Genomic DNA, 56,467 nt, shown 5'->3' on the forward strand with positions numbered 1-56,467 from the left:
TCTACTTCGCGCATCAGCGTGAGGTCTTCCAGCGCAGCGGCATGTGGCTGACCGCCGGTGACTGGGGCGGCCCGAAGGACGGCGAGACCGTCGAGAAGCGGCAGGTCCGTTACCGCACGGTGGGCGACATGTCCTGTACGGGCGCTGTGGATTCGGACGCGGTGACCCTGAAGGACGTCATCGCGGAGATCGCCGCCTCCCGGCTCACCGAGCGGGGCGCGACCCGCGCGGACGACAAGCTGTCCGAGGCCGCGATGGAAGATCGTAAGCGTGAGGGGTACTTCTAGCCGTGACCAGCACCATCGATCCTTTTGTCGGGACCACTACGGACACGCTGCGGTTCGCGACCGCCGGGTCGGTCGACGACGGCAAGTCGACGCTCGTCGGCCGGCTGCTGCACGACTCCAAGTCCGTTCTCGCGGACCAGTTGGAGGCGGTGGAGCGCTTCTCCCAGAGCCGGGGGCAGCAGGCGCCCGACCTGGCGCTGCTCACGGACGGTCTGCGCGCCGAGCGCGAGCAGGGCATCACCATCGACGTGGCGTACCGCTACTTCGCCACCGCCCGTCGCCGGTTCATCCTCGCCGACACCCCCGGCCATGTGCAGTACACCCGCAACATGGTGACGGGTGCCTCCACGGCCGAGCTGACGGTCATCCTGGTCGACGCGCGCAACGGCGTCGTCGAGCAGACGCGCCGGCACGCAGCGGTCGCGGCCCTGCTCCGGGTGCCGCACATCGTCCTCGCCGTCAACAAGATGGATCTCGTCGGCTACGAGGAGCAGGAGTTCGACCGGATCGTCGCGGACTTCGCGGGCCACGCCGCCGAGTTGGGCCTGCCCGGCTTCACACCGATCCCGGTGTCGGCCCTGGTCGGCGACAACGTGGTGGACCGTTCGACGCGTATGGGCTGGTACGCGGGTCCTGCGCTCCTGGAGCACCTGGAGACGGTGCCGGTGGGCAGCGACGTGGCGTGCGAACCGGCCCGGTTCCCCGTCCAGTACGTGATCCGGCATGACGAGGTCCGCTACTACGCAGGCCAGTTGGCGTCGGGCTCGCTGCGTGTCGGCGACCGTGTGACGGTGCATCCCTCCGGGGAGACGTCCACGATCACGGGCCTCGACGTGCTCGGCGAGGACGCGGCTGTCGCGTACGCCCCGCAGTCGCTCACCGTGCGCCTGGCCGACCAGCGCGATGTCTCGCGCGGCGACATGCTCACCGCCGGGACGGATGCGCCCGCGCTGACGCAGGACGTCTCGGCGAACGTCTGCCATCTGGCCGACCGGCCGTTGCGGGTGGGTGACCGGGTGCTGGTCCGGCATACGACGCGCACGGTGAAGGCGATCGTGAAGGGCCTGGGCGGGGCGCCCGAGTTGGCCGCGAACGATTTGGGCCGGATCGCCCTGCGCACGGCGGAGCCGCTGGCGCTGGACGACTACGCGGTTTCCCGTCGGACGGGGGCGTTTCTCCTGGTCGATCCGGAGGACGGGGCGACGCTGACGGCGGGGATGGTCGAGCTCCCCAGCAGGTAGGGGGCCCTGTTGAGCCACGTGCCGGGGGCGCCCTTCAGGGGCGCGGGGCTGTGACATATGCGGCTCCGCCGCATGGGCGCGACCAGCCACAACCAACCCGCGCCCGCCCACGAATCCCAAACCCCCAGCCCGAAAGGCGCCGCGCCTCACACTGGGAGTCAATTCCCCAGTGTGAGGCGCGGCTTAGGCGCGTCCGTGCGGCCCGTCTGCGGGCGCCGACTGCCCGCCCGGTACGGCGCGGGCCAGTCGACGCCCGGCCCCGCATAGCCCTGCTCACTCGCAGCGTGCAGCGTCCAGTGGGGGTCGTACAGGTGGGGCCGCGCCAGAGCGCAGAGATCTGTACGGCCCGCCAGGATCAGGGAGTTGACGTCGTCCCAGGAGGAGATGGCGCCCACCGCGATCACCGGGATCCCCGTCTCGTTGCGGATCCGGTCGGCGTACGGCGTCTGGTAGGAGCGGCCGTACTCCGGCTGCTCCTCCGCCACCACCTGGCCCGTCGAGACATCGATCGCGTCGGCGCCGTGTGCGGCGAAGGCGCGGGCGAGGGTGACGGCATCGTCCGCCGTGGTGCCGCCGTCGGCCCAGTCGGTGGCGGAGATGCGTACGGTCATCGGGCGGTCCTCGGGCCATACGGCGCGTACGGCGTCGAAGACTTCGAGCGGGAAGCGCAAACGGTTCTCCAGAGAGCCGCCGTAGGCGTCGGTGCGGCGGTTGGTCAGCGGGGAGAGGAAGCCGGAGAGCAAGTAGCCGTGGGCGCAGTGGAGTTCGAGCAGGTCGAAGCCGCAGCGGGCGGCCCGCCGGGCGGCTGACGTGAACTGCTCGCGTGCGTCGGCCAGTTGAGCTCGGGTCAGCTCGTGCGGCGTCTGGTTCTGGGGCTTGTACGGGAGCGGGGACGCGGCCACGAGCGGCCAGTTGCCCTCCTCCAGTGGTTCGTCGATGCCCTCCCACATCAGCTTGGTGGAGCCCTTGCGGCCCGAGTGGCCGAGCTGTACGCCGATCGCCGCGCCCGGTGCCTGTGCATGCACGAAGTCGGTGATCCGCCGCCAGGAAGCGGCCTGCTGGCCGGTGTAGAGGCCGGCGCAGCCCGGTGTGATCCGGCCCTCCGCACTCACGCACACCATCTCCGTCATCACCAGACCGGCACCGCCGAGCGCCCGCGCACCCAGGTGGACGAGGTGGAAGTCGCCGGGTACGCCGTCCACGGCCGAGTACATGTCCATCGGTGAGACCACGACCCGGTTGCGCAGGGTCAGTCCGCGCAGCCGGAACGGTGTGAACATCGGCGGTGTACCGGGCGGGCAGCCGAACTCGCGCTCCACGCTCTCTGTGAAGCGCGCGTCGCGCAGCCGGAGGTTGTCGTGCGTGACCCGGCGGCTGCGGGTGAGCAGGTTGAAGGCGAACTGGCGGGCGGGCTGGTCGAGATAGAGCGCCAGGTTCTCGAACCACTCCAGGCTGGCGCGCGCCGCCCGCTGCGTGGAGGCGACGACGGGGCGCCGTTCCTCCTCGTATGCGCTCAACGCGGCGTCGAGGGAGGGCTGTTCCTCCAGGCAGGCGGCCAGGGCGAGCGCGTCCTCGACGGCGAGCTTCGTACCGGAGCCGATGGAGAAGTGCGCGGTGTGCGCGGCGTCGCCGAGGAGGACCACGTTGTTGTGGGACCAGCGCTCGTTGACGACGGTTCGGAACGCCGTCCACGCCGACTTGTTGGATCTGAGCGCCCGTCCGCCGAGCGCGTCCGAGAAGATCTTGGCGCACCGTTCGACCGACTCCCGCACATCCGCCTCCGCGAACCCGGCCGCCTCCCACACCTCCTCGCGCATTTCGACGATCACGGTTGAGGCGCCGAATTGATTCTGCGGCCCGGAGGGCCTCGTTGAGGGGTGGTGGTCGGGCGACGGGCGGGAATACGGGTATCCGTGGAGCTGCATCACCCCGTGCTCGGTCTCCGCGATCTCGAAGCGGAACGCCTCGAACGGGAAGTCGGCGGCGAGCCAGATGTAGCGGCAGCGGTGGGTGGTCACTCGCGGCCGGAACACCTGCGCGTACGCCTCACGCGTGGCGCTGTGCACCCCGTCCGCCGCGACCACGAGGTCGTACGACTCCGAAAGCCGCGCCGTGTCCGGTGCCTGCGTACGGAAGCGAAGCTCGACACCGAGCGAACGGCATCGCTCGTGCAGGATCTCCAGCAGCCTGCGGCGCCCGAGCGCCGCGAAGCCGTGCCCTCCGGAGGTGTGGCGGATGTTCCGGTGGACGATGTCGATGTCGTCCCAGCGCACGAACTCGTCCCGCAGCGCCTCGTACACGACGGGGTCGGCGTGCTCGATGCCGCCGAGGGTTTCGTCGGAGAGGACGACGCCGAAGCCGAAGGTGTCGTCGGGGGCGTTGCGTTCCCAGACGGTGATCTCGCGGGCCGGGTCGAGGCGCTTGAGGAGTGCGGCGGCGTAGAGCCCACTGGGGCCGCCGCCGACGACGGCGACCCGGAGGTGTTCTCTCGGTGGCGGCGCCACCGTCACCGCCCCCGCCACTTCGGGGGTCGCTTCTCCGTGAACGCCGCATGGAACTCGGCGTAGTCCTCGCCGTTCATCAGGAGGGCCTGGGTCGAGGCGTCCAGCTCGACGGAGGCGGCCAGCGGCATGTCCAGTTCGGCGGTCAGGAGGGCCTTCGTCTGGGCGTACGCGAGGGCCGGCCCCTGGGCGAGGCGGTGGGCCAGGGCCTGGGCGGCCTCGTCGACGTGGCCTTCCTCCGTCAGCTCGCTGATGAGGCCGATCCGTTCGGCTTCGGGTGCGCGTACCGGCTCGCCCAGCATCAGCAGGCGGGTGGCGTGGCCGAGCCCGACGACGCGGGGCAGCAGATAGGCGGCGCCCATGTCGCCGCCCGACAGGCCGACGCGGGTGAAGAGGAAGGCGAAGCGTGCGCTCGGGTCGGCCACCCGGAAGTCCGAGGCCAGGGCGAGGACCGCACCAGCCCCGGCCGCGACACCGTGCACGGCCGCGATCACGGGGAAGGGGCATTCTCGTACGGCCCTCACGACCTGCCCGGTCATGCGGTTGAAGTCGAGCAGCTGGGACGTGTCCATCGACAGCGTGGCCCCGATGATCTCGTCGACGTCACCGCCGGAGCAGAAGCCGCGGCCCTCGCCGGCCAGCACCAGGGCGCGTACGGACTTCTCGCGGGACAGCTCGGCGAGCAGGTCGCGCAGATCGGCGTAGGCGCCGAAGGTGAGGGCGTTCAGCTTCTCGGGGCGGGCCAGGGTGACGGTGGCGACCCCGTCGACGTACTCGCAGCGCAGGTGCTGCCAGTCGGGCGTGCGGGTCGCGGAGCCGGTGAAGGGACTCATGAGGTGCGGCCTCCTCGGGCGGGGGCGGCAGTCTGCACTGCTGGCGCTACCCATGAATCTATCACCCATCTTTGACCGTCGTCAGGAGTGCGCGATAAAGCCGGCCGCCAGGCGTCGGTATGCGAGCTTCGGCACATGAACCGACGTGAAGTTCGATACGTGAGTTTTGATACGCCACAAGACACGGCCTCGACACAACAGTCACGGAGTCACGGGTGCGCGACAGCGCCGTAACAGCGGGAGTTCCGGCGCGAGCCGGGCCGTTGACCTGGGTACAGCCCCTACAGCCCGAAAGCAGACCGAACATCCAGAAAGGCACCCGCCCGGGCATACCGGCCGGTACCGCAGTACTATTCACATTGTTGAAAGCAGGACTACCTGCTCCATGAACGGACCCGCCTTGCACGAGCCCTCAGCCCCAGCCTCCTGGCGCGTCGCGCTGCCGCACTCCGCCGCGGCCGTGCCCGTCGCCCGCGCACTGGTCCGTACCGCACTGGCCGAGATCCAGCACGCCGCTGACTGCGACACGGCCGAGCTGCTCACCGCCGAGCTGGTGGCCAACGCTGTGGAGCACACCAAGGGGGACACCCCCATAGAGCTGGTCGTACAGCTGTTGCCGACCGGCTGCCAGGTCGAGGTGCACGACCCCGACCCCGCCCCGCCCGGCAGTCTTACCCGCCCCGGCCCGGACCACCCGGACCCCTGGCAGGAGCACGGCCGCGGCCTGCTGCTGATCCGCGCCCTCAGCTCGTCCTGCGGGCACCGGCCCACGGAGTCCGGCAAGGCGGTGTGGTTCAGACTGCCGGCGGTGCCGCAGCAACGCAGACCTGCGGAGTGATGACGTAGGGCTCAGGCGAGCGTCGCCACCAGGACCGCCTTGATCGTGTGCAGCCGGTTCTCCGCCTGGTCGAAGACGACCGAGTGCGCCGACTCGAAGACCTCGTCGGTGACCTCGAGAGAGTCCAGGCCATGCCGCTCGTGGATCTCGCGCCCGACCTTCGTGCCCAGGTCATGGAAGGCCGGCAGGCAGTGCAGGAACTTGACGTCCGCGTTGCCGGTGGCGCGCAGAACGTCCGTCGTCACCGCGTACGGACCGAGGGCGGCGATCCGCTCGTCCCAGACATCCTTGGGCTCCCCCATGGACACCCAGACGTCGGTGGCGATGAAGTCGACGTCCGCGACACCCTCGTCGACGGTCTCGGTGAAGGTGATGCGGGCGCCGCTGGTCTCGCTGATCCTGTGGGCCTCGGCGATCACCTCCTTGGCGGGCCAGTAGGCCTGCGGGGCCACGATGCGGACGTCCATCCCGAGGAGTGCGCCCGTGATCAGGTACGAGTTGCCCATGTTGAAACGGGCGTCGCCCAGGTACGCGAAGGCGATCTCCTCCAGCGGCCGGTCCGTGTGCTCCGTCATCGTGAGCACGTCGGCGAGCATCTGCGTGGGGTGCCAGGCGTCGGTGAGCCCGTTGTAGACGGGCACACCCGCGTACGCGGCCAGCTCCTCGACGTTGGCCTGGCTGTCCCCGCGGTACTGGATCCCGTCGTACATCCGGCCGAGCACCCTCGCGGTGTCCTTCACGGACTCCTTGTGCCCTATCTGTGAGCCGGACGGATCGAGATACGTGGTCGACGCCCCCTGGTCCGCGGCCGCCACCTCGAACGCGCAGCGGGTGCGCGTCGAGGTCTTCTCGAAGATCAGCGCGATGTTCTTCCCACGCAGGTACTGGGTCTCGGTCCCGGCCTTCTTGGCGGCCTTCAGCTCGGCGGCAAGCTCGATCAGACCGCGGAACTCCTGCGCCGTGAAGTCCAGCTCCTTCAGAAAGTGGCGGCCGGCGAGGGCGGTCGGGACTGTCGCCATGGGGCGCTCCAGACATGCGGGGATACGGACGTTTGGAAGTCTATACGAACAGTCGCATTTCTATGCGACTCCAAGGCGACTTCTGTACGACCTCTGCGCGGCCTCTCTTTGTTCGCCTCTACACCGCATCGCGTACCACCGGGCAGCTCATGCAACGCGGCCCGCCCCGCCCCCTCCCCAGCTCGCTCCCCGGGATCTCGATCACCTCGATGCCCTGCTTGCGCAGATGGGTGTTCGTGGTCGAGTTCCGCTCGTAGGCGACCACGACGCCCGGCTCGACCGCGAGGACGTTGCACCCGTCGTCCCACTGTTCGCGCTCGGCCGCGTGCACGTCCTGCGTCGCGGTCAGCACGCGGATCTCACTCAGCCCGAGGGCCGCGGCGATAGCTCGGTGCATGTGCTCCGGCGGGTGGTCGGTGACCTTGAGCTCCTTGTCGCCCACGCCCGGTTCGATGGTGTACGAGCGGAGCATGCCGAGTCCCGCGTACTGCGTGAAGATGTCGCCGTCGACCATCGTCATCACCGTGTCGAGATGCATCAGGGCCCGTCTCTTGGGCATGTCGAGCGCCACGATCGTGGTCGCCGACCCGGCGGCGAACAGCTTGTGGGCGAGCATCTCCACGGCCTGCGGTGTCGTCCGCTCGCTCATGCCGATGAGCACGGCGCCGTTACCGATCACCAGCACGTCGCCGCCCTCGATGGTGGAGGGGTAGTCCGCCTGCCCCTGAGACCAGATGTTGAAGGTCTCGGCACGGAACAGCGGGTGGTGCTGGTAGATCGCCTCGAAGTGCACGGTCTCGCGCTGGCGGGCGGGCCAGCGCATGGCGTTGATGGAGACCCCGTCGTAGATCCAGGCGGAGGTGTCCCGGGTGAAGAGATGGTTGGGCAGCGGGCGGAGCAGGAAGTCGTCGAGTTCCATGACGTGGAAGCGCACGGACGTCGGCTCCGCGTGCGCGTCCAGGAACTCCCGCTTGGTCATGCCCCCGACCAGGGCCTCGGCCAGCTCACCCGCCGGCATGGCGTCGAAGGCCTCCCGGATGTGGTCCGTGGCGAGCGGCCCGTACTCCTTCTCGTCGAAGACGCGGTCCAGTACGAGCTCCCGGGCGGCCGGGAGCTCCAGCACATCGGTGAGCAGGTCGCCGAAGAGGTGGACGATGACCCCCCGGTCACGCAGCACGTCCGCGAACCCGTCGTGCTCCGCGCGCGCCCGGCGCACCCACAGCACGTCGTCGAAGAGCAGGGCGTCCTTGTTACTGGGGGTGAGCCTTTTGAGCTCAAGATCAGGCCGGTGCAGGATGACGCGGCGAAGCCGGCCGGCCTCGGAGTCGACTTGGAATCCCATGCCTCCATCTTTGACCATCCGGACACGTGTTCATCCACCGATCGACCGGGGTGACGGGGGCGAGATTGCGGCGGGCGGACCGCATCCCGGTTCTCGTCCCCTTGACGACAATCAGCCGGCCGTACCTTCCGAGGCGCCGGTGGACGACGAGGGTGGCCGGGACGGCCCCGCGGCTCGTCGGCCGACGTCGTCGAGAACCCGGCTGTGGGCACCCCCGGCCCACCTGCAGGTTCACAGCCGCGGATCCACCGGCTCCGACTCCAGCGCCAGCACCCCGAACACCGCCTCGTGGACGCGCCACAGCGGCTCGCCTTCCGCCAGGCGGTCCAGGGCTTCCAGGCCCAGTGCATACTCCCGGATCGCCAGCGAGCGCTTGTGGTTGAGGGAGCGGCCACGGAGGCGGTCGAGGTTCTCCGGACGTGTGTACTCGGGGCCGTAGATGATCCGGAGGTACTCGCGGCCCCGGCACTTGATGCCGGGCTGCACGAGCCGCCCCTCCCGGTTGCGCACAACTGCCTCGACCGGCTTGACGACCATGCCCTCGCCGCCGCGCCCGGTCATCTCCAGCCACCAGTCGACACCGGCCCGCACCGAGTCCGGGTCACCCGTGTCGACGAACAGCCGACGCGTGGTCTGCAGGAGCCCGGACGCGTCGCTCGACACGAAGCGGTCGATCAGCCCGAGCTGTTCGTGGTGCGGCAGAGCGGCCAGGCTCCGCCCCTGCACGGCAAGGATCTGGAAGGGCGCGAGCCGCACACCTTCCAGACCGGACGTGGTCCAGCAGTACCGCCGGTACGCCTCGGTGAACGCGGCGGCGTCCGCGGCCCGTTCCCTCTGCTTCACCAGCAGATCCCGTACGTCGACACCCCGCGCCGCCGCCGCTTCGAGCGCGGCGAGCGCCCCCGGAAACACGGCCCCGGAAGCGGCCCCGACAGCGGCGTACTGACTGCGCAGCAGCCCGGACGCCTTGAGCGACCACGGCATCAACTCGGCGTCCAGCAGCACCCAGTCGGTGGCCAGCTCCTCCCACAGCCCGGCTTCGGTGATGGCATTGCGGATCCGGCCGAGGATCTCCTCCGTGACGGCGGCGTCGTCGAAGAAGGGCCGCCCGGTACGGGTGTAGAGGGAACCGGTCGCCCCCTCCACCCCGAACCGCTCCCGCGCCGCCTCCGCGTCCCGGCACACCAGCGCCACCGCCCGCGACCCCATGTGCTTCTCCTCGCACACGACCCGCACGACACCGTCCGACGCGTACTGGGCGAAGGCCTCCGCGGGGTGCTCCAGGTAGCCTTCCATGCGCGAAGTCGCCGTCGGGGCCATCGTGGGCGGCAGGTACGGCAGCAGCCGCGGGTCCACGGCGAAACGGCTCATGACCTCCAGGGCCGCCGCCGCGTTCTCCTCGCGGACCGACACCCGTCCCGCGTACCGGGTCTCGACGACCCGGCGCCCGTGCACGTCCGCGAGGTCCAGTGGCCGCCCGTCGTGACCGCCCGGCGCCTCGGTTCGCAGCGGCTTCGTCGGCTCGTACCAGACCCGCTCCGCCGGTACGTCGACGAGCTCGCGCTCCGGCCAGCGCAGCGCGGTCAACTTGCCGCCGAAGACGGCACCCGTGTCCAGGCAGATGGTGTTGTTCAGCCAGGTCGCGGTGGGCACGGGAGTGTGGCCGTACACCACCGCCGCGCGGCCCCGGTACTCCTCCGCCCACGGGTAGCGCACCGGCAGCCCGAACTCGTCCGTCTCGCCGGTGGTGTCGCCGTACAGCGCGTGCGAGCGCACCCGGCCCGACGTACGGCCGTGGTACTTCTCGGGCAGACCGGCGTGGCAGACGACGAGCCGGCCGCCGTCGAGCACGTAATGGCTGACGAGCCCGTCGATGAACTCCCGTACCTGCTTCTTGAACTCCTCGCTCTCCCCCTCCATCTGCTCGATCGTCTCGGCGAGCCCGTGCGTGTGCTGGACCTTGCGGCCCTTGAGGTAACGCCCGTACTTGTTCTCGTGGTTGCCCGGCACGCACAGTGCGTCGCCCGAGGAGACCATCGCCATCACCCGGCGCAGCACCCCTGGCGAGTCGGGACCGCGGTCGACGAGGTCGCCGACGAACACGGCCGTACGGCCCTCGGGGTGCACCCCGTCCACGTAGCCCAACTTGCCGAGCAGTGACTCCAGTTCGGAGGTGCAGCCGTGGATGTCGCCGATGATGTCGAAGGGCCCGGTGAGGTGGGTCAGGTCGTTGAACCGCTTCTCGGTACGGATCGACGCGCTCTCGACCTCCTCCACACCGCGCAGGATGTGCACCTTGCGGAAGCCCTCGCGTTCCAAGTGCCGCAGGGAGCGCCGCAGTTCGCGGATGTGCCGCTGGATGACGCGGCGCGGCATGCCGGCCCGGTCCTCACGCGCGGCGTTGCGCTCGGCGCACACCTCCTCCGGTACGTCGAGCACGATGGCGATGGGCAACACGTCGTACTTCTTGGCCAGTTCGACCAGCTGCTTGCGGCTCTCCTGCTGCACGCTGGTCGCGTCGACCACGGTGCGCCGGCCCGCCGCGAGCCGCTTGCCCGCTATGTAGTGGAGTACGTCGAAGGCGTCCCCGCTGGCGCTCTGGTCGTTCTCGTCGTCGGCGACGAGGCCGCGGCAGAAGTCGGAGGAGATCACCTCGGTCGGCTTGAAGTGCCGGCGGGCGAAGGTGGACTTGCCCGAGCCGGAGGCGCCGATGAGCACGACGAGGGAGAGGTCGGTGACGGGCAGAGTACGCCCCTTGGTCTCATTGCTGGTCATGCGGCCTTCTCCTCCTTCGCTGCTTTCGTCGTGGCTGTGTTCATGGAGAACGTGGCCATCTGGGTGGGCGGACCCACCTCGGGGTCATCTGGCCCGACAGGTGCGAACTCCACGTCGTATCCGTGCCGTTCGGCCACCGCCCGCGCCCAAGTGCGGAACTCCTCGCGCGTCCACTCGAAGCGGTGGTCGCCGTGCCGGGTGTGCCCGGCGGGGAGGGTCTCCCAGCGGACGTTGTACTCGACGTTCGGCGTCGTCACGAGGACGGTCCTCGGGCGTGCGGAGCCGAACACGGCGTACTCCAGGGCGGACAGCCGCGGCAGGTCGACGTGCTCGATGACCTCGCTGAGCACGGCGGCGTCGTACCCCTTGAGCCGGTTGTCGGTGTACGCGAGCGAGCCCTGCATGAGCTTGACGCGCTCGGCCCGCCGCTCCCCCATCCGCTCCAGCTTGAGCCGGCGCGAGGCGATGGTGAGCGCGCGCATCGACACATCGACGCCGACGATCTCGGTGAACCGGGTGTCCTTCAGCAGTTCCTGCACCAACTGGCCCTGCCCGCAGCCGAGATCGAGCACGCGCCCCGCCCCGGCGGACCGCAGCGCCTCGACGATGGCGTCACGCCGCCGCACGGCGAGCGGTACCGGCTTCTCGTCCGTGTCCTGCGTCTCGTCGACGGCGTTGTCGATCTCCTCGACCTCGCTGTCGTCCGCCTCCGCCAGCCGGACCAGTTCCAGGCGCTCCATGGCCTGCCGCGTCAGCGACCAACGACGGGACAGATAGCGGCTGGTGATCAGCTTGTGCTCCGGATGCTCCGGCAGCCAGCCCTCGCCGGCGCGCAGCAGCTTGTCGACCTCGTCGGTCGCGACCCAGTAGTGCTTGGCGTCGTCGAGGACCGGGAGGAGGACGTACAGGTGCCGCAGGGCTTCGGCCAGCCGCAGTTCGCCTTCGAGTACGAGGCTTACGTAACGGGAGTCGCCCCATTCCGGGAACTCGGCGTCCAGCGCCACGGGCTGAGCGGTCACCGTCCAGCCGAGCGGCTCGAAGAGCCCCCGTACGAGCTCGACGCCGCCTCGGGCGGGCAGTGCGGGCACCTCGATGCGCAACGGCCGCGCCTGCCCCGGGAGTTCGGGCCGTGCGGTGCAGGTGCCCTTCATCGCGCTGGAGAACACGCTGCTCAGCGCCACGGCGAGCAGTGACGAGGCGGCGTACGGCCGGTCGTTGACGTACTGGGCGAGCGCCGCGTCCGGCGCACCACCACGCCCCTTGCCCTTACCGCGCCGCACCAGCGCCACCGCGTCGACCTCCAGCAGCAACGCCGCCGTGCAGCGCTCGGGGCTCGCCTCGGGATACAGCACGTGCGCCGTGCCGTAGGAGGTGGAGAACGCCTGCGATTTCTCGGGATGCTTGTGCAGCAGGAAGCCGAGGTCGGTCGCGGGGCGCTCTGGGGTACCGGTGGTACTGATCGTCAGGAACACTGTGGTGACACCTCGAATTGCCTTCTGAGCTGCAGATCCTCGCCATGTCGTGCATGGCGGTGCACATCGCGTGCACACGCGCGGAATGCCGATGGATCCCAGCAAGGAGAGAGCGCGCTTCTGTGATCATGGCTCCTGGCCCCTTCCCGACGTTGTAGCAGCACTGCGCTACGGTCAGCGGGCCACGGAAGCGCCTCTTCGGCGCGCCTCGACAACGTACAGCCAATGACCGCGGGAATACTCAGGATTTTCCGCTCATCCGCAGTCGCTCGGGTTTGCCACGTGGGCTGCTTACTTCCCCAGGCGGCCGGACGCGCGGGCCGCGGAGGTCAGCGAGGATGACCACGTGCACCCCGGCCAGGGCCGTATCCGCGGCGATGCGCCGGGTCGCCTCGATGCCGCCCACCACCGGCATCCGGATGTCGACAAGCACGACGGCGCACGGAAGATGCTCAACTGCGAGCAGGACACTCCAGCTTTGTGACCGACATCAGTCACCAAAATGACCGACCAGTCTTCAGCATGGCCGAAGTCAGTCAGGCGGTGCTACTTTCTGCGCGTGACATCGAGCAGACGGCGCGCGAAGATCGTGAAGTCACTGCGGATGACGGGAGGCGTGGCATCCGTACGCGACCTGGCGGAGCGGCTCCAGGTGAGCGAGTCGACCATCCGCCGGGACCTGACGCTGCTGGACCGCGACGGCGAGCTCATCCGGACCTACGGCGGCGCCGCCCTGTCTCTGCGTGCGAACGCCGAGGCCGCGGCGGAGGAAGCCGTCACCGAAGACCCGTTCGCTGTCGCGGCCTCGCACGACATGGCGATGAAGGAGGCCATGGCCATCCGTGCCGCCGAACTCGTCGCGGACGACAGCGTGGTCGTTCTGGACATCGGCACCAGCACCTCGTTGATCGCCCGCCACCTGCGCGGCCGCCCGGTCACCGTGATCACCAGCAATCTGGCCGTACTGGATGAGCTGCGGGACGACGACACCGTACGGCTCGTGATGCTCGGCGGTGTGCTGCGCCGCAACTACCAGTCCCTGGTCGGCTCGCTCACCGAGACGGCCCTGCGGCAGATCAGCGCCGATCTGCTGTTCCTGAGCTGCACGGGCGTGCGCGCCGGCGGCCATGTGGTCGACGACATGGCCGTCGAGGCTCCCATCAAGCAGGCGATGATCGAGGTCGCCGACCGCGTGGTGCTGGTGGCCGCCGAGACCAAGTTCCCCGGTATCGGCAGCCTGCGGCTGTGCTCGCTCTCCGACGTCGATGTTCTGGTCACCACCACCGGCGCCGACCCCCGGACGCTTGACCTCTGCCGTCAGGCGGGCGGAAAGGTGATCACCGCGTGAGGCCGCCCCACGGCTGGTCGACCGCCGCCGCCTTTCAGTACTCCGCCACCACTCCTCAGTAGTCCGCCTCAGGAGCCCACTCCGCCACCTCAGGACTCCACTCCGCCACTCCTCAGTCCGCACCCGCCACCCCGCAGACCGCACCTGCACCCGCACCCGCACCCGCACCCGCACCCGCACCGTAGGACCCCTACCCCCCACGCAAGGAGCAGTGCCCTCGACACAAGGAGTTGCCGGACATGCACAGATGGGCTCGAAGAATGTGGACCACCGCGGGCGCCACCGCCTGCGGTGTGGTTCTGTCCCTGCTCGTGACCGCCGTACCGACCCAGGCCGCTTCTCCGGCCGCCCCCACCACCGCTCGTACCAGGGCCACCGCGGCCGTGGACGCGATGATGGGCTTCTACGACCAGGAGACCGGCCGCTGGAGCCCGAATCACCGTGGTGGCAGTCGGGGAACGCCCTCCAGGCGCTTCTGGACTACATGGCGAAGACCGGGTCGCGCAAATACATGCCCGAGGTCAAGAACACCATCGCCATCCAGCGGGCGCCCCTGGAATGGTGGCCGGAGGGCGGAGGCGAGTTCAGGGCCGACTCCACCGACGACACCGGCTGGTGGGCACTGGCCATGACGAGCATGTACGACCTCACCCGCGACAAGAAGTACCTCGACATCGCCGAGCTGGACGAGGCCTACATGCGGGACTACTGGGACGACACCTGCGGCGGCGGCATCTGGTGGGACATCCCGGCCAAGAGCTACAAGAACGCGATCAGCATCGAGCTGTACATCAAGCTCGCCGCGGCGCTGCACAACCGGATTCCCGGCGACAAGGTCTACCTGGCCCACGCCCTCGAAGCGTGGCAATGGTTCAAGGACAGCGGGATGATCAACGGCGATCACCTCGTCAACGACGGTCTGAACACGCAGGGCGGCGGCTGCGCCAACAACGGCGGCACCACCTGGACCTACAACCAGGGAGTCATCCTGGGCGGACTCGCCGAGCTGTACAAGGCCACCGGCGACAAGAGCCTGCTCGCTGACGGCCGCGCCATCGCCGACGCGGTGATCGCCAGTCCGGCCCTCACCCAGAACGGCATCCTGACCGAGCCCTGCCAGGCGGCGGGCGACTGCAACTCCGACCAGGCGGCCTTCAAGGGCATCTTCGCCCGCAATCTCGGCGAACTCGACCGCGTCCTCACCGGACATCCCTACCGGACTTACCTGCGTACTCAGGCCTCCTCCGCCTACGCCAACGACCGGAACAGCTCGCATCAGTACGGACTGAGCTGGGCCGGGCCGTTCGACCAAGCGACCATCGGGCGTCAGGAGTCGGCGGTTTCGCTGCTGACCGCCGTTCTGTGACACACGAACCCGACCCGGTGCGCTCCGTGTCGCCCCTCGGGGGCGACACGGAGCGCACCGGGCGGAGTTACCACGGCCCCGGGACCACCTGTCAACGATCACGGCTGCCGGGGTCGGTAACCAGACTCGGGTTACGACAGCTGCGACTGCACCTGCGACGAGAGCAGTTCCAGGTGATCCAGGTCGTCGAGGTCGAGGATCTGGAGGTAGAGGCGCTGGGCGCCGATCTCCGCGTAGCGGCCGATCTTGTCGACGATCTCGGCCGGGGAGCCGGCCAGGCCGTTGGTCTTCAGCTCGTCCACCTCGCGGCCGATCGCGGCGGCGCGGCGGGCGACCTCCGCGTCGTCCTTGCCGGCGCAGACGACGAGCGCGTTGGAGTAGACCAGGTCGTCGCCCTTACGCCCTGCCTCCTCCGCCGCCGCCCGTACGCGGCCGAACTGGCGCTCGCTGTCCTCGATCGAACCGAACGGCATGTTGAACTCGTCGGCGTACTGGGCCGCCAGGCGCGGCGTACGGCTCGCGCCGTGACCGCCGATGAGTACCGGGATCTTGGCCTGCGCGGGCTTGGGCAGCGCGGGCGAATCGGTCAGGTCGTAGTACGTGCCGTGGTGGCTGAAGGTCTGGCCGACCTCCGTCGCCCACAGGCCCGTGACGATCGCCAGCTGCTCTTCCAGCCGGGCGAGCTTCTCCTTCGGGAACGGTATGCCGTACGCCTTGTGTTCCTCCTCGAACCAGCCCGCGCCCAGGCCCAGTTCGACTCGGCCGCCGGACATCTGGTCGACCCCTGCGACCTGGATCGCCAGGACGCCGGGCAGCCGGAAGGTACCGGCCGTCATCAGGGTGCCGAGCCGGATGCGCTTGGTTTCGCGGGCGAGTCCGGCGAGGGTGATCCAGGCGTCGGTGGGGCCGGGGAGGCCGTCCACGGAGCCCATGTGCAGGTAGTGGTCGGAGCGGAAAAAGGCGTCGAAGCCGAGGTCTTCGGTGGCCTTGGCCACGGCGAGCAGGGTGTCGTAGCCGGCCCCTTGCTGGGGCTCGGTGAAGATTCGAAGATCCATGCCTCCATACTGCACGGTCGAACATCGGTCAACGTCAGGGTCCCGCCGATTACCGCCTCGTCCTCGGCCGGGTGAAATCGGTCAACTCCCCGCGGCAGATGGGCTCGTGGCAGTGACTGGCCTCGGCGGTTTTCGTTGGACTCGGGCGGAGCCGGACCGACCGGCGCGTTGCCGAGGAGGCCGTTCATGTCCCAGGAAGCTGTTCCGTCGTCGCAGCCCAAAGGTTTGCTGCAACAGATGGAGGAGCTGATGGCCGCCCTCAACGCGGACCTGTCCCAACTCGACGCCGACCTCCAACAGTCGGCCACGCGCCCGGACGCGGCCCTGTCGGACGGCTCCGAAACCGCCTGACTGCGCGCCCTGACGGCCGGCTCACCCGGTGGCGCCTGCGGCGGCAGAACCCTACGCCGCAGACCCCCGCTCCTGCTCGGCCTCGTCCCGGACCGCCAGCCGCCGCAGCATCTCAAGAACCCTGTCGCGGGACTCGTCCGCGGCGTCGATCGCTTCCATGCACTGCCAGTACATCGCCTCATCCGCTGCCGACGCGATGCTCACGAGGGCGATGCCCACCTCCCCCAGGAGGCCGCCGAGGTCGACGAGGGCTTGGCGGGCGTCGCCCAGTTCCGTGAGTTGTGCGGCGCGCAGGGTGCCGGCTCTCGACAGGGGCACGTCCAGGACGCTGCAGCCTCTGCCCGCCAGCTCGGTCAACCCCACTGCCTCGCCTCGTAATTCGGGAGGGCCGGACATCGCGAGGCGACTGCCTATCGCCTGGGCGAGGGCCTGTGCCTGGCAGGCCTCCGCCATGATGCCCCGCGCGTCCTCACTTCCCATCAGGGCACATCTGCTCGCACCGATGAGCCGCATCGCGTCCATGCACTGTCCTCGTCTGTCCCGACGCGCTCTTCACACGCCTGCCCGAACTCCGCCTGCCACTACCCAGAGTGACTCGACTCGGGACGAAAAGCCAGAGGAAGCCGGAAATCTGTGGACAATGAATCGAGTGTGGACAACTTGATGACTCCGTAGAGTGACGAAGAGCGTCACGTCCCGTCCACCGGAAACCTCTCCTCATTCCGGTCGATCTTCGCGGACAGCGCCGCGAGGGGATCGATGTCCAGGACCTCGCACAGCTGGAGCAAGTACGCCAGGACGTCCGCGACTTCGTCCGTCACGCGGGACGCCTTCTTCGGGTCGGACATCACCCGGGCCGACTCCTCCGGCGTCAACCACTGGAAGATCTCGACGAGTTCGGAGGCCTCGACGCTGAGCGCGGCGACCAGGTTCTTGGGGGTGTGGTACTGCTGCCAGTTCCGCGCCGCCGCGAACTCGGCCAGTCTGCGCTGGAGCTGGGCCACATCAGGTTCTGTCACGGCTCAAGGTGTACCACCATGACCCCGTCCACTCCCGAGGCCCAGGACGGGTCGCTCACGGTCCCCACGAGCCGGATGTGCCCACGCTCGCACATCCGTGCCGCGAGCCGTACGAGCTGGTCCCGCTGCCGTACGTCCAGATCGCGGTCGAACCCGTCGGCCAGAACCGTGAGCGTCTGGAGCGCCTCGGGCACCTCCCCCGCCGTGTCGACCTCCAGCACACCCGGCCCGGTGAGCAGCACCAGGGCGAGGGCCAAGTACCTCAACTCCCCGTCTCCCAGCAGTCCTAGCGGCGTCCGCAGCCCGTCGCCCCGGTCCAGCACTGCCCGGACTGCCGGTGCCGCTCGGAGGGGCTGGACCGCCCGAGCCGTCGGTACCGATCCCTGTCCGAAGCCGGAGGAAACCTGCTCGGCCAGTACGTCCACGACCCGACCCGCACACCCGTCCCGTACGGCCGCGACCAGCACCCCGTGCCGCCGTCCGCACTCCGACCGCGTACGCCACAGCACCTCTGCCAGGTTGTCGCAGCCGGGCAGCAGCCGTCCCGCGCCGAGCGGCACGGGCGCGCGCATGTGCCGGGGTACCGGGTCGCAGGCGAAGACGGAGCGCAGGGCGACCACCATCTGCTCGGCGGCGGCGAGGACTTGGCGCTGGCCGTCCGTCCTGCCGGCCACCCGCAGGGGCAGCAGCGCGGTGCCCAGCCGGTCGTCGGGGAGCGGGGCCCGGGTCACGGGGGACGAGCCCGCCGTGTGCCAGGCCGCCTGCACCGTGGGGCGGCTCGGATCGCGCAGGGCCGTCTCCAGCAGCGTCACCCCGCCGGTCGTCAACCGCTCGCCCACAATGCGGAGTTCGGGCTCGGCCTGCACAGCGAGGTCGAGCCGTACGACTCCCGCGGGACCGTCCACCGAGCAACCGATGCGGAAACCGCGCCGCCGCCCGGCATCGGGCCGGGCCCGCTCGGGAACGCAGGCGCCGGGATCCGGGAACACTTCGCTCAGCGATGCCCCGCCACCCAGCCGTGCCAGTGCCTCGTAGGCCCGCAGCGCGCTGCTCTTGCCACTGCCGCTGGGCCCCGCGAAGAGCGTCAGCGGGCCGAGCGGGAACTCCGCGCGCCGGTGCGCAGCGAACGCCGACAGCCGCAGTGCGGTGACCCTCGGCCGCCCGTCCTGGCAGGCCGCCCCGCCGGACGCAGCGTCTTCGGCGGGCACGGCATCCACGGCGGCGGCGCTCTGGAAGCGCATGGGCACGGTCATATCCGGACCGTAAGCTTCCGCCGGCCTGCCGAACCGTTCCGCCCGGCAGACCTTCCTACGATCGAGGGATCAGCAGGTCAAGCAAGTGATCGTCAGGCGCCAGGGACTCCCGCCCCCTCCATCAGCCCGCCCACTTCTGTGCCCGGTGGCGTGAGCAGGAACACGTTCCGCTCGACCCGGTGCATGCCGCTCGCCAGCCCGAAGACCACGCCCGTACTGAAGTCCAGTACGCGCTTGGCGACGTCCGGTTCGGCGCCGCTGAGGTCGAGGAGGACCGGGACACCGGCCATCAGCGTCTCGGCGACCTCGCGTGCGTCACCGAAGGCATTGACCCGGAGCACGACGAAACGGCGGCGCGGTTCGGTGTCCGCCTCGGGTATCGACCGATGGTCGACCGCCGACGGCCAGGCGTCGCGGCCGCGCAGCGGGACTACCTGGGCGAGCCCTTCCCACTGTTCATCGGTGACGTCGTGGCCGTTCACCGGCTCCCCCCGACCTGACTCGCACTGATTTCCTGCACCGGGCAATTCTTGCGCATGCTCACCCGTTCGGCCCAACAGCGACACGGTCCGCGACGCGGTCGTGCTGCACATCACGCCCTCGGCAGCACCGGACGGCGATCAGTCATTAAACGCTCGAACGCCGGACTCCGTATCAACAAGCGCCGAACTCCGTATCAAACACGGGACAACCGCCGACCACCGACCAGAAGGGGCCGCACGTGGCCGCACACGGCCCTCAGAGCAGCAGCACACAGGTGCGGAGCGTGTGCTCGTACTGCGGTGTCGGCTGCGGAATGGTCCTCGACATCGGGATGGGCCCCGACGGGCGGCGTACGGTCCTGAAGGCGTCCGGCGACAAGGCGCACCCCGCGAACTTCGGACGGCTGTGCGCCAAGGGCGCGACCACGGCCGCCATGCTCGCCGCGCCCGGGCGGCTCGGCACCGCCCTCGTACGGGACGACCGCGGCGCGGAGCCGGTGCCCGCGCCCGTGGACGCGGCGATCGCCGAGACCGCCCGGCGGCTGCGCGCCATCATCGACGAGCACGGTCCGGACGCCTTCGCCTCTACGTCTCCGGGCAGATGAGCCTGGAGGCCCAGTATCTGGCGAACAAGCTGGCCAAGGGTTTCGTAGGGACGAACCAGATCGAGTCGAACTCCCGGCTGTGCATGGCGAGTGCGGGCACCGGCTACAAGCTGTCCCTGGGCGCCGACGGTCCGCCCGGCTCGTACCGGGACTTCGAGAAGGCCGACGTCTTCTTCGTCATCGGCTCGAACACCGCCGACTGCCATCCGATTCTGTTCCTGCGGATGATGGACCGGGTCAAGGCGGGCGCGAAGCTCATCGTCGTCGATCCGCGGCGCACCGCCACCGCCGAGAAGGCCGACCTGTACCTGCAGATCAAGCCGGGTACTGATCTTGCGCTGCTGAACGGGCTGCTGCATCTGCTGCACGAGAACGGCCACACCGACCCCGACTTCATCGCCGCGCACACCGAGGGCTGGGAGGCGATGCCCGGTTTCCTCGCCGAGTATCCGCCTGCCACAGTCGCCGAGATCACCGGCATCCCGGAGGCCGGTATCCGCGAGGCCGCATCGCTGATCGGCCGGGCGGGCGAGTGGATGAGCCTGTGGACCATGGGCCTCAACCAGTCCACGCATGGCACCTGGAACACGAATGCCCTGGTCAACCTGCATCTCGCGACCGGTGCGATCTGCCGTTCGGGGTCTGGTCCTTTCTCGCTCACCGGGCAGCCGAACGCCATGGGCGGCCGCGAGATGGGTTACATGGGGCCGGGTCTGCCGGGGCAGCGGTCCGTTCTCGTCGACGAGGAGCGTGCGTTCGTCGAGGAACTGTGGGAGCTGCCCCCGGACACGCTCCGGAAGGACGGCGTCGGGCAGGGCGCCGTCGAGATGTTCCAGAAGATGGCGGACGGCGCGATCAAGGCCTGCTGGATCATCTGCACCAACCCCGTCGCCTCGGTCGCCAATCGCGGGACCGTCATCGAAGGGCTTGAGGCCGCCGACTTCGTCGTCACGCAGGACGTCTTCGCGGAGACCGAGACCAACACGTACGCCGATGTCGTACTGCCCGGCGCCATGTGGACGGAGACCGAGGGCGTCCTCATCAACAGCGAACGCAATCTCACCCTCGCCTCGCCCGCCACGGATCCGCCCGGCGAGGCGCTCGCGGACTGGCAGATCATCGCGCGGGTGGCCTGCGCGATGGGGTACGAGAAGGGGTTCTCGTACGAGAGCGCGGAGGACGTCTTCGAGGAGATCAAGCGGGCCTGGAATCCCAAGACCGGGTGGGATCTGCGCGGCGTGACGTACGAGCGGCTGCGGGCCGGGTCCGTGCAGTGGCCGGCCGCGCGGGAGGAGGGGCCGGACCGGAATCCGATCCGGTACGTGGACAGGGACGGGGAGCTTTCCTTCCCCAGGGCGAGCGGGCGGGCGGTGTTCTACGCGCGGCCCCACATCCCGGCCGCCGAGATGCCCGACGACGACTTCCCCTTCGTACTGAACACCGGGCGGCTTCAGCACCAGTGGCACACGCTGACCAAGACGGGGAAGGTCGCCAGGCTCAACAAGCTCAACCCCGGCCCGTTCGTGGAACTGCATCCGCAGGACGCCCGGGAGTTGGGCATCGTCGACGGTGACGCGGTCGAAGTCGCCTCACGGCGTGGGCGGGCCGTGCTGCCGGCCGTGGTCACGGACCGGGTCCGGCCGGGGTGCTGCTTCGCGCCATTCCACTGGAACGATCTCTTCGGGGACTGCCTGAGCATCAACGCGGTGACCAGTGACGCGGTCGATCCGGTGTCGTTCCAGCCGGAGTTGAAGGTGTGCGCGGTGGGGTTGGCCAAGGTTTCCTCGCCCCGCCGCCCCTGCCCTTCTCCAAGCTCTCGGCTTCGCTCGAGCACGTGTACCGATCACTGATCCCTGGGCCGATGTCACAGGGCCACGAGCGTCGCCTCCGTCGCCTTCACGCTCGTCCACACGGAGGTGCCGTCGGCCAGCTCCAACTCGGCGGCAGCCTGCGGGGTGATCTCGGCGACGAGGTCGGGGGCCCGGTCCGAGGTGATCAGGACGCGCAGCCTGCTGCCAGAGGCAGTGATCTCTCGGACGGTGCCGGGCCAGACGTTGCGGGGGCTGCCGCTGGGCCGCTCCCGGTGGACGGCGACCGCTTCGGGGGCGATGATCGCGAGGGCTTCCGTGCCCGCGGGAAGCGGGTCCGCGATCACCAACCGCCCTCCGCCGTCGGCGAGTTCGAGCCCGTCGGCAGTGGCCGTGCCGGGCCAGGCGTTGCGGCCGAGCATGCGGGCCACCCACGGCGAGCGTGGATGCCGGGTGACTTCGGCGGGTGGGGCGTCCTGGACGGCGCGGCCCTCGTCGAGTACGAGCACGCGGTCCGCGAGCGACACCGCCTCGACCGGGTCGTGGGTGACGATCAGGCAGACTCCGCCGAAGCCTTCGAGGTGACGGCGCAGGGTGTGCCGTACCTGGGCGCGGGTGGTCTGGTCGAGGGCGGCGAGCGGTTCGTCGAGGAGCAGGAGCCGGGGGCGTACGGCCAATGCCCTTGCCAGGGCGACGCGCCCGGCCTGGCCGCCGGAGAGCTGGGCGGGTTTACGGTGCGCGAGATGGCCCACTGCGAGCCGGTCGAGCCAGTCCTGCGCGGCGCGGCGGGCCTCGGCGCGCGGTACGCCGTGGGCACGCGGGCCGTACGCCGTGTTGGCGAGTGCGGTGAGGTGCGGGAAGAGCGCGCCGTCCTGCGGGACCCAGGCGACTGACCTGCGGTGCGGGGGAAGCTGGGTGACGTCGGTGTCGCCGAGGTGCAGCGCGGCGTGGGCGCGCGGGGTCAGGCCGAGCAGGGCCCGCAACAGGGTGGTCTTGCCCGCGCCGTTGGGGCCCACGACGGCGATGGTGGTGCCGGGGTCCGCTTCCAGGACGAGCTGGTCGAAGCCGGTGACCTCGGCGTGCAGGGACCAGCGTTCCTTGTCCGGGGCAACCTCGTACGCAGCTGGGGGTTCGGGGGTGTTCGCGGGTGAACTCCCCTCGTCCACGGGTGGCTTGGGCAGGTACGGGCGAGCGCTGCCCGGCGTACCCGTGAAGCGGCCGCGCAGCGCGACGAGGACCGCCATGGCGATGGCGAGCAGCAGCAGCGAGACGGAGGTCGCGGCCTGCGGGTTCTCCTGGAGCAGCAGGTACACCTGGAGGGGCAGGGTCTGCGTCGTGCCCGGAAGGTTCCCCGCGAAGGTGATGGTGGCGCCGAACTCGCCGAGGGCACGGGCCCAGGTCAGCGCGGCTCCGGCGACAAGACCGGGGGCCACCATGGGCAGCGTCACCGTGCGGAACACCCGGAGCGGCGAGGCCCCGAGGGAGGCTGCGGTCTCCTCGTAACCCTGCCGGAGTCCGGCGATCGCCCCTTCGAGGCTGATCACCAGAAAAGGCATCGAGACGAACGTGGCGGCGACGACCGCGCCCGAGGTGTGGAACGGCAGCGTGACGCCGAAGACGTCCTCCAGCCAGGGCCCGAGCAGCCCGCGCCGCCCAAAGGCGAGCAGCAGCGCGACGCCGCCGACGGTGGGCGGCAGCACCATCGGCAGCAGGACGAGCGAGCGGACGAGGGTCTTGCCGGGGAACGGTACGCGCGCCAGCAGCCAGGCCAGCGGGACGCCGAGCACGAGCGACAGGCCCAGCGACCAGAAGGAGACGACCAGGGAGAGCTTCAGCGCCTCGCTGGTGCCCGGGCTGGTCAGGTGCTCGCTCAGCTCGCCCCAGTCGGTGCGGGCGAGGACGCCTGCCAGCGGGAGGAGCAGGAAGGCGATGGCGAGCAGGGCGGGGAGGGCGAGGGTGAGGGGCGTACGGGAGGAGCGGGTGCGCCTGATTCCCGGGCCCGGGTCGTCGGAGCGTAGGACTTTCATGACTGACGACGGCTCATCACTGATCACGGCCCTCACACGGTCAGGGCTTCTCAAAGCCCGCGGTGCGGAGGATCTGCTGGGCCTGCGGCGAGGACAGCCACTTCACGAAGGCCGTGGCCGCCGTGGAGTGCTGCGACTCCTTGAGAGTGGCGGCGGGGTAGGAGGCGATGGCGTTCTGGTCGTCGGGGATCGTGATCGCGTCGGTCTTGTCGGTCGCCGTGGCCGCGTCGGTCTTGTAGACGATGCCCGCGTCCGCCTCGCCGAGTTCGACCTTGCTGAGCACCGCCCGGACGTTGGGCTCCTCGGAGACCGGTTTCACCGTGATGTTCCGGTCGGCCAGGACCTGCCTGCTGTAGCGGCCGACCGGCACCTCGGGCGCCGCGAGTACGACCTTCGTCTTGCTGTCGGCAAGGCCCTCAAGGCCCTCGATCTGCTTCGGGTTTCCCGCGCCGACGGCGATGACCAGTCGGTTCTTGGCGATGACGGTTGCGGTGCCGGTGTCGGCCCGCAGCCCCTCCATCGTCTTCGTGTCCGCGGTGACGAGTACGTCGGCGGGGGCACCCTGCTTCACCTGCGCGGCCAGTTCCTGGGATCCGGCGAAGGAGAAGGTCAGCTTCGTACCCGGACGCTCCTTCTCGTACGCCGCGCCCGCGGTCCTGAAGACATCGGTCAGGGAGGCGGCGGCCAGGACGGTGAGGTTCGCCGTGTCCGAACTCCCGCCGGTCTGCTCGGTGCCGTCATCGCCGCAGGCGGCGAGTGCGCCGAGCAGGGCGGCGGCGATGAGTACGGCGGCGGCGCGGCGGCGGGTACGGAGGAGGGACATGCCGTGGGCCTCCTTGCGAGGGGAGGTGCCGGGGACCGTGGCCGGCGGGTGTTCAGGCACGGTCGATGTGCACATTGGTCGACTTCACGCGGGCGGTGGCCTGCATACCGACCTCCAGGCCCAGCTCCTCGACGGCCTCCCGGGTCAGCAGGGAGACCAGGCGGTGCGGGCCCGCCTGTATCTCGACCTGGGCCGCGACGTCGCCCAGCTTGACGGCGGTGACGATGCCGGGGAACGCGTTGCGCGCCGAGGTGTACGGGTGCTCCTCCTCACCGCTGCCGCTCTGCGCGATCTCGACGGAGAAGGCGGCCAGATCACGGCCGTCGATGAGGCGACGGCCGCCTTCGTCGCGGTGCGTCGCGACGCGGCCGGCGTCCGCCCAGCGGCGCGCGGTGTCGGCACTGACACCGAGCAGCCGGGCTGCCTGCCCGATGGTGTAGGACTGCATGTGCGACAGATTAAGCCGTGTTGCCTCGCATCTGCAATGCACGGCTGGGCTCGAGCCCAGCAAGTGCCACTCAGTAAGCTCTAGTCGATCATCTCCAGGTCCGGCGGGACGAGGGTGGTGGATTCGACCAGGCCCCTGAGGAGGTTGTGCAGGAGGTTGTTGTCCGTGGGCGCTCCGGACTCCTTGTCGTGTATCAGCGGGTAGGGGAAGTCGCCGCCGTGGAGGCGCTTGCGGACCTCCGTGATCTTGTGCTCGATACGGCGCTCGGTCCACTTGTCGTCCGGGCGCAGACACTCCAGCAGGCGGGCGGCCCGCCGGTAGGACAGGGGGCGCGGGCCGTCCTCGTACAGGAGGTAGTGCTGGCCGATCACGACCAGCAGCAGTCGTTCGTCCTCGGACAGCGGCCAGATGCGCGGCTTCAGGGTGCTCGCCTGGCGGCGCGGTACGAGGCCGGGGGCGTCGTGGCCCGTCACATACAGCTCGACCAGGTGCTCCCGGTAGCCCGAGCCCCTCACGAACAGCGGGGTGTAGCCGGGCGCGAGCGGGATGGCCTCGGTGCTTTCGTGCATCAGGCGGCCATGCGGCAGGCGGACGAGTTGCTGCCCGGTGTTGCGCAGCCACCATTGGCTTGCGCGGTACGTCAGTTCGCCGTGCCGGCGGCTGACCCGCAGGTCGTCCTCGCCCACCGCCAGGTCCACCTCCGGCTCCTCACCGCGGCCGAAGCGGATCGTCAGGCCCGGCCGTGGCGGGACCCTGATACCGCCGGTCAGTGAGCGCGCATGCAAGGTGCCTGGACTGGCCTTGGCGACACCGCGAGCCAGACTCGCGAGCTGATCCATGGTGGCCTCCATCTGTCTTCTCGGTGTCGGGAAGTCGGTCGGTGGATGGGGTGCGCGTCCCCCTCCGCCGCGCACCCCGGCGCCAGTGTGCCCGCGGGGATACGGGACCGGTCCCCGGCGGGGTCGCTCCGAGGGAAGCACGGCTACCATCACCCCCATCATCAATCGCCAGGAATCCTGATGATTGACCTCGACAAGAAACCACCCCGAACGGAGCCGTATGTCCCTCTTGGCCAGGCCGGCAGTGGCCTCCCTCGCCGCGAAGATCATGCAGCGCATGCTCGGGCTCGCGAGCCGACGAGCCAGTGGGCGGGGCTCGGCGGCCTCGTGGCGTGAGCGGCTTCCCGAGTTTCCGCGCGACGTCCGCGAGTTGACGGTACCGACGTCCATGGCTCCGGCCCCGGTAGAGGTGTACATGCCCAAATCCGAGGATGGGGTACTCCCGCCGGTCCACGTCAACTTCCACGGCGGCGGATACGTGCTACGGGGCGCGGAGATGGACGACGCACTGTGCCGATACCTCGCCGCGGAGGCGGGTGTGGTCGTGATCAACGTGGACTACGTCGTCGCCCCGCAGTACCCGTTCCCCGCCCCGCCGAAGCAGGCGTACGAGGTCGTCCGCTGGGTGGCCGAGCACGGCGCCGAGCACGGCTGGGACGGCAGCCGTCTCACCGTGGGCGGGCAGAGCGCCGGCGGCGGTCTCGCGGCGGCGGTGGCACGTCAGGCTCTCGGGACCGGCGGACCCGCGATCGCGCTCCAGGTCCTCCACTATCCGCCGCTCGACCTCGCGACGAGCGCCAAGTACAAGAAGGCCCACATCCCCAAGCCGGTGTTGCGCCCGTGGATGGCCGCGATCTTCGACAGCGCGTACGTTCCGGACCCGGCCCAGCGCACCGACCGCCTGGTATCTCCGGCCAACCCGGCCGACACCGCGGACCTCACGGGTATCGCCCCGGCGCTCGTCATCGCCGCGGAGTACGACCTCCTCCGAGCCGAGGACGAGCGGTACGCCGGGCGACTGGACAAGGCCGGGGCGCTGGCCGAGCACCATGTCGTCCGCAAGGCCGACCACGGCTACGACCTCAAGGACACCGAGGCCGCCCGGCCGGTCTACGCGCTGATCGCGGACCATGTGCGGCGGGCCGTCAACGCGTAGGCACGGGCAGCGAGTTGAACTACGGATCGCGTCGTCGGTCGACCGGCGGCGTGCCGTGCGTATGGAAGGACTCGATGGTCTTCAGGCCCCAGGCCTGGCCCTTCTTCCGCTCCTCCTCGGTCCAGGTGATCAGGGGCCAGTCCGGGGCGAGAACCAGTCGGGTGAGCGGGTTGCACAGTTCGACGCGGTTGCCGCCCGGCTCGTAGACGTACAGGAAGAACGTCTGCTGGATGGCGTGCTTGTGCGGGCCCGTCTCGATGAACACGCCCGTGTCCAGGGCGAGATCGGCGGCGCGCAGGATGTCCTCGCGGGTGTCGGTGGCGAACGCGATGTGGTGCAGCCGGCCGCGGGAGCCGGTCCAGTCCTCGGTGTAGACGACGTCGTACGACTTGTTGGTGAACGTCAGCCACTTCGCGGCGATCCTGCCGCTGTCGAGCCGGATCTGCTCGGTCGGGCGGGCGCCGAGGACGTACTGGTGGAAGTCGGCGGCCGCGGCAACATCGGCGGCGAGGTAATTGACGTGGTCGAGGCGGCGTACGGCCACGCCGTGGCCCGGCTTGGCCTGGGGCTGGTTCTTCAGGCCCGGCTTGAGCGCCTGAGGGGCCTGGTACCACTCGGACTCCCAGTACAGGGCGACCTCGTGGCCGTCCGGGTCGGTGGTGACGTAGAGCGGGCCGAGGCCCGGCTCGTCCTCGGTCCAGCGGCCCTCGTGGCCCGCGGACGCCAGCTCCTTGACCCTGCGCTGCAGGGCCTCCTCGCTGGAGGCGCGCAGCGCGGTGCGGCGGATGCCGGAGGTCTCGTGCGCGGTGAGGACCAGGCTGTGGTGCTCGTAGTCGTCCCAGGTGCGCAGGTATACGGAGTCGCCGCGTTCGCCGTTGACCGTCAGGCCGAGGTAGTCGGTGAAGAACGCGAGGCTGCGGTCCAAGTCCGGTGTGAGCAGTTCGACGTGCCCGAGGTGGGCGATGTCTCCGAGGGGAGGTGTCATCGGGAGCTCCGTAGGGACGAGGGTACGGGGAAGGTGTGCCGGTGACGCTGGTGCGGCGAAAGGGAGTTGTTCAGGAACGGGGCGCGGCGGTCTCGGCGGGCCGGGGATGGACCGTCCCGTCGAAGATCTTGCGCGCGGTACGGACAACGGCCGTGCGGCGAGCCACCGGAGCGCCGCCTCCCGCGTCGACGCCCGCCTCGATATCCAGGAACCCGGTGGGGTGCTCGATGCGCAACCACTCCCCCGCTGCCGGGAGTTCGGCCACGTCCTGGCCGATGCCGCCCTCGATCCGCAGCCCGGCGGCGACGCTCGCGGCGGCCAGGACGCCGATGGAGGTGTGGCAGCGGACCGGGATGAAGGTGCGGGTCATCACCGCGCCGCCGTGCACGGGCGGAGCCAGCAGGCTGAGCTTGGGCACGGTGGCACCCTCGACCTCTCCCAGGCCCATCAACGGGCCTGCCTCCAGGCGGATTTCACGGAGCCTGTCGGCGAGGGCCGCGTCCTTCTCCAGGTCCTCGGGGTCCTCGTAGCCGGTGACCTTCAGGGAGGAGGCGGCGATCAGTACGGTCGGCATCCCGTTGTCCACGCAGGTCACCGGAGTGCCGGCGAGGGTGTCGCGGATCTTGCCCGTGGGCAGCAACGGGCTGCCGCCCGGCAGGAACTCGATGGCCACGGGCGCAGCGGTCCCCGGCACGCCGGAGATCTCGGCGGAGCCGGTGTAGCCGACGCGTCCGCCCGGAGTGGGGAAGGTCGCGGTGGCGAGTTCCCCGGTGTTGAGCATGCGGATCCGCACGGAGGTCTCGCCGTCCGCCGGGGCGACGAGCCCGCGCTCGACGGCGAAGGGGCCGACGCCCGCGAGCAGGTTGCCGCAGTTCTGACGGTCAGACACCTCGCTCGTCCCGACGCCGACTTGGAGGAACAGGTAGTCGACGTCCACCTCCGGAGCGGCAGAGGCCGACACCACGGCCACCTTGCTGGTCAGGGTGTGCGCCCCGCCGAGCCCGTCGATCTGGCGCGGATCGGGACTGCCCATGACGCGCAGCAACAGGTCGTCGCGTAAGGCGGGTTGGGCGGGCAGGTCGCCGGCCAGGAAGTAGGCGCCCTTGGAGGTACCGCCGCGCATCAGCATGCAGCGCACCTCCTCGGGCTCGGGCCCGCCGGTCACGATCCGGCCTCGTCGCGGGCGTAGTCGGCGTATGACCGGTACTCCACCCCCAGGCGTACGAGGGTCTCCCGCAACCCGTAGCGGTCCAGGCCGAGTTGGCCCCCGGCGAAGGCGGCGCGGGAGGCCTCCTCCTTGGCGGTACGGGCGGCGGACGCCTCGACGGCTTCGGCGGCTCGTTCGCGGGGCACACACATCACGCCGTCGTCGTCGGCGAGGATCACGTCGCCGGGCCGGATGATCTGCCCGCCGATGGCGACCGGCACATTGACCGAGCCGCCGGTCGCCTTCACGGTGCCCTGGGCGGACACGGCGGCAGACCAGGCGGGGAAGCGCATCTCGCGCAGTTCGGCGGTGTCGCGGATGCCCGCGTTGATCACCAGGCCGCGCACTCCGCGCTTCTGGAGCGCGGTGGCGAACAGTTCGCCGAACATGCCGTCCGTGGAGGGCGAGGTGGTGGTGACGACGAGCAGGTCGCCCTCGCCGCACTGCTCGACCGCCGCATGGATCATGAGGTTGTCGCCGGGCCAGCTGAGCACGGTGACCGCGGTTCCGGCGATGCGTACGTCCTGCTGGACGGGGCGCAGGTGCGGGCCGAGGAGCCCGGTGCGGCCGAGCGCTTCGTGGACGGTGGCCACGCCGTACGCGGAGAGGGCGTCCACGTCCTTCTCGGAGGCCTTGGGAGGGTTGGTGACGATCACGCCGCTCATGCCAGCTCCCCGGTGATCTGCGGGTACGGGCGCATGTAGGCCTCGGCGTAAGTGGTGTGCGGCAGGCCGAGGTTGGGGCCTGCGTTGCGCTTGAGCTGAACGCCGCGGCGGACGGCGAGGTCGGTGTAGTAGTCCCACAGGTGCTGCTGGGCGGCCAGGCACTCCATGGCCCGGCGCTTGGTCTCCCACACCTCGGTGATGTCCAGGAGAACCTCCGGCTTGAAGCCGCACATCTCGGGCTGGTGCGGCTCGAAGAAGAACACCGGCGGGGCTCCGATGACCTCGCCCTCGGCCGGGTAGCCGATGGCCTGGGCGAGGACGCGGGCGTCCAGGGCCATCCGGGCGGCGGCCGGGTGGTCGCCGTTGTACGGGTCGTCGAGGGGGTGGGTGAGCACGACGTCGGGCTGGATCTTCCGGTAGGCGCCCACGAGTTGGTCGGTCAGCTCGGGGGTGGCGAGGAGGGGATAGTCGCCGGCGTCGAAGAAGACGACCTCCGCACCGAGGGTGGCCGCGGCCTTCTCGGCCTCCTCGCGGCGTATCCCCTTGATCTCCTCCAGCGTTTTGCCCTGGCGCCACGCCTTGGCGGACTCGCCCCGCTCGCCGTAGGTCAGGCACGCGATGGTCACCCGCTCGCCGCGGGAGGCGGCCAGGGCGATGGCTCCGCCGGCCCGCCATACGAAGTCCCCGGCGTGCGCGGTGATGACGAGGGTCGAGCGTGGGGGTGCGGGCGCCTTTTCGTCGTGCGTCATGGCTGCAATCTCCTTGCTGGACAGGTCAGTCGGCCCACTCCCGCGGCCTCATTCGCGCAGCGTTCATTCGCGCAGCGTCTGTTCGCGCAACGGGTCTATTCGCGCAACGCGTCGATCACGCTCGTGAGGTGGGCGCGCGCGGCCGCGTCGGCCGCGTGAGGGTCGCGGGCCCTGATCGCCTCGATCATGGCCAGGTGTTCGTTCACGGACTGCTGGGGGCGCCCAGGGCGCAGTGCGAGCTGGAAGCGGTGGCGCACCAGTTGCGCGTTGAGCCGGTCCAGCAGTTCCACGGCCACCTGCTGGCCGGAGAACTGCTGGATCTTGGCGTGCAGTTCCTGGTTGAGCCCGGAGTAGGTCATCGGTTCGCCGTCGGCGACGGCCTTGCTCATCGCCGTGCCGAGGTCGGCCAGTTCGGTCAGCTGGTCGTCGGTGGCCTGGACGGCCGCCTTGGCCGCGCACAGTCCTTCGAGCACCATGCGGCACTCGGTGATGGCGACCGCTTCCTCGACCGTCACCAGCCGGACCCGTGAGCCGCGGTTGGGGATCCGCTCGACCAGTCCCTCGGCCGCCAGATCGATCAGTGCCGCGCGCACACTGGCCCGTGTCACACCGAACTGCTCGGCGAGTTCGTTCTCCACCAGCCGCTGGGCCGGTGCCATCTCGCCGCGCAGAATCGCATGCCGCAGCTGCGTCAGCGCGTGCTGCTTGGCCTGCTCTCCGCCGCTCGGCCTGGCTTCGTCCGCCATCGTGCTCTCCCTGAGTGAGTGCCTGTCGACCGTAAACGTAGGCGAACAAAATTGTCAACGATTTCGTCACCATGCTGCCGGGCGCACGGTGATCGGGGTCGTCACAGCAGTCGTCGCACCAGGAGCCGAACGGACTTTCCGACGTCCGGTGCGGTACCGCGCCCCTTAAGGGGCGCGGGGCGTGACACTATGCGGCTCCGCCGCGATGGGAGTCCCCCCGCTCGAGCGCAGCCGAGAGTGGGGGAGCGACCGGCCACGACGGACCCGCAGCTTCGAACCGCACTTCCAGCGGAGCGCTCAGGCTCAGGCCGTCCGGCCGAGCGGAAGCCTGATCGTGAAGGTCGTCGCGCCCGGGCGGCTGGTCAGTTCGAGGGTGCCGCCGTGGGCGCGGGCCAGTGAGCGCGCGACCGCGAGGCCGAGGCCGCTGCCTCCCCGGTCGCGGCTGCGGGCCTTGTCGACGCGGTAGAAGCGGTCGAAGACGCGCTGCTGGTCGGCGGCCGGGATGCCGGGGCCCGCGTCGGCGACCCTCACCACCGCCATGCCGGACTCGACGGCCACCTCGGCCGACACCTTCGTACCGGCCGGGGTGTGCACGGCGGCGTTGGAGAGCAGGTTGTCCAGCACCTGCCGGATGCGCAGGGGGTCGAGCCGCAGCCTCACCGGCCCGGGACCGGCCGTGACGGTCAGCGGGTGGTCCGTCTGGCCCGCGCGGAAGGCGTCGGCCGCCTGGTGCACCAGCTCCACCAGGTCCACTTCCTCCAGCCGCAGCGGCGCCTCCACATCGGCGGCGTCCAGGCGGGCGAGCAGCAGGAGGTCGTCCAGCAGTACGCCCATCCGCGCGGCCTCGGCACGCAGCCGGGCCAGGTGCTTGTCCCGCTCCTCAGGGGCGTTGGCCGCCGCGTACTGGAACAGGTCGGCGTAGCCGCGGACCGACATCAGGGGCGTACGCAGCTCGTGCGAGGCGTCGGCGACGAAGCGGCGCAGCCGCTGTTCGGCCTCCGTGCGGACGGCGAGCGAGTCGTCGATGTGCTCCAGCATGGTGTTGAACGCGGTGCGCAGCTCCTCGACCTCGGGGCCGCCGCTGCGCCCGTCGTGGCGTACCGGCAGCCGTGCCGAGTCGGTCAGGTCGTGCGAGGTGATGCCGCGGGCGGTGTGCGCCATGTCGCTCAGCGGCTTCAGACCGCGCCGCAGCATCCCCCGGCCCGACACCACGAGCGCGAGAAGCGCGAGCCCGAAGGCGACGGCCTGGATCATGATCAGCCGGCCCACCGTGTCGTCGATGCCGTCCATGGGCGCGGCGCTGACCAGGATGGTGCCGGGCTCGAACTCGCACGCGCGCAGCCGGTAGGTGCCTTTGCCCTTGAGATCGTCGGTGCGCAGGACCTCCGTGTCCGCGGACATCTGCGCCCGGGCCACGGCGGTGAAGCTGCCGACGTCCTCCGGCAGGTCGCCGGGGTCCTCGGGCTTGCGGAGCACGGGCTTGCCGCCCGACACGTCGTACACGGCGTAGAACCAGCTGTAGTACTTCTTTCCCGAAAGCGTGCCGTGTTCCTCGATGTTCCTGGACTGGGCGATCTGTCCCTGCGCCAGCTGTGTGTCGAGCTGCTCCGACAGGTAGTCCCGCATGTACGTCGTCAGCGCCGTACCGACGACCGCGAACGCCAGCAGGGACAGCACACCCAGGCCCAGCGCGAGCCGGGTGCCCAGGCGCAGTCTGCCGTAGGTCCGCCTCAGCCGGCCGATCACCCGGCGACCTGCCGCACCACGTACCCGACACCCCGCACGGTGTGGATCAGTGGTGCCCGGCCGTCAGCGCCCTCGTCAGGCCCGTCGAGCTTGCGGCGCAGCCGGCTGACGACCAGCTCCACGACGTTGGAGCGGCCTCCGAAGCCGTACTCCCAGACGTGGTCGAGTATCTGCGCCTTGGTCAGCACGGTCGGCGACTTGCGCATCAGATAGCGGAGCACCTCGTACTCGGTCGGGGTGAGCGTCAGCAGCTTCTCGCCGCGCCGCACCTCGCGGGTGTCCTCGTCCATCGTCAGGTCGGCGACCTGGAGCACGGAACGCTGGAAGCCGGGGCCCGCGCTGCGGCGCAGTACGGTGCGCAGCCGGGCCATGAGCTCCTCCACCGCGAACGGTTTGACCAGGTAGTCGTCGCCGCCCCTGGTGAGGCCCGCGATCCGGTCGGCGACGCCGTCGCGGGCGGTGAGGAACACGACGGGCACCATCGTCCCGGACAGCCGGAGCCGGTCGAGCACACCGAATCCGTCCAGGTCGGGGAGCATCAGGTCGAGCACCACGATGTCGGGGTGGAACTCGGCGGCCTGGCGCAGCGCCTCCTCACCGGAGTAGGCGGTGACCGCGTCCCAGCCCTCGTAGCGGGCGACGGTGGCGACGAGGTCGGCGATGGGCGGATCGTCGTCCACCACGAGAAGACGTACTTTTTCCACCCGCTCATAGTGCTTCACGTGACTCCTGGCGCCCATAGCCGTCCGCCCTCCAGAATCACATCGATAAAAACTTGAAAGTTGACCGACAGCTGAACGACAGCTCCCACCAGGCAGGCTCGGTATCCCCGGATCATTGATCGAGGAGTTGCCGTCCCGTGACGACTGTCCAACGCGTCAGACCCCCCACACCGGCGATACGCCCCAAGGTGGTGGCCCGCACCGGCCTGTACACCCTGCTGGCCGCGAACCTCGCGGTGGTGACCGCCTTCTTCTTCCAGTCCGGGCTCGCCTCGAACGCCCTCATTCTGCTGGGGCGCTTGACCGGCCTGTACGCCGCCCTCCTCATGGCCTTCCAGCTGCTGCTCGTCGCCCGGCTGCCGTGGCTCGACCACCGGATCGGCATGGACCGGCTGACCTCCTGGCACCGCTGGGTCGGTTTCGGCCTGCTGTGGTCGCTGCTGGGGCACGGCGTGTTCATCACCTTCGGCTATGCCCAGTCCTCGTCGATGGACCCGGTGAGCCAGCTCGTGGACCTCGCCGAAACCGTCGAGGGTGTGCTGCGCGCGATCGTCGCCCTGGTGCTGATCATGGTCGTCGGCGCGGTCTCGGCGCGCTGGGCCCGGCGCCGGCTGGCGTACGAGACCTGGCACTTCATCCACCTCTACACGTACGTCGCGGTGGTGCTGGCGTTCACGCACCAGGTCGCGGTGGGCACGACCTTCACGACGAGCTCGGCGGCCACGACGTACTGGTACGCGCTGTGGGGCGTGGCGCTCGGCTCGGTGTTCGTGGGCCGGCTCGTGCTGCCACTGTGGCGCAATCTGCGGCACCAGCTACGCGTCTCGGCCGTCGTCCCCGAATCCGACAACGTCGTGTCGGTCTACATCACCGGCCGCGATCTGGACCGGCTGCCCGCACGGGCCGGCCAGTTCTTCCTGTGGCGGTTCATGACCAAGGGCCGCTGGTGGCAGGCCAACCCCTTCTCGCTGTCCGCCGCCCCGGACGGCCGGGGCCTCAGGCTGACCGCGAAGGCGGCCGGCGACGGCACGGCGGCGCTGCGGCACCTGAAGGTCGGCACGCGGGTGTTCGCCGAGGGCCCGTACGGCGCCTTCACCACGATGCACCGGACCCGGCCTGACGCCCTGCTCATCGCGGGCGGCGTCGGGGTCACCCCGATCCGGGCCCTGCTGGAGGATCTGCACGGCCACGCCGCCGTCATCTACCGGGTGGCCACGGACCAGGACGCGGTGCTCCACGACGAGCTGCGCGAACTGGCCCACGCCAAGGGCGCCCACCTGTTCCTGGTCAGCGGCCCGGCCACCCCGGACAAGCTGGCACCGGCCGAACTGACCCGGCTCGTGCCGGACATCGCCGACCGGGACGTCTACGTCTGCGGCCCGCCCGGCATGACCGGCGCCGTCCTGCGCACCCTGCGCGACCTGGACGTGCCCAGGCAGCAGATCCACTTCGAACGCTTCAGCCTGGCCGGATAAGGGGGACGACACCATGAAGCGAGCAATTCCTGTCCTGGTCCTGAGCGTCGCGGCCCTGATCCCGGTCTGGCGTTACGCACCGTCGACCGAGACCTCGTCGTCGAGCACCGAGGTCGCGGCGCCGGCTTCGACACCGTCCGCGGCTGCCTCGTCGGGCTCGGGCTCTTCGGGCTCCTCGGACTCGGGATCGTCCGATACGGGATCCTCTGGCTCGGGCACGCCGAACCAGGTCATCGCGGGGTCGACGCTCAACACCGAGAAGGGCCCTGTGCAGGTCGAGGTGACCTTCGAGGGCGACACGATCAGCTCCGTACGGATGCTGCAGCAGCCGAACCACCCGCAGACCGAAGCCGCCGTGCCGAAGCTGATCGAGGAGACGCTCGAGGCGCAGAGCGCCGACATCGACACGGTGTCCGGCGCCACGATCACCAGCGAGGGCTACGTCAAGTCCCTCCAGGCCGCGATCGACGCGAAGGGCTGAGGGGCTGAGCGTGCGCCGGGTCGAGCACATCATGGGGTTCCCGATCTCCGTAGGGATGGATGAGGGAGAAGGGGACGCCGCAGAGGCCGCGGACCGGGCCTTCGACTGGCTGCGCGAGGTCGACGAACGGTTCAGCCCCTTCAAGCCCGGCAGCGAGGTGTCGCGCCTCGACCGGGGCGAGCTCAGACTCCAGGACATATCCCCGGAGTTGGCGGAGATCCTCGACCTGTGCGAGCGGTACCGGGTCGCGACCGGGGGCGCGTTCGACGTACGGCTGCCCGGTCGCGGCCTCGACCCCTGCGCCATGGTGAAGGGCTGGGCGGTGCAGCGGGCGGCGGACCTGGTGGCGGCGACCGGCGCGTCCCGGTTCTGCCTGAACGCCGGCGGCGACGTGGTCGCGGCCGGCGGTCCGTGGCGGGTGGGCGTACGGCACCCCGAACAGGCCGACAAGCTGTGCACTGTCCTGGACGTGACGGACAGCGCCGTGGCGACCTCCGCACGCTACGAACGGGGCGAACACATCATCGACGGCCGCACCGGCCGCCCGGCCACGGGCCTCCTCAGCGTGACGGTCGTGTCCTCGTCCCTCACGGAGGCGGACGCCACGGCGACGGCGGCCTTCGCCATGGGCCCGGAGGGCATCGACTGGGCCGCCGCACGAGACGACTGCGAGGTGTTCGCGGTGGACGCGGAGCGGAGGGTGTTCCGGACGAAAGGGTTTCCTACGGCGGCGTGACGGGGTCTGAGTACGACCCCGGGTCCTGAGTACGACCCCGGTCCTGAGGTCGCGGCCTCAGGCGGACGCGTCCTCGTCGGGGGCGGAATCGGGCTCGGAGTCGGAGTCGGGGTCGAAGCTGGCGAAGTACGCGGCGGCCATGTCCTCGTCGGCGTGGCCCTGGGCGGCGGCGCGCCGCATGCGGGCGGCGCTCGCGGCGGCGACGTCGAGGCGTACGCCATTCTGCTCGCCCGCCTCGACGATCAGGCGGGCGTCCTTGGCGGCGGTGGCCACCGCGAACTGGGCCGGGGAGAGCCGGCCGTCCAGGATGAGTCCGGCTTTGGCCCGCAGATAGCCCATGTCGAGCGGGCCGCCGGCGATGGCGTCGAAGAAGCTCTGCGGGTCCACGCCCAGCGCCTTGGACAGCGCGAGGACCTCGCCGGTCGCCGCGGTGGCCGCGAGGACCCAGCTGTTCGCCACCAGCTTCAGCCGGGTCGCACTGCCGGCCGCGCCGTCCTCGCCCGTCCACACCGTGCGGGCGCCGACCGCGTCGAAGACGGGAGCCACCGTGTCCCGGCCCTCGACCGGGCCCGCGGCCAGGACCAGCAGTTGGCCGGCCTCGGCGGGCTGACGGGTGCCCAGCATGGGCGCGTCGTAGAAGACCAGCTCGTGTGCGCGGGCGAAGCCGGCCAGCTCGCCGATGCCCTCGATCCCTGCGGTGGTGGACTGCACCCAGGCCGTACCGGGACGCAGCCCGGGCTCCGCCTCGCGCATGACCTCCAGGGCGGCCGGCCCGTCGTACAGCATGGTCAGGACGACATCGGCGCCGGTCACCGCCTCGGCGGGAGTACCGGCAATGTGCGCCCCGTCGGCCGCCAGGGGCTCGGCCTTGGCGCGGGTACGGTTCCAGGCGCGGACCGTGTGCCCGGCTTTGGCGAGGTTACGGGCCATCGCGGCGCCCATGATGCCGGTGCCCAGGACGCTCACGGTGAGCTTGTCGGTCATGACGTCAACTTCCCTGTGCGTGCGGTGCGTTGGTATTTCTTGGCCTTGGTCGGCTGCGTGGTCCGCGGTCTGCTCATGGGGGCGGTTGGGGATCTCGGGTGCCGGGATTCAGCGGAGCTTCTTGAGCAGTTCGGCCGCGAGCGGGCCGGAGGAGGCGGGGTTCTGGCCGGTGACGACGTTGCGGTCGGCCTCGATGTGCGGCGCCCACGGTTCGCCGGCCTCGACCTTCAGGCCGGCCTCGGTGAGGCGGTCCTGGAGCAGCCACTTGGCCTTCTCCGCGTGGCCGGCCTGCCGCTCCTCGGTGTTGGTGAAGGCGGTGATGCGGTAACCGGCGTAGGCGTTGGTGCCGTCGTCCTTCGTCGCCGCCAGCAGCGCGGCCGGGCCGTGGCACACCACGCCCACCGGCAGACCGGACTCCACCGCCCGCGCGAGGAGCCGGCCGGAGTCGGCGTCGACCGCGAGGTCCTCCATCGGGCCGTGACCGCCCGGGACGTACACCGCGTCGAATCCGTCGAGGCGTACATCGGCCAGCGCGACCGGGCTGCGGAACTCGGCGGCGCCTTCCGCCACACCCCGGACCGCCGCCGCTTTCTCGGCGCCCCCGTTGGCCTCGGGGCTCAGGCTGGCGGGGTCGACGGGCGGCACGACACCGCCGGGCGTGGCCACGGTGACCTCGTGGCCCGCGGCCCTGAACGCCTCGTAGGGCACGGTGGCCTCCTCGGCCCAGAAACCGGTGGGGTGCGTGCTGCCGTCGGCCAGCGTCCACCGGTCGGCGCCGGTCATGACGAAAAGGATCTTGGCCATGTGTACTCCCTGGGTATTGCTGCTGGGTATTGCTGCTGGGTGTTCCGCCTGGCCATTCAGGCCGGGTATTCCTGGCTGAATGGTCGCCGCTCGCACTGGGCGCCACCATCGGGTGCACCAGCATGGTCAACGGTATGGCAACCAAGAAGTACACCGTCACGCTCCCGGAAGAGCCGGCCGAGGCGATCCGCGCCGAGGAGGGCCCCGTCGGCGGCCCCGCTCTGAAGCCCGGTGTCGACGCCAAGCACAAGATCAAGCTCCGCCAACTGCCGAAGAGTGCGTGCTGCGCGCCTCCGGAAGTGCGTCAACGAGCCGTGGCGAGCGGCCGGTTGAACGCTCGGTCGGCGATGGGGGGTGCGTACCGGTGGTGGGGAGGGTGCGCGGAGCACGCCGCCGATCAGCAACGGAAGGTTGCGGACCAGTCGGTCGGGGCGAGCACCCAGGACGTCGGCTGGCGCGGCGGCATCGGTCAGCGGAGCGAAGAAGAGGGCGACACGTTCTGGTCGGTGGCCCAGGAGGCGAGAATGCGCAGCCGCTCGTGGGTGGGAGAACCGGAGGCTGCGGTCCACACGGTCAGGTGCTGGTCGGGATCGGTGTTGGCGGTGAGGGTGTCCCAGTCCAGGACGAGTTCTCCGACGACCGGATGGTTGAGGGTCTTGGTGCCCACGGTACGGGCCGCTACGCGGTGATCGCCCCACCACTGGGCGAACTGCTTGTCGCGCATGGACAGTTCACCGACCAGCTCGACGAGACGGGGATCCTCGGGATACTTCGCCGCCTCCATCCGAACCTGCGCCACGGCGATCCGCGCCGAGCCCTCCCAGTCCGCGTACAGGCTGCGCATCGCCGGATCGGTGAAGATGAGCCGCGGGTAGTTGCGGTTCTTCTCCGGAATACGGGAGAAGTCGGTGACCAGGGCGGCCGCCAGCGCGTTCCACGCCAGGATGTCCCCGCGCCGCCCCTGCACGATGGCCGGGGTGGCGGTGAGGTCGTCCAGCACGCGTTGCAACTGGGGCTGTACCTTCTGCCTGCCGCGGCGCCGCGTGCGGACGGTGGTCTTGCCCGCGAGCTGGAAGAGATAGCCCCGCTCGTCGTCGTCCAGGCGGAGGACGCGGGCGATGGTGTCCAGCACGGGAGCGGAGGCCTGCATACGGCCCTGCTCGAGCCGGGTGTAGTAGTCCGTGCTGATGGAGGCGAGCTGGGCGACCTCCTCACGGCGCAGCCCGGCGACCCGGCGGGGCCCGCCCGTCTCCGGCAGTCCGACCGTGCGCGGACTCAGCTTTGAGCGGCGCTTCTTGAGGAATTCTCCCAGTTCATTCAGGGTGACATTGCTGGTCATGCTGCCCAGCATGGCACCGATCGTGCCCAGGAAAAGGGGGAGAATTTCCTCCCTGGATATTCCTCTCCCAGGAAGGATTCCTCCGCTTTTCGCGCCCTCCCTCGCGTGTGAGGCTCGATTTCGAGCAGCGTCCGGGATTCCCGGCTGCGGTTCCAGCCCCTCGTACCGAAGGAAGCACCCCATCATGCGCGGAGCAGTCATTCACGCCCCCGGCGACGTGCGCTTCGAGACCCTGGACGACCCGAAGATCAGCCGGCCGACCGACGCCGTCATCCGCACGGTCGCCACCTGCGTGTGCGGCTCGGACCTGTGGCCCTACCGCGGCGCGGAGCCGGTTGCCGAGCCCCATCCGATGGGACACGAATACGTCGGCATCGTCGAGGAGGTCGGCGGCGAGGTCACCGACGTCAAGCCGGGACAGTTCGTCGTCGGGTCGTTCGCCACCTCGGACAACACCTGCCCGAACTGCCTGAACGGCTGGCAGTCCTCCTGCCTGCACCGCGAGTTCATGAGTACCTGTCAGGCCGAGTACGTGCGCATCCCCAACGCCCACGGCACGCTCGTGGCCACCGACGAGCACCCGTCCGGCGAGGTGGTGCCCAGCCTGCTCGCCGTCTCCGACGTGATGGGCACCGGCTGGTACGCCGCCCTCGCCGCCGAAGTGAAGCCCGGCTCCACCGCCGTAGTCGTCGGCGACGGCGCGGTCGGTCTGTGCGGTGTCATCGCGGCCAGGGAACTGGGCGCCGAGCGGATCATCGCCATGAGCCGGCACGAGTCCCGCCAGAAGCTCGCCGTCGAGTTCGGCGCCACCGACATCGTCACCGAACGCGGCGATGAAGGCATCGCCCGCGTCAAGGACCTCACCGGCGGCATCGGCGCCGACTCGGTCCTGGAGTGCGTCGGCACGGCCGAGTCCATGCGGCAGGCCCTGCACTCCGCCCGGCCCGGCGGCAACGTGGGCTTCGTCGGCGTCCCGCACGACGTCGCGATCGACGGCCAGGAGCTGTTCTTCTCCCACGTCGGTCTGCGGGGCGGCCCCGCCCCCGTGCGCGCCTACCTGCCCGACCTGATCGACCGCGTCCTCTCCGGCCGGATCGACCCGGGCAAGGTCTTCGACCTCACCCTGCCCCTGGACCAGGTCGCCGAAGGCTACAAGGCAATGGACGAACGCCGCGCCATCAAGACGCTTCTGAAGCCCTGACCCGTACATCGTCCATCGCGACAGCCGGACATCCCCTGCCCGACCCCGGACGGCCCCTCCTGGACAAGGACTCGGACTACCGTGACCACTTTCGCCCTCATCGGTGCCGGACCCGGCCTCGGGCTCGCCACCGCCCGCCGCTTCGGAGCCGCCGGCCACTCCGTCGCTCTCATCGCCCGCAACACCCAGCGCCTGGAGGACCTCACGGCCGAGCTGGCCCGCGACGGCATCGAGACCCGCGGCTTCGCCGCCGACGTCCTCGACATCGAGTCCCTGACCGGGGCCCTGTACGCGGCCGGTACCTCGCTGGGGACCGTCGAGATCCTCCAGTACAGCCCCGTCCCCCGCGCCGACTTCATGAAGCCGGTCCTGGACACCGGCGCCGACGACCTCGACGCCCCCCTCGGCTTCTCCGTCAAGGGCCCCGTCACCGCCGTGAACGCCGTCCTGCCCGGCATGCGCGTACTCGGCCGCGGCACCCTGCTGTTCGTCAACGGCTCCAGCGCCGTACGCCCCAACCCGAACGTCGCCGGCACCTCGGTCGCCTTCGCCGCCGAGAGTGCGTACGCCCGCATGCTCCACGACACGCTCGCCCCGCAGAACATCCATGTCGCCCAGCTGATCGTGCCGGGCGCCATCCGGCCCGACGCCGAACACAGCAGCCCCGACGCCCTGGCCCGGCGCCTGTACGACATCCACACCGGGCGCGACGGCTTCCGCCACTACTCCGAGCCCCTGCCCGACTGAATCCCTGGACGCCCCGTGATGCCGACCGCCCTTCCCACCCTGGCGGCCCGTGGTGCCGTAGCCGCGGTGCTGCTGCTCGCCGTGACCGCCTGCACCGAAGACCCGCCACCCTCCCAGGCCTCGTCCCGGCCAACGTCCTCGTCCCCGAGCACGCCGGAGCGGACGACGACAAGTCCCGCGCCCACCACAGCCCCTGGCAGATCCACCGCCATGAACATCCGGATCACCGTCGACGGCACGCCGGTCGACGCCACGCTCAACGACAGCGCCGCCGCCCAGGACTTCGCCGCGCAGCTCCCCCTCACCCTGGACCTGACCGACTTCCATCAGAACGAGAAGATCGCCGACCTGCCGCGTCGGCTGTCCACCTCCGGCGCCCCGAGCGGAGTCCATCCCCGTACCGGCGACCTCGCCTACTACGCGCCCTGGGGCAACCTCGCCATCTACTACCGCGACGGTTCGCCCAGTACCGGCAACGACCTGATCATCCTGGGGCACATGCCCGAAAGTGCCACCGAGGCTCTCGCCGACAACGACGAGGTCAGCGTCACCATCGAAGACGCCTCCTGACCTCACGGCCACCGACAAGGACCGGCGCACGAAACAAGTGCACAGACCGCTTCACAAACACGACGAGACACGGACAAACAAGACCTGGACCGCAGAGCAGCCCGCGATCGGAGAGCACGACGTGAACCCCACCTACGACTTCACCGGCCAGGTCGCCCTCGTCACCGGAGCCGGCTCCGGCATGGGCCTGGCGACCGCCCGCGCCTTCGCCGAGTCCGGGGCCGCCGTCACCCTCACCGACATCGACGAAGCCGCCGTCAACGCCGCCGCGAAGGACCTCACCGGCGCCGGCCATCGGGTGCTCGCCCTCACCTGCGACGTCAGCGACGAGGACCAGGTCGCCGCCGCGGTCGACCGCACGGTCGAGACCTTCGGCCGCCTCGACATGGCCTACAACAACGCCGGCATCCAGATCCCGCCCAGCGACGCGGCCGAGGAGCCCGCCGAACGCTTCGACCGCGTCAACGCCGTCAACCTCCGCGGCGTGTGGGCCTGCATGAAGCACGAGCTGCGGCACATGCGCGCCCAGGGCAGCGGAGCCATCGTCAACTGCTCCTCACTCGGCGGCCTGGTCGGCCTCCCCGGCCGCGCCTCTTACCACGCCTCCAAGCACGGAGTGATCGGCCTGACCTCCAGCGCGGCCCTCGAATACGCCCCGCGCGGCATCCGCGTCAACGCCGTCTGCCCCGGCACCATCAACACGCCCATGGTCAGCGACATGATCACCAAGGGTGAGCTCGACCGCGCCGAGGCCGAGGCCAACGAGCCCATCAACCGGCTCGGAACCGCCGAGGAGATCGCCCAGGCCGTCCTGTGGCTGTGCAGCCCCGGAGCCGGCTTCGTCGTCGGCGTCGCCCTCCCCGTCGACGGAGGCTACGTCGCCCGATGAGGACGGGCCACGGGGTGGGGGACAGTCCGCCACCGTCCCGCGCGGCGTGGGGTTCCGGCCGCCGGGCTGTTCACCGTATGGCAGCACCGCCGGGGGCGCCGTCGACCGCCCGCCTGCCGGTCACGGACCGCCGTCTTCGCAGGCGGTTAGGCTGATCGAGTCGGCCCTTCGGACCCCGCACGACCTGGGCCGCACGCCCTGTGCGCGGCTCGGAACGTCGAGGGAGGTACCCATGCGGCTGGCACGCGTACTCGCCGCCGCCCTCACCGCGACGCTGCTGCTCGCAGGGTGCGGCGGAAGCGACGCGCCGCCCCGCCCGTCCGGGGAGATCAAGGTGGCCACCGGCAACCCAGGCGGTGTCTACGCGGACTACGGGGCCGGTTACGCCGACCTCATCGAGAGTCGGCTGCCAGACGTCTCGGCGCAGGTTCTGCACACCGGGGGCAGTGTGGACAATCTGCGCCGGGTGGCCGCGGACCAGGCACAGGCGGGCTTCACTCTCGCCGATTCCGCCGCCGACGCCGTCGCCGGGAGCGCGCCCTTCTCCCGGAAGCTGCCCGTGGTAGCGCTGGCCTCGCTCTACGACAACTACGTGCAGTTGGTGGTCCGCGCGGACAGCCCGGTCCGCAGCGCGAAGGCGCTACGCGGACTGCGGGTTTCCGTGGGGGCCGAGGGCTCGGGCACGGCGTTGATCGCCGAGCGCATCCTGAAGGTCGCCGGGCTCTCCCCCGACAGTGACCTGACCTCGCTGCGGCTGGATGTGCGCGAGTCGGCGACCGCCCTGGCCGAGGGGCGGATCGACGCCTTCTTCTGGAGCGGCGGTCTGCCGACCGGGGCGATCACCGAACTGCGCCGCAACACCATGATCCGCCTCGTCGACCTCGGCGACGTGGTCGACGAGCTCACCCGGTCCTACGGCGAGCTGTACACCGAGACCACCGTGCCGGCCGTCGTGTACGGGGCGCAGAGCGCGGTGACCACGGTGAGCGTGCCGAACTTCCTGGTCGTACGGCGGGACATGCCGGACTCGGAGGCGTACTGGCTCACCCGGCTGCTGTTCGAGGGCCAGTCACAGCTCATCCAGGCCCACCCGGAGGCCCGCCGCCTCGACCGGCGTACGGCGATCGCCACCCACCCGCTGGAGCTGCACCCCGGCGCCGCCCGGTGGTACCGCGAGTCACATCCCTGACCGCTCACAGGGACCGTCACCGGCTCCCCTCACAGCGGATCGGACGGGGGATCTCCAGGGAGTGCGGGGACGGCGGGCAGCCGTACGGTGGCGGAGAGTCCGTGTGGCCGTGCGGCTGCCAGGAGCAGTTCACCGCCGCCCGCCTCCACCAGCATGCGGGTGAGCGCGAGGCCGAGCCCCGTGCCACGGACGTTCTGGTGACGTGTGCTGCGCCAGAACCTTCCGCCCGCCTGGGACAGTTCCTCCTCGGTCAGGCCGGGGCCGGCATCCCGTACCGTCACCTCGACCGTCTCCCTCGCTGCCCCGGCCGGGGCGCGGTGCACGGAGACATCGACGGGTGCCTGCTCGCTGAACTTGAGGGCGTTGTCGAGCAGGGTGTCGAGAGCGTGGTCGAGGCAGTCGGGCAGGGACAGCGCGCTCACCCTGTCGGGAATCGTCGTGCTGAGCGGGACGCCCGCGCTGGCGAAGGCCGTCCGCCAGGCATCGACCCGGTGTCTCACCACGGCTGAGACGTCGACCTGCGCGCGTTCCGCCACGGACGCCTCCGCCCTGGCCAGCCGCAACAGCCCGTCGAGCATCTCGCCGAACCGGTCGGCCTCCTCCACAGCGCAGTGCAGTTCGTTCAGACCGCGCGGGTCGTTCACGAACTCCTCGAGGTTCTCCACCCGCAGCCGGAGCGCGGTCAGCGGGTTGCGCAGTTGGTGGGATGCCTGTGCCACGAACGCCCGCTGCTGCTCCTGGGAGGCGTGCATGCTGTCCGCCATCACGTTGAAGTGGTTGGCGAGGCGGCGCAGTTCCGGGGCGCCCACCCGCTCCGACACACGGGTCTTCAGGCTCCCGAGGGCGACCTCATGGGTGGCGCGGTCCAGGTCGTGCACAGGACGGAGCACCCAGCGGACCACCGGCGCCGCGACCGCGATCACCACCAGGACGAGTGCCGCGAGGCTGCCCAGTATCACCAGTGTCAGATGGTCGGCCACCTCGGAACGGGCATGGTCGGTGGGGGAGACGATCAGCACGGCACCCAGCACACGGCCGTCGCGCCGGACGGGCTCGGCCAGCACGAAGGACCGGTCGTCCCATGGCCACCACACGCCGGGTTGCTCGGGAGGCCGGTCGGCGAGGGCGAGCAGCAGCGCCGACCGCACCTGCGGCTCCTCCAGGTCGACGGGGCGCGAGGCGACCACGGTCTCGCTGTCGGCGTCCACCACCGCGACGCGTGAGTCGTAGAGGTTCGCGTAGCGGTCGGCTGCGGCCTCCAGCCGGCCGGTCCGCCCCGACTCCAGGGCGGTGGCGGCCAAGTCAGCGAACCAGGCGCCGTCCTCGACCCGCCCGATGAACGCGCTCTGGACCGTACGCTCCGCGGTGGCCCGCACCAGGGGCAGGCTGAGCGCGACGATCAGACCGGCGACCAGAACGAAGACGATGACGAGAAGTCGGCGGCGCATCCGGCGTCCTCACTCGCCGGCCGCCGCCGGACCACCGGCCTCCGCCCCGCCACCGGCCACCCCCGAACCACCGGACAGCGCCGGACCACCGGACACCGCCGGTGCGGCGGAGAGCCGGTACCCGAAGCCGCGCACGGTCTGCACCAGGCTCCCCGCCCGCCCCAGCTTGCCGCGCAGAGTGGCCACATGGACATCGAGAGTGCGTGACATACCGTCGTACGTCGTCTGCCACACCTCCACCACGATCCGGTCGCGGGGCACCGCGGCACCGCCCGCGCGGGCCAGCAGGGCGAGAACCTCGAACTCCTTGCGGGTCAGGGAGATACTCCGCCCGTCCACGGTGACCGCGCGCCGCCCGAGGTCGACCTCCAGACCGTCGACAGCGACGAGTCTGTCCTCATGGCCGCGCTGGCTCACGCTGCGCCGGAGCACCGCTTCGATACGGGCCAGCAGCTCCGCGGTGCCGAAGGGTTTCACCACGTAGTCGTCGGCGCCGCTGCGCAGCCCCCGCACCCGGTCGGGCTCGTCTCCCCTCGCGGTCACCGCGATCACCGGGACCCCGCCGCGGGCGCGCAGTTCGCGGCACACCTCGATGCCGTCCCGGTCGGGCAGGCCCAGATCGAGCAGCACGAGATCGACCGCGGGTGCGGCCAGGGCGTCGGCCGCGTTGGCGGCACGCCGCACCTCGTATCCGTGGCGCCGGAGTGCGCTGGTGAGGGCGTCGGCGACCCGGTTGTCGTCCTCGACGAGAAGTATCCGCACACGGCCTCCCGGTTGGTGGAAATCCGGCGGGCACTGGGCCCGGCGGCAGGGGTGCCGAGGGAGGGCGCAGGTCACTGCCGGTGCGATGAGCGTAGAAGTGACCACCGTCACTGAACCCTAAACCTACGTTAAGTCCTCGGGCGTGCCCTGTTGCCCGCATGTAAACAGCTGCCACGGTCTGGGACACCACGAACCGCCTAGTCCCAGGAGAAGCCGCGATGAGCATGGCAACGGTGCCGCCCGAGCCGAGGCAGCGATCAGCCGAGGATCTCGTGGCCGAGTTCGAGCAGGAGCGGCCGGCCCGGAAACTCTCCCCCGGGGTCTCCGCGGCCGTGGCCGTGGTGTGCGCCGCGCTGTCGGTCTTCGTGCTGTACGCGGTCTTCTTTCCAGTGGCCAAGGGCACCCAGTACTACCTGACCCTCTTCCTCGCGGGGACGCTGCCGCTGATCTTCCTGACCCACCGCGGGACAGTGCGGGTACCGGCGCTGCTGCTGCCCTGGCGACGCGGTGACCGTGCCACCGCCCCTGCCGGGTCGGACAAGGCGGCCGTCCGCCACGACGACCCCGGGTGGCTCGACTGGCTGCTCGCCGCGGCGGCACTCGCCGTGTGCCTGTATCCGCTGCTGGAGTTCGACGCCTTCATCGAGCGGCGCCAGCTGCCGACCTCGCTGGACACAGCTGCGGGCCTCGCCATGATCGTGCTGGTCCTGGAGGCATGCCGGCGCACCACCGGCTGGGTCCTGCCGGCCTTCTGCGCGAGCTTCCTGGTGTACGCGTACTACGGCGGGATGCTGCCGTACGAGTGGTCGCTGGCGCACGGCGGCTTCGACATCGACGCTATCGCCGCCCACTACTTCATGGGCACCGACGGGGTCTACGGCGTGCCGCTGAACGTGGCCGGCACCTATATCGTCCTGTTCACCATCTTCGGCGCCGTCCTCGACATATCCGGTGCGGGCAAGTTCTTCATCGACCTGTCCTTCGCGGCCTTCCGCGGCTCCCGCAGCGCGCCCGGACGCACGGTGACCGCCGCCGGCTTCCTGCTCGGCACGGTCTCCGGTTCCGGCACCGCGACCGCGGTCAGCCTGGGCTCGGTCGCCTGGCCCGTCCTGCGCCGGGCCGGGTACAGCAAGGAGCAGGGCGGCGGCGTGCTCGCGGCCGCCGGGATCGGCGCGATCCTGTCCCCGCCCACCCTGGGCGCCGCGGCGTTCATCATCGCCGAGTACCTGCGGGAGAGTTACCTCACCGTCCTGCTGTACGCGCTGGTGCCCACGCTCCTGTACTACCTGGGCATCCTCCTCGCCGTCGAGATCGACGCCCGCAAACACCACACGCAGCCGGTCGTGGACGACGAGCCCACCTCGGCACTGCGACTGCTCGGCCGGTTCGGCTACCACTTCCTCTCCCTCTTCATGATCGTCGGCTTCATGGCTATGGGACTGCCCCCGTTCAAGGCAGTCGTCTACGCGACGGCCCTGCAGTTCCTGCTGTCGTTCCTCGACCCGAAGCACCGGATGACGCCCCGACGGCTGTACCAAGCCCTCGCCGAGGGCAGCAAGTCGGTCCTCCCGGTCGTCGCCACCTGCGCCGCGGCGGGCATGATCGTCGCCGTCGTCACCCAGACCGGCCTCGGCCTGAACCTGGCCTCGGTCATCGTCGACGCGGCCGGGGTCTTCGGCGACAACCCGACCGTGACGCTGGTCCTGACCGTGCTCTTCGCCGCGGCGGCGGTGTCGATCCTCGGGCTCGCGGTCCCGGTCACCGCCTCCTTCATCATCGCCGCGGTGATCATCGCGCCCGCCCTGCTCGAACTGGGAGTCGCCACCCACGAGGCGTACATGTTCATCTTCTACTACGCGGTGCTCTCCGAGGTGAGCCCGCCGACGGCCATGGCGGCGGCCGCCTCCGCCGCCATCACCGGCGGCAACCCGATGCGCACCATGGTCGCGACCTGGAAGTACTCGCTGCCCGCGTTCCTCGTGCCGTTCGCCTTCGTGCTCACCGACAACGGCACCCATCTGCTCGGCACGGGCGGCCTGTGGGGCGTCCTGTGGACCACCGCGGTATCCGCCCTCGCCGTGGCCGCACTGGCCGCGGCCACCGGGGGCCGGCTGCTCGGCCCGGCGGGCCCGGCGGAGCGTGCGCTGTGCGCGGCCGCCGCCCTGTGCCTGCTGTACCTCGAACCCGTGGCGATCACCGCGGGTTGCTCAGCCCTCGTACTCGCCCTTGGCGTGCATCTCGTACGCCGTCGGCAGTCCACCCTCTCGGGTTCCACCACCGGTGAGAACCCCGAGGCGGACACCATCACGGAAGGACAGCTCTCCTCTTGACCTCCCTCTCCGCCGTGAACAGCGGAGATTCCTTCCCTCACGGGTCGAGCTTTCTGCTTCGCAGCCCGCTGCCGCCTGGGGTCACCAGCGAAGGGACGGTGTGCCGTCCACGGTCTTACACAAGCTCCACAGACCTGACTTCCCGCCGGCCCGGCGGTAGACCCGGCGACTTGGTTATCGCCGCCGGGTGCGACACAGCGCAGTGCATCCCGGACGCTCCGCGTCCGGCGATATTCGCATGCATTTCTCCCCCGGCGTGAAAGTCCGGGGTTCCACTCAAGGAGTTTCGATGAAGCACCAGATGCGCACCCTGCGCCTCACCGCCGCCGCTCTCGCGGTAGGTCTGTTCGCCACCGCCTGCGGTGGCGGGAAGCAGACCGAGAACACCGCCGCCGACAGCGGCGGGAAGGGAGGCCGACTCACCATCGCAACCGGCCCCACCACCGGCGTCTACTACCAGATCGGCGGCGGCCTCGCGGAGCTGATCTCCGACAACCTCGACGGCTACCGGGCCACCGCCACCACCACCGGCGCGTCCGTGCAGAACATCCAGGGCCTCGGGGCCGGGACCTACAACCTCGCCTTCTCCCTGCTGGACACCGCCGGCGACGCCGTCGAGGGCAAGGAGTCGTTCTCCTCCCCCCAGGACATCGAGGCACTGACCCGGCTGTACCCGAACTACACCCAGGTGCTGGTCCGCTCCGATTCGGGGATCGACTCCATCAAGGACATGAAGGGCAAGCGGATCTCCACCGGGGCCCCCGGTTCCGGCACGGAAGTGATCGCCAACCGGCTGCTGAAGGCGGCGGGGCTGGACCCCGCCAAGGACATCTCCGCCGACCGCCTGGGCCTCCCGGAAACCGTGGACGCCATGAAGGACGGCACGATCGACGCGCTGTTCTGGTCCGGCGGACTGCCCAGCGGCGGCATCACGGACCTCAGCACCAGCCTCAAGAAAGAGGTCCGCTTCCTGGACGTGACACCACAGCTGTCCGCTCTGAACCAGGAGTACGGCGATGTCTACATGACGGCCCCCATCCCCAAGTCCGTATACAACCAGCCCAAGGACGTGCCCACAATCGTGGTACCGAACGTGCTGCTGGTGAAGAAGGGCTTCGACCCGGATCTCGCCGCCGAGATCGTCAACCTCATCTACGAGAAGAAGAGCGACCTGGAGAAGGTGAACGCGGCCGCGGCCGAGATCGAACTCGACATGGCTGAGATCGTCGCCCCCGTCCCGCTGAACCCCGGCGCGGAGAAGGCGCTGAAGGCCCTCGCCCAGAAGTCCTGAGCCAGGCAAGAGGCAGGTGGCCGGTCCGTCCCGAAAAGGACCGGCCACGCATCACAGACAGATCAACCTCTATCCGGCGCGGGCGCACCAACTCGCGCAAACGACAAGCCATACGGCCCGTCCCGGGAACCGCTGCCAGCCCCTCCTTCATATGCCTGCTGCCTCACGCCCGCCGGCCGTGTCCGCGGTGTCGCCGCCCGGTCTGCACCGGGAGCGCACCGGCAAGGATGATCATGGTGCACACCCACAGAGAACCCCTGTGCCGCGGCTTCACCCTCAGCGCGGGGGACGAGACCGTTCCCACGGCGCGTCGGCTCGTCCTGTCGACGGTCCGCGACTGGGGTCTGCCGCTTCCGGACGAGACGCTGGATGACCTGGCGCTGCTCTCCAGCGAGGTGATCGCCAACGCGCTGCAGCACGCCACCGGCCCGTACAGCGCCGTCGTGAGCTGGACGAGGGCCCGACTGCGGGTGGAGGTGGCCGACACGGCTCGCCCTTTCCCGACCTCGCATGGTGACGGGCCGTACGCCGAAAGCGGTCGCGGCCTGTTGCTGGTCGCGGCCCTGGCGGCCGATTGGGGCAGTACGCCCACGGCCACGGGAAAGACCGTTTGGTTCGAGGTAGCACCCCACGCGCCCACAAGCCATCTCGACCGGCTGGCGTCGTGACAAGCGGCGCCGGAGACCCCCGGTCTCCGTATTCACTCCGACTGCATGGGAAAGACATGATCTTGAGGACATTCGGCTGGTCGCTCGCCGTCACGGCGGCCGGCCTTGCCTTCGCCGCGTGGCAATGGGGCTGGGAGGCGTTCGGGATCGTACTGATCCTGTCGATCCTCGAGATCTCGCTGTCTTTCGACAACGCCGTCGTCAACGCCGGGATCCTGAAGAAGATGAACGCCTTCTGGCAGCGCATCTTCCTCACCCTAGGCATTCTGATCGCGGTGTTCGGCATGCGGCTGGTGTTCCCGGTCGTGATCGTCGCCATCAGCGCGAAGGTCGGCCCCATCGAGGCGGTGCAGCTCGCCCTCGACGACCCGAACCGCTACGAGGACCTGGTCACCGACGCCCACCCGGCGATCGCCGCCTTCGGCGGCATGTTCCTGCTGATGATCTTCCTGGATTTCATCCTCGAGGACCGGGACATCAAGTGGCTGGCCTGGCTGGAACGCCCGCTCGCCAAACTCGGCAAGGTCGACATGCTCTCGGTGTGTGTCGCGCTGATCGTGCTGCTGGCCACCGCGATGACCTTCGCCACCCACGCCCACGTCAGCACAGGCCACGCGGACAAGTCCGCCACCGTGCTGCTCTCCGGCGTCGCCGGACTGGTCACCTACCTCATCGTGGGCGGCCTGTCAGGGTATTTCGAGGACAAACTCGAAGAGGAGGAGGAGCACGAACACGAGGAGGAGGAGAAGGCCAGGGCCGAGGGCCAGCCGGTCTCGGCGGTCGCCCTGGCCGGCAAGGCGGCGTTCTTCCTCTTCCTGTACCTGGAAGTGCTGGACGCGTCCTTCTCCTTCGACGGGGTGATCGGCGCCTTCGCCATCACCAACCACATCTTCTGGATGGCCCTCGGCCTGGGCATCGGCGCGATGTACGTGCGTTCGCTGACGGTCTACCTGGTCCGCGAGGGCACCCTGGACGACTACGTCTACCTGGAGCACGGCGCCCACTACGCGATCGGCGCGCTCGCCGCGATCCTACTGGTGACGATCCAGCACGAGATCAGTGAGATCATCACCGGCCTGGTCGGCGTGTTCCTGATCGCGGCCTCCTTCCTGTCCTCCGTACGCCGCAACAAGACACTCCAGGCGGCAGAGGGAACAGCCGCGGCCTCGGGCGAGAAGACCGAGGTCTCGTCCGGGGCCTGACGAGCCGACGAACCCTCGTGGCCGTTCCACCACAGCGGGCCGCCCGGGGAGCGGCCTCCCGCCCTGCGCTTCTGCCCGCTCGACCAAGCCGTCGCTGCACGCTCCGCCCATCGCATGGGGCGAATTGACGAACGGCGCGCAGCACACTCGCGGTTGACGGGCGTTCACCCCGGAACCTGCTCCCTTACGTGCTGGAGGATTTGCCTTTGGTCTCAGCTCTGCTTACGAGTTACCGGCCAGTTAACAAGCCTGTGGATGGGCGCCTCCGGGCCCGGAGGTCGATGTGAGTTCCGCGCAGTCCCTTCTTGAAAGCCGCCCCGTTTCCGTGGCGCACCTCTTCCTCTCAAGAGTCCGGGCCACACCCGACCTGGAGGCTTACCGCTACCCCGCGCCTGTCGACGACGGCGCTTCTTCCGGCACCGAGCAGCGGCACTCGCTTACCTGGGCGCAGATTCTCGACGTGGAGCACGGGGAGCTCACCCCGAGCCTCAAGGTCAAGCGGCCTGTCGTGGAGCGCGAGTACACCGAGGCCATCGAGGCGATGTACGAGGGTTCGCGCGAGACGTGACCTCCCTTTGTCCGGTACGGCACTTCCCACAGCCGTACCGGACCGGCGCCCACCGGGGCAGCCACAGCGCGCCGGGACACTGGACCGTGCGAGGGACTTGCCCGGGCGAACCGCCCGCCCGGAGTTGGCAGGCGCGACGCCGCTCTGCTTCTTCAGCAGTGGAGGTCATCAGCCGCACAACACCCGGTCCGGCCTGCTCCGCCAATCATCTGACAGCCCATCAGAACGAGCGTCACGAACGTCGTTTCAGCGTCAGGATATCGCCCGTAACGCCCACACCGCGCATCATGCACACGCACAAAACCCCAGGTCAGGAACCCTTCGCGGCAGGTTCCAGAATGGCCACGCATTCCACATGATGCGCCATCGGAAAGATGTCGCCCTGATCAGGCAGTGGAAAAACCCAGGTCAGAGCACCTTTCTCGGCTCGCCGCCCAGCGTGAGGGCGCCCAGAGCGTCAAACGAGCGTCACGGCCGACAGCCCGTCCCGCCTTACTCGGGGCAGACCGAGCTGCTACGACCAGTTCCCCAGCAGGCTCCGTCCCGCTCACTCCAGACGCCAGCTGGCTCATCATGACCCGCGCCACTTCTCCGGCCGCCATAATGGACTCATGCCCTCCAGCCCACAGCACCCCGCACCCACACCGAGCGACCTCTCGGGCGCGGACGCCGAGGACCTCGCACTGTACCGGGAGAAGTTCCGGCGGCGTCTGCCGGAGTCGCTGGACGAGTTGCACGGCCCGACCCAGGGGATCGTGGATCTGCCGCTACACATGGCTTGGTCGGGGATGACCTCGTACGACATGAGCAAGCCCCGCCAGCGCATGGGCCTGTACCGCACCGTCCTGCACGAGGGCCTGCGCGACGACCTGCCCCGCTACCTCAACCAGGACTTGCTCCTCCAGCTGTGGCCGGTGCTGCGCACCCTCGTCGGTCGCACCGTGCGCGCCGTATGGGAAGACGCATTCCCCCAGCTCGCCTCCCGCACCCGGGCAGCCGCGTGACAGACATGCCGGAGCTGCACGCGCGGCTCCTGGCGGATGTGATCGCGCTCGGCTCGCCATATCCCCTGGTCCTCACCGGCGGATATGCCGTACGGGCGCACCGCCTCGTGAACCGCCCCAGCCAGGACCTTGATGTCGCCACCGAGAACCCGGCACCCATGGCCGATATCGCCGCCACGCTCCGGGCCGGCCTGGAAGCCCGTGGCTGGAAGGTACACGCGCTGGAGACCGCTCCGCTGTCCGCCCGCTTCACCGTGGCTGACCCAGCCACCGGGCAGGAGTGCGAAGTCGACATCCTCAAGGAGATCTTCTGGCGGCCGGTCGCCCAGAGCCCGTACGGGCCCGTCCTCGCGGAGGAGGACGTGATCGGAACCAAGGTCCGCGCCCTCGCCGACCGCGGAGCGCCCCGCGACCTGATCGACGTGTTCGCGGCCTCCCACCGCTGGACCAGAGCGTTCTGCGGCGACCCTGTCGATAATCTCGCTGAGGAACGTGCCGGTGCCCATGGCGGGGTCGACAATCGTCACCTGCTCGTCCGCGAAGCCCTCCACGCAGCCCAGGCGGGTGCGCAGGACGGCGTCGGTGAAGCGGACCATCTCCTCACCAGACGGGGCGGGGTGTAGTACGTGCCGGAGCGTTTACGCAGCTCGCGGTCGTATTCCTGGAGGAAATCCTCGTAAAGATGAACGTGGGCGTCGGGCGTCCGGGCTCGGATCGCCTCCCAGTCGACGGCGTCGATGACCTGCACGAGCGTGTCGATGCGGCGGGCGAACTCGATGTCCACCGTCTCCGTCAGCAACTGCAGGGCTCGCCCCATCACCGTGTTCTCGGCCTTCAACTCACGTGCAACGTCAACGAAGTTACGGCCGGCGAGCGGTACGTTCTCGATACGGCCCAGCAGCAGGGCGAAGGCGATCGTCTGGGTGTAGCGGTCGGCGAAGAGGTGGTCGGGGTCTTGTCCATCGGTTGAGGGGAAGAGCACCTTGCTCCAGTGGTGCGCCAAGGCGGTGAAAGGCTTGGTGGCCCGCCGCCGGCTGCGAGGACCGTCTGGCGTTCTGCGTTCGAGGGCGAGCTGCTCCAGCACCTCCTCTCGCAGGTACTGGCACAGCGGAGCGATAGACGACACCAACTGGCCGACGGTGGTGATGCGTTGGGGCTGCCACCCGAGAAATTCCCGCAGCAGATCCCGAAACGCCGCTCCGTCGGCTTCGCTGGTACGCAACCGACTGCCGGACCGGTACAGATCACCTTCGAGCCGAACCGTGCGGAGAGGCCGCAAACCGCCTCGGTACAGGCACCAGGTGTGACCATTGCTGTACAGCACGTTGGGCAGCCGGCGCATCAGCTCCCACTGCTCCCGGTCCCGCTTCGTGAAGCCGTCGGGCGTGACGTCGTGCCCAGGCGCCTTCAGTTCCAGGAAGCCGGTAATGCGCCCCGATGTCTCCACCGCGTAGTCCGGACGCACACGGGCCTCGGGCAAGGGATACTCAGGATGAAGGCGAGGACTCAGCCTCCAGCGCGCCCCGAATGTCTCCACCAGCTTCGCCACCGGCAGGCTGATGGACGCCTCCGTGTCGCTGACCCGCAGACGCTCCCTGCACTCGGATCCAAAGTCCGCCACGAGAGCCCGTATCCACTGCTCCGGCATGTTGTCCCCCTCCAAGCTGTGGACGCGGACGGTGGATCACCGCAGACACAGCTTGTTGGAGGCGAAAGGACCGGCTCAGTGCGCACAGGGGGCGCGTGAGGGGCACAGACGGCGCGTTCCGTGACCGCTGGGAAAACAGGGGCGAATGTTGGTCGTATCGATGTTGTCCTGCGCGACTTCCTCGACGAACGGGCCGGCAATGGAGACGAGCGTCATCCGAGCGTCAAAATTTTACTTTCCGCATCGCCACGTCGCCCGCGAGACCAGCGCCAGCCCTTGAAGCTGCAGCTCAGACCGTTCTGCACAAGCGAACCTCAGCCGACGCATTCCGCGAGCGAAAACAAGTCGAATCGACCACCTGGAAATACAAAGCAGCAGGTCAGGTGCCCTTCTCGGCGCGTTCAAGAATAGCCACGCACTCCACGTGCGACGTCATCGGAAAGATGTCGACCTGATCGAGTTTCGGAAAAGGCCAGGTCAGGGACCATTTCTCGGCTCGCCGCGCCGCGTGCGGGCGCCCAGAGCGTCAAACGAGCGTCATGGCCTCAAGTCCGTCTTTCCTGTTCGGGCCGGAACAGGCTGCCACCACCAGCTCGCCCGGCAAGGGTCCGCCGCGGCTCGCTCAGCATGACCCGCGGTTCTTCTCCACACCCGCGCCTAGGGACGCGTGATCTCCGTCGGCCCGGCCTTGGGCACGGAGAACCCGAAGCAAACGTCGACCCCGGACTCGTACACCGTCCTCTCGCCGGACGCCAAGGGCGTCGGCACGGTGATCAACGACCCGGACCCGGTCTACGACGACTGCTCCGACAAGGACCCCACCAGCACCAGCGCCCTCGCGGCGATGCAGGGCAAGAACATCGGTGACCTGCTCAACGCCAAGGGCGTGAGCCGGTGCTGGTTCCAGGGCGGCTTCCGGCCCAGCACCGCGTGGGACGGCAAGAGCGGCGACTCGCCAAAGGCGGCGGCACCACGCACACCAACGTCGGCGGCGCCCCGGTGGTCGACTACAGCCCGCACCACTCGCCGTTCCAGTACTACAAGTCCACCTCCAACCCGCACCACTACGCGCAGACGGAGCCATCCACCTCCACACACGCGCCCCGTACCCGGCGTACGTGCAGGACCTCAAGGCGCAGAACGTCGCCGACAGCAGCTCCACCGCACCGGCCCTGCCGATCGCCGTCGGCGCCGGTCTGCTGACAACCGGCACGATGACCACCGTGTTCGCGCTGCGCCGCCGCAGGACGCGTGCGGGAACCCCGACGGCGGCCGTGGAGGCGCCGGCCTCTCTCCGGCCAACACCCGACGGTCCCGGCCAGGTACAGGACAGGCCGGGACCGTCTCCCTTTGCTCGTCCTACTCCTCTTGCTCGTCCTACTCGTCGGCGATCCAGTGCTCGAATGCCGTCAGGTGCCTCTCG

The 56,467-nt window shown here is 69.9% G+C and carries 49 protein-coding genes and 5 pseudogenes (1 of these 54 cut by a window edge); 24 read left to right on the forward strand and 30 right to left on the reverse strand.

Features of this window, described 5'->3' with window-relative positions; translation table 11 throughout:
• A pseudogene (locus ABD357_RS00515) lies at positions 1 to 287 on the forward strand (sulfate adenylyltransferase subunit CysD); the annotation flags it as partial.
• Positions 288 to 289: 2 nt separating this feature from the next.
• A complete protein-coding gene (locus ABD357_RS00520) occupies positions 290 to 1,528 on the forward strand; it encodes a sulfate adenylyltransferase subunit 1 (RefSeq protein ID WP_344386695.1) in 1,239 nt (412 codons plus the stop codon).
• Positions 1,529 to 1,686: 158 nt separating this feature from the next.
• Here ABD357_RS00520 and ABD357_RS00525 read toward each other — a convergent pair whose 3' ends face one another.
• Together ABD357_RS00525 and ABD357_RS00530 are read right to left on the reverse strand one after the other, a co-directional pair.
• A complete protein-coding gene (locus ABD357_RS00525; RefSeq protein ID WP_344386696.1) occupies positions 1,687 to 4,050 on the reverse strand; it encodes a bifunctional salicylyl-CoA 5-hydroxylase/oxidoreductase in 2,364 nt (787 codons plus the stop codon).
• Positions 4,035 to 4,862, reverse strand: a complete 828-nt coding sequence (locus ABD357_RS00530; RefSeq protein ID WP_344386697.1) for an enoyl-CoA hydratase family protein — start codon at positions 4,860 to 4,862, stop codon at positions 4,035 to 4,037. The genes ABD357_RS00525 and ABD357_RS00530 overlap by 16 nt, the downstream gene beginning before the upstream one ends.
• Positions 4,863 to 5,247: 385 nt before the next feature.
• Here ABD357_RS00530 and ABD357_RS00535 point away from each other — a divergent pair, with 385 nt between their 5' ends.
• Positions 5,248 to 5,700: an ATP-binding protein gene (locus ABD357_RS00535; RefSeq protein WP_344386698.1), complete on the forward strand. Its 453-nt coding sequence runs from the start codon at positions 5,248 to 5,250 to the stop codon at positions 5,698 to 5,700.
• Positions 5,701 to 5,711: 11 nt separating this feature from the next.
• Here the strand turns inward: ABD357_RS00535 and argF are convergent, their stop codons facing one another.
• The 5 genes and pseudogenes from argF to ABD357_RS00560 form a co-directional block, all read right to left on the reverse strand.
• Positions 5,712 to 6,719, reverse strand: a complete 1,008-nt coding sequence (argF, locus tag ABD357_RS00540; protein WP_344386699.1) for an ornithine carbamoyltransferase — start codon at positions 6,717 to 6,719, stop codon at positions 5,712 to 5,714.
• Positions 6,720 to 6,837: 118 nt separating this feature from the next.
• Positions 6,838 to 8,061: an arginine deiminase gene (locus ABD357_RS00545; protein ID WP_344386700.1), complete on the reverse strand. Its 1,224-nt coding sequence runs from the start codon at positions 8,059 to 8,061 to the stop codon at positions 6,838 to 6,840.
• 231 nt (positions 8,062 to 8,292) lie between these two features.
• The gene (locus tag ABD357_RS00550; RefSeq protein WP_344386701.1) at positions 8,293 to 10,836 is read right to left on the reverse strand and encodes a polynucleotide kinase-phosphatase; all 2,544 of its coding nucleotides are present in this window, start codon (positions 10,834 to 10,836) and stop codon (positions 8,293 to 8,295) included.
• A complete protein-coding gene (locus ABD357_RS00555) occupies positions 10,833 to 12,308 on the reverse strand; it encodes a 3' terminal RNA ribose 2'-O-methyltransferase Hen1 (protein ID WP_344386702.1) in 1,476 nt (491 codons plus the stop codon). The genes ABD357_RS00550 and ABD357_RS00555 overlap by 4 nt, the downstream gene beginning before the upstream one ends.
• 328 nt (positions 12,309 to 12,636) lie before the next feature.
• Positions 12,637 to 12,771: pseudogene (locus tag ABD357_RS00560) on the reverse strand (DNA-binding response regulator); the annotation flags it as partial.
• 96 nt (positions 12,772 to 12,867) lie between these two features.
• Between ABD357_RS00560 and ABD357_RS00565 the strand changes: the two are divergent.
• Entirely contained in the window at positions 12,868 to 13,656 is a 789-nt protein-coding gene (locus ABD357_RS00565; protein ID WP_344386704.1) for a DeoR/GlpR family DNA-binding transcription regulator, read from the forward strand.
• Between the two features lie 484 nt (positions 13,657 to 14,140).
• Positions 14,141 to 15,022 (forward strand): glycoside hydrolase family 76 protein, encoded by an 882-nt coding sequence (locus ABD357_RS00570; protein WP_344386705.1) that lies wholly within the window; start codon positions 14,141 to 14,143, stop codon positions 15,020 to 15,022.
• 131 nt (positions 15,023 to 15,153) lie between these two features.
• Here the strand turns inward: ABD357_RS00570 and ABD357_RS00575 are convergent, their stop codons facing one another.
• On the reverse strand, positions 15,154 to 16,077 hold the full coding sequence (locus ABD357_RS00575) for an LLM class F420-dependent oxidoreductase (protein WP_344386707.1): 924 nt from the start codon (positions 16,075 to 16,077) through the stop codon (positions 15,154 to 15,156).
• Positions 16,078 to 16,263: 186 nt separating this feature from the next.
• Between ABD357_RS00575 and ABD357_RS00580 the strand changes: the two genes are divergently transcribed.
• On the forward strand, positions 16,264 to 16,428 hold the full coding sequence (locus tag ABD357_RS00580; RefSeq protein WP_344386708.1) for a hypothetical protein: 165 nt from the start codon (positions 16,264 to 16,266) through the stop codon (positions 16,426 to 16,428).
• Between the two features lie 51 nt (positions 16,429 to 16,479).
• Here the strand turns inward: ABD357_RS00580 and ABD357_RS00585 are convergent, their stop codons facing one another.
• The 4 genes from ABD357_RS00585 to ABD357_RS00600 form a co-directional block, all read right to left on the reverse strand.
• The gene (locus ABD357_RS00585) at positions 16,480 to 16,950 is read right to left on the reverse strand and encodes a DUF6099 family protein (protein WP_344386709.1); all 471 of its coding nucleotides are present in this window, start codon (positions 16,948 to 16,950) and stop codon (positions 16,480 to 16,482) included.
• Positions 16,951 to 17,117: 167 nt separating this feature from the next.
• Entirely contained in the window at positions 17,118 to 17,447 is a 330-nt protein-coding gene (locus tag ABD357_RS00590) for a nucleotide pyrophosphohydrolase (RefSeq protein ID WP_344386710.1), read from the reverse strand.
• Positions 17,444 to 18,700 (reverse strand): AAA family ATPase, encoded by a 1,257-nt coding sequence (locus ABD357_RS00595; RefSeq protein ID WP_344386712.1) that lies wholly within the window; start codon positions 18,698 to 18,700, stop codon positions 17,444 to 17,446. Before ABD357_RS00595 ends, ABD357_RS00590 begins: the two co-directional genes overlap by 4 nt.
• Positions 18,701 to 18,792: 92 nt before the next feature.
• Entirely contained in the window at positions 18,793 to 19,182 is a 390-nt protein-coding gene (locus ABD357_RS00600) for a cell division protein SepF (RefSeq protein ID WP_344386713.1), read from the reverse strand.
• Positions 19,183 to 19,496: 314 nt separating this feature from the next.
• On the opposite strand from ABD357_RS00600, the pseudogene ABD357_RS00605 reads away from it, so the two are divergent.
• Positions 19,497 to 21,583 (forward strand): annotated as a pseudogene (locus ABD357_RS00605) (molybdopterin oxidoreductase family protein); the annotation flags it as partial.
• A 68-nt stretch (positions 21,584 to 21,651) separates the two neighbouring features.
• Here ABD357_RS00605 and ABD357_RS00610 read toward each other — a convergent pair.
• The 4 genes from ABD357_RS00610 to ABD357_RS00625 all read right to left on the reverse strand — a co-directional run bounded on the left by ABD357_RS00610 (position 21,652) and on the right by ABD357_RS00625 (position 25,732).
• Positions 21,652 to 23,622, reverse strand: a complete 1,971-nt coding sequence (locus ABD357_RS00610) for an ABC transporter permease (RefSeq protein WP_344386714.1) — start codon at positions 23,620 to 23,622, stop codon at positions 21,652 to 21,654.
• Positions 23,623 to 23,662: 40 nt separating this feature from the next.
• Positions 23,663 to 24,445, reverse strand: a complete 783-nt coding sequence (modA, locus tag ABD357_RS00615; protein ID WP_344386715.1) for a molybdate ABC transporter substrate-binding protein — start codon at positions 24,443 to 24,445, stop codon at positions 23,663 to 23,665.
• A 52-nt stretch (positions 24,446 to 24,497) separates the two neighbouring features.
• Positions 24,498 to 24,893 carry a TOBE domain-containing protein gene (locus ABD357_RS00620; RefSeq protein WP_344386716.1) on the reverse strand — a complete coding sequence of 132 codons (396 nt, stop codon included), beginning with the start codon at positions 24,891 to 24,893 and terminating at the stop codon, positions 24,498 to 24,500.
• A gap of 80 nt (positions 24,894 to 24,973) precedes the next feature.
• Complete coding sequence (locus tag ABD357_RS00625) at positions 24,974 to 25,732, reverse strand: FHA domain-containing protein (protein ID WP_344386717.1); 759 nt, start codon at positions 25,730 to 25,732, stop codon at positions 24,974 to 24,976.
• A 220-nt stretch (positions 25,733 to 25,952) separates the two neighbouring features.
• On the opposite strand from ABD357_RS00625, the gene ABD357_RS00630 reads away from it, so the two are divergent.
• A complete protein-coding gene (locus tag ABD357_RS00630; RefSeq protein WP_344386718.1) occupies positions 25,953 to 26,888 on the forward strand; it encodes an alpha/beta hydrolase fold domain-containing protein in 936 nt (311 codons plus the stop codon).
• 19 nt (positions 26,889 to 26,907) lie between these two features.
• On the opposite strand, the gene ABD357_RS00635 is transcribed toward ABD357_RS00630, so the two are convergent.
• The 7 genes from ABD357_RS00635 to ABD357_RS00665 all read right to left on the reverse strand — a co-directional run bounded on the left by ABD357_RS00635 (position 26,908) and on the right by ABD357_RS00665 (position 33,690).
• Positions 26,908 to 27,873 carry a catechol 2,3-dioxygenase gene (locus ABD357_RS00635; protein ID WP_344386719.1) on the reverse strand — a complete coding sequence of 322 codons (966 nt, stop codon included), beginning with the start codon at positions 27,871 to 27,873 and terminating at the stop codon, positions 26,908 to 26,910.
• A 70-nt stretch (positions 27,874 to 27,943) separates the two neighbouring features.
• Positions 27,944 to 29,002, reverse strand: coding sequence for a 4-oxalomesaconate tautomerase (locus ABD357_RS00640; protein WP_344386858.1), 1,059 nt, complete (start codon positions 29,000 to 29,002; stop codon positions 27,944 to 27,946).
• 32 nt (positions 29,003 to 29,034) lie between these two features.
• Positions 29,035 to 29,745: a 4-carboxy-4-hydroxy-2-oxoadipate aldolase/oxaloacetate decarboxylase gene (locus ABD357_RS00645; RefSeq protein ID WP_344386721.1), complete on the reverse strand. Its 711-nt coding sequence runs from the start codon at positions 29,743 to 29,745 to the stop codon at positions 29,035 to 29,037.
• The gene (locus tag ABD357_RS00650; protein ID WP_344386722.1) at positions 29,742 to 30,494 is read right to left on the reverse strand and encodes a PIG-L deacetylase family protein; all 753 of its coding nucleotides are present in this window, start codon (positions 30,492 to 30,494) and stop codon (positions 29,742 to 29,744) included. The genes ABD357_RS00645 and ABD357_RS00650 overlap by 4 nt, the downstream gene beginning before the upstream one ends.
• 95 nt (positions 30,495 to 30,589) lie before the next feature.
• A complete protein-coding gene (locus ABD357_RS00655) occupies positions 30,590 to 31,240 on the reverse strand; it encodes a GntR family transcriptional regulator (protein WP_344386723.1) in 651 nt (216 codons plus the stop codon).
• Between the two features lie 303 nt (positions 31,241 to 31,543).
• On the reverse strand, positions 31,544 to 32,986 hold the full coding sequence (locus ABD357_RS00660) for a sensor histidine kinase (RefSeq protein WP_344386724.1): 1,443 nt from the start codon (positions 32,984 to 32,986) through the stop codon (positions 31,544 to 31,546).
• Positions 32,983 to 33,690, reverse strand: coding sequence for a response regulator transcription factor (locus ABD357_RS00665; RefSeq protein WP_344386725.1), 708 nt, complete (start codon positions 33,688 to 33,690; stop codon positions 32,983 to 32,985). Before ABD357_RS00665 ends, ABD357_RS00660 begins: the two co-directional genes overlap by 4 nt.
• A 155-nt stretch (positions 33,691 to 33,845) precedes the next feature.
• Between ABD357_RS00665 and ABD357_RS00670 the strand changes: the two genes are divergently transcribed.
• From ABD357_RS00670 to ABD357_RS00685, 3 genes are read left to right on the forward strand one after another with little or no spacing between them, the layout of a single operon-like run.
• Entirely contained in the window at positions 33,846 to 35,183 is a 1,338-nt protein-coding gene (locus tag ABD357_RS00670; protein ID WP_344386727.1) for a ferredoxin reductase family protein, read from the forward strand.
• A 13-nt stretch (positions 35,184 to 35,196) separates the two neighbouring features.
• Positions 35,197 to 35,664 carry an FMN-binding protein gene (locus ABD357_RS44470; protein WP_425584712.1) on the forward strand — a complete coding sequence of 156 codons (468 nt, stop codon included), beginning with the start codon at positions 35,197 to 35,199 and terminating at the stop codon, positions 35,662 to 35,664.
• Positions 35,665 to 35,674: 10 nt separating this feature from the next.
• On the forward strand, positions 35,675 to 36,400 hold the full coding sequence (locus tag ABD357_RS00685) for an FAD:protein FMN transferase (protein WP_344386731.1): 726 nt from the start codon (positions 35,675 to 35,677) through the stop codon (positions 36,398 to 36,400).
• Positions 36,401 to 36,457: 57 nt separating this feature from the next.
• Here ABD357_RS00685 and ABD357_RS00690 read toward each other — a convergent pair whose 3' ends face one another.
• The 3 genes from ABD357_RS00690 to ABD357_RS00700 all read right to left on the reverse strand — a co-directional run bounded on the left by ABD357_RS00690 (position 36,458) and on the right by ABD357_RS00700 (position 39,539).
• Positions 36,458 to 37,384, reverse strand: a complete 927-nt coding sequence (locus ABD357_RS00690; protein ID WP_344386732.1) for an NAD(P)-dependent oxidoreductase — start codon at positions 37,382 to 37,384, stop codon at positions 36,458 to 36,460.
• Between the two features lie 108 nt (positions 37,385 to 37,492).
• Positions 37,493 to 38,188, reverse strand: coding sequence for a type 1 glutamine amidotransferase domain-containing protein (locus ABD357_RS00695; protein WP_344386734.1), 696 nt, complete (start codon positions 38,186 to 38,188; stop codon positions 37,493 to 37,495).
• Between the two features lie 469 nt (positions 38,189 to 38,657).
• Positions 38,658 to 39,539, reverse strand: a complete 882-nt coding sequence (locus tag ABD357_RS00700) for a helix-turn-helix domain-containing protein (RefSeq protein WP_344386736.1) — start codon at positions 39,537 to 39,539, stop codon at positions 38,658 to 38,660.
• A 172-nt stretch (positions 39,540 to 39,711) separates the two neighbouring features.
• On the opposite strand from ABD357_RS00700, the gene ABD357_RS00705 reads away from it, so the two are divergent.
• The 5 genes from ABD357_RS00705 (at position 39,712) to ABD357_RS00725 (ending at position 44,123) form a co-directional block, all read left to right on the forward strand.
• Positions 39,712 to 40,728 (forward strand): zinc-dependent alcohol dehydrogenase family protein, encoded by a 1,017-nt coding sequence (locus tag ABD357_RS00705; RefSeq protein ID WP_344386738.1) that lies wholly within the window; start codon positions 39,712 to 39,714, stop codon positions 40,726 to 40,728.
• 81 nt (positions 40,729 to 40,809) lie between these two features.
• The gene (locus ABD357_RS00710) at positions 40,810 to 41,475 is read left to right on the forward strand and encodes an SDR family NAD(P)-dependent oxidoreductase (RefSeq protein ID WP_344386740.1); all 666 of its coding nucleotides are present in this window, start codon (positions 40,810 to 40,812) and stop codon (positions 41,473 to 41,475) included.
• 18 nt (positions 41,476 to 41,493) lie between these two features.
• On the forward strand, positions 41,494 to 42,045 hold the full coding sequence (locus tag ABD357_RS00715) for a cyclophilin-like fold protein (protein ID WP_344386742.1): 552 nt from the start codon (positions 41,494 to 41,496) through the stop codon (positions 42,043 to 42,045).
• Between the two features lie 121 nt (positions 42,046 to 42,166).
• Positions 42,167 to 42,934, forward strand: coding sequence for an SDR family NAD(P)-dependent oxidoreductase (locus tag ABD357_RS00720; protein ID WP_344386745.1), 768 nt, complete (start codon positions 42,167 to 42,169; stop codon positions 42,932 to 42,934).
• A gap of 232 nt (positions 42,935 to 43,166) precedes the next feature.
• Positions 43,167 to 44,123, forward strand: coding sequence for a TAXI family TRAP transporter solute-binding subunit (locus ABD357_RS00725; RefSeq protein WP_344386748.1), 957 nt, complete (start codon positions 43,167 to 43,169; stop codon positions 44,121 to 44,123).
• Positions 44,124 to 44,152: 29 nt separating this feature from the next.
• On the opposite strand, the gene ABD357_RS00730 is transcribed toward ABD357_RS00725, so the two are convergent.
• Together ABD357_RS00730 and ABD357_RS00735 are read right to left on the reverse strand one after the other, a co-directional pair.
• Positions 44,153 to 45,571, reverse strand: a complete 1,419-nt coding sequence (locus ABD357_RS00730; protein ID WP_344386750.1) for a sensor histidine kinase — start codon at positions 45,569 to 45,571, stop codon at positions 44,153 to 44,155.
• A 9-nt stretch (positions 45,572 to 45,580) separates the two neighbouring features.
• A complete protein-coding gene (locus ABD357_RS00735; RefSeq protein WP_344386752.1) occupies positions 45,581 to 46,333 on the reverse strand; it encodes a response regulator transcription factor in 753 nt (250 codons plus the stop codon).
• Between the two features lie 218 nt (positions 46,334 to 46,551).
• Between ABD357_RS00735 and ABD357_RS00740 the strand changes: the two genes are divergently transcribed.
• The 7 genes and pseudogenes from ABD357_RS00740 to ABD357_RS00770 all read left to right on the forward strand — a co-directional run.
• The gene (locus ABD357_RS00740; protein ID WP_344386754.1) at positions 46,552 to 48,663 is read left to right on the forward strand and encodes a TRAP transporter permease; all 2,112 of its coding nucleotides are present in this window, start codon (positions 46,552 to 46,554) and stop codon (positions 48,661 to 48,663) included.
• A gap of 289 nt (positions 48,664 to 48,952) precedes the next feature.
• On the forward strand, positions 48,953 to 49,954 hold the full coding sequence (locus ABD357_RS00745) for a TAXI family TRAP transporter solute-binding subunit (RefSeq protein WP_344386756.1): 1,002 nt from the start codon (positions 48,953 to 48,955) through the stop codon (positions 49,952 to 49,954).
• A 233-nt stretch (positions 49,955 to 50,187) separates the two neighbouring features.
• The gene (locus tag ABD357_RS00750) at positions 50,188 to 50,622 is read left to right on the forward strand and encodes an ATP-binding protein (RefSeq protein WP_344386758.1); all 435 of its coding nucleotides are present in this window, start codon (positions 50,188 to 50,190) and stop codon (positions 50,620 to 50,622) included.
• Between the two features lie 56 nt (positions 50,623 to 50,678).
• Positions 50,679 to 51,824: a DUF475 domain-containing protein gene (locus tag ABD357_RS00755; protein ID WP_344386759.1), complete on the forward strand. Its 1,146-nt coding sequence runs from the start codon at positions 50,679 to 50,681 to the stop codon at positions 51,822 to 51,824.
• A gap of 283 nt (positions 51,825 to 52,107) precedes the next feature.
• The gene (locus ABD357_RS00760; RefSeq protein ID WP_344386761.1) at positions 52,108 to 52,392 is read left to right on the forward strand and encodes a hypothetical protein; all 285 of its coding nucleotides are present in this window, start codon (positions 52,108 to 52,110) and stop codon (positions 52,390 to 52,392) included.
• Positions 52,393 to 53,003: 611 nt separating this feature from the next.
• On the forward strand, positions 53,004 to 53,396 hold the full coding sequence (locus ABD357_RS00765) for a hypothetical protein (RefSeq protein WP_344386763.1): 393 nt from the start codon (positions 53,004 to 53,006) through the stop codon (positions 53,394 to 53,396).
• A 5-nt stretch (positions 53,397 to 53,401) separates the two neighbouring features.
• Positions 53,402 to 53,851 (forward strand): annotated as a pseudogene (locus tag ABD357_RS00770) (nucleotidyl transferase AbiEii/AbiGii toxin family protein); the annotation flags it as partial.
• A 68-nt stretch (positions 53,852 to 53,919) separates the two neighbouring features.
• On the opposite strand, the gene ABD357_RS00775 reads toward ABD357_RS00770, so the two are convergent.
• Positions 53,920 to 54,876 carry a hypothetical protein gene (locus tag ABD357_RS00775; RefSeq protein WP_344386766.1) on the reverse strand — a complete coding sequence of 319 codons (957 nt, stop codon included), beginning with the start codon at positions 54,874 to 54,876 and terminating at the stop codon, positions 53,920 to 53,922.
• Positions 54,877 to 55,711: 835 nt separating this feature from the next.
• On the opposite strand from ABD357_RS00775, the pseudogene ABD357_RS00780 reads away from it, so the two are divergent.
• Positions 55,712 to 56,151: pseudogene (locus tag ABD357_RS00780) on the forward strand (phospholipase); the annotation flags it as partial.
• A gap of 270 nt (positions 56,152 to 56,421) precedes the next feature.
• Here ABD357_RS00780 and ABD357_RS00785 read toward each other — a convergent pair.
• Positions 56,422 to 56,467 carry the end of a DUF2202 domain-containing protein gene (locus ABD357_RS00785; RefSeq protein WP_344386767.1) on the reverse strand. Its footprint extends 509 nt past the window's final position, so 46 of the gene's 555 nt are visible here — the last part of the coding sequence; the start codon falls outside the window, past its right edge; the stop codon is at positions 56,422 to 56,424.

It is taken from the genome of Streptomyces vastus (assembly GCF_039532825.1).
Lineage (GTDB): Bacteria > Actinomycetota > Actinomycetes > Streptomycetales > Streptomycetaceae > Streptomyces > Streptomyces vastus.

Excerpts from the sequence above, each read along its gene's own strand:
- ABD357_RS00530 (WP_344386697.1), bottom strand. The coding sequence starts at position 4,862 with ATGAGTCCCTTCACCGGCTCCGCGACCCGCACGCCCGACTGGCAGCAC.
- ABD357_RS00535 (WP_344386698.1), top strand. The coding sequence starts at position 5,248 with ATGAACGGACCCGCCTTGCACGAGCCCTCAGCCCCAGCCTCCTGGCGC.
- argF (WP_344386699.1), bottom strand. The coding sequence starts at position 6,719 with ATGGCGACAGTCCCGACCGCCCTCGCCGGCCGCCACTTTCTGAAGGAG.
- ABD357_RS00545 (WP_344386700.1), bottom strand. The coding sequence starts at position 8,061 with ATGGGATTCCAAGTCGACTCCGAGGCCGGCCGGCTTCGCCGCGTCATC.
- ABD357_RS00550 (WP_344386701.1), bottom strand. The coding sequence starts at position 10,836 with ATGACCAGCAATGAGACCAAGGGGCGTACTCTGCCCGTCACCGACCTC.
- ABD357_RS00570 (WP_344386705.1), top strand. The coding sequence starts at position 14,141 with ATGGCGAAGACCGGGTCGCGCAAATACATGCCCGAGGTCAAGAACACC.
- ABD357_RS00575 (WP_344386707.1), bottom strand. The coding sequence starts at position 16,077 with ATGGATCTTCGAATCTTCACCGAGCCCCAGCAAGGGGCCGGCTACGAC.
- ABD357_RS00580 (WP_344386708.1), top strand. The coding sequence starts at position 16,264 with ATGTCCCAGGAAGCTGTTCCGTCGTCGCAGCCCAAAGGTTTGCTGCAA.
- ABD357_RS00585 (WP_344386709.1), bottom strand. The coding sequence starts at position 16,950 with ATGGACGCGATGCGGCTCATCGGTGCGAGCAGATGTGCCCTGATGGGA.
- ABD357_RS00595 (WP_344386712.1), bottom strand. The coding sequence starts at position 18,700 with ATGACCGTGCCCATGCGCTTCCAGAGCGCCGCCGCCGTGGATGCCGTG.
- ABD357_RS00610 (WP_344386714.1), bottom strand. The coding sequence starts at position 23,622 with ATGAAAGTCCTACGCTCCGACGACCCGGGCCCGGGAATCAGGCGCACC.
- modA (WP_344386715.1), bottom strand. The coding sequence starts at position 24,445 with ATGTCCCTCCTCCGTACCCGCCGCCGCGCCGCCGCCGTACTCATCGCC.
- ABD357_RS00620 (WP_344386716.1), bottom strand. The coding sequence starts at position 24,893 with ATGCAGTCCTACACCATCGGGCAGGCAGCCCGGCTGCTCGGTGTCAGT.
- ABD357_RS00625 (WP_344386717.1), bottom strand. The coding sequence starts at position 25,732 with ATGGATCAGCTCGCGAGTCTGGCTCGCGGTGTCGCCAAGGCCAGTCCA.
- ABD357_RS00630 (WP_344386718.1), top strand. The coding sequence starts at position 25,953 with ATGTCCCTCTTGGCCAGGCCGGCAGTGGCCTCCCTCGCCGCGAAGATC.
- ABD357_RS00635 (WP_344386719.1), bottom strand. The coding sequence starts at position 27,873 with ATGACACCTCCCCTCGGAGACATCGCCCACCTCGGGCACGTCGAACTG.
- ABD357_RS00640 (WP_344386858.1), bottom strand. The coding sequence starts at position 29,002 with ATGCTGATGCGCGGCGGTACCTCCAAGGGCGCCTACTTCCTGGCCGGC.
- ABD357_RS00645 (WP_344386721.1), bottom strand. The coding sequence starts at position 29,745 with ATGAGCGGCGTGATCGTCACCAACCCTCCCAAGGCCTCCGAGAAGGAC.
- ABD357_RS00650 (WP_344386722.1), bottom strand. The coding sequence starts at position 30,494 with ATGACGCACGACGAAAAGGCGCCCGCACCCCCACGCTCGACCCTCGTC.
- ABD357_RS00655 (WP_344386723.1), bottom strand. The coding sequence starts at position 31,240 with ATGGCGGACGAAGCCAGGCCGAGCGGCGGAGAGCAGGCCAAGCAGCAC.
- ABD357_RS44470 (WP_425584712.1), top strand. The coding sequence starts at position 35,197 with ATGAAGCGAGCAATTCCTGTCCTGGTCCTGAGCGTCGCGGCCCTGATC.
- ABD357_RS00690 (WP_344386732.1), bottom strand. The coding sequence starts at position 37,384 with ATGACCGACAAGCTCACCGTGAGCGTCCTGGGCACCGGCATCATGGGC.
- ABD357_RS00695 (WP_344386734.1), bottom strand. The coding sequence starts at position 38,188 with ATGGCCAAGATCCTTTTCGTCATGACCGGCGCCGACCGGTGGACGCTG.
- ABD357_RS00700 (WP_344386736.1), bottom strand. The coding sequence starts at position 39,539 with ATGCTGGGCAGCATGACCAGCAATGTCACCCTGAATGAACTGGGAGAA.
- ABD357_RS00705 (WP_344386738.1), top strand. The coding sequence starts at position 39,712 with ATGCGCGGAGCAGTCATTCACGCCCCCGGCGACGTGCGCTTCGAGACC.
- ABD357_RS00715 (WP_344386742.1), top strand. The coding sequence starts at position 41,494 with ATGCCGACCGCCCTTCCCACCCTGGCGGCCCGTGGTGCCGTAGCCGCG.
- ABD357_RS00725 (WP_344386748.1), top strand. The coding sequence starts at position 43,167 with ATGCGGCTGGCACGCGTACTCGCCGCCGCCCTCACCGCGACGCTGCTG.
- ABD357_RS00730 (WP_344386750.1), bottom strand. The coding sequence starts at position 45,571 with ATGCGCCGCCGACTTCTCGTCATCGTCTTCGTTCTGGTCGCCGGTCTG.
- ABD357_RS00740 (WP_344386754.1), top strand. The coding sequence starts at position 46,552 with ATGAGCATGGCAACGGTGCCGCCCGAGCCGAGGCAGCGATCAGCCGAG.
- ABD357_RS00745 (WP_344386756.1), top strand. The coding sequence starts at position 48,953 with ATGAAGCACCAGATGCGCACCCTGCGCCTCACCGCCGCCGCTCTCGCG.
- ABD357_RS00750 (WP_344386758.1), top strand. The coding sequence starts at position 50,188 with ATGGTGCACACCCACAGAGAACCCCTGTGCCGCGGCTTCACCCTCAGC.
- ABD357_RS00755 (WP_344386759.1), top strand. The coding sequence starts at position 50,679 with ATGATCTTGAGGACATTCGGCTGGTCGCTCGCCGTCACGGCGGCCGGC.
- ABD357_RS00765 (WP_344386763.1), top strand. The coding sequence starts at position 53,004 with ATGCCCTCCAGCCCACAGCACCCCGCACCCACACCGAGCGACCTCTCG.